49 protein-coding genes, 1 tRNA gene and 1 pseudogene (1 of these 51 running past the window's edge) are annotated in these 57,671 nt (G+C 39.1%); 36 read left to right on the top strand and 15 right to left on the bottom strand.

Annotation, left to right across the window (positions count from 1 at the left end; genetic code table 11):
• From B3E00_RS01320 to B3E00_RS01290, 7 genes are all read left to right on the top strand, one after another.
• Positions 1 to 139 carry the 3' end of an SCO family protein gene (locus tag B3E00_RS01320; RefSeq protein ID WP_293886449.1) on the top strand. The gene continues 509 nt to the left of window position 1, outside the view, so only the last 139 of its 648 coding nucleotides appear in the window; the start codon falls outside the window, past its left edge; its stop codon occupies positions 137 to 139.
• Position 140: 1 nt separating this feature from the next.
• A complete protein-coding gene (locus B3E00_RS01315; RefSeq protein ID WP_293884603.1) occupies positions 141 to 560 on the top strand; it encodes a c-type cytochrome in 420 nt (139 codons plus the stop codon).
• Between the two features lie 284 nt (positions 561 to 844).
• Positions 845 to 1,432 (top strand): TetR/AcrR family transcriptional regulator, encoded by a 588-nt coding sequence (locus B3E00_RS01310; protein WP_209579236.1) that lies wholly within the window; start codon positions 845 to 847, stop codon positions 1,430 to 1,432.
• 8 nt (positions 1,433 to 1,440) lie between these two features.
• Positions 1,441 to 2,766 (top strand): TolC family protein, encoded by a 1,326-nt coding sequence (locus tag B3E00_RS01305; protein WP_209579235.1) that lies wholly within the window; start codon positions 1,441 to 1,443, stop codon positions 2,764 to 2,766.
• 28 nt (positions 2,767 to 2,794) lie between these two features.
• Entirely contained in the window at positions 2,795 to 3,952 is a 1,158-nt protein-coding gene (locus B3E00_RS01300) for an efflux RND transporter periplasmic adaptor subunit (protein WP_293884602.1), read from the top strand.
• 37 nt (positions 3,953 to 3,989) lie between these two features.
• Positions 3,990 to 7,160: an efflux RND transporter permease subunit gene (locus tag B3E00_RS01295; RefSeq protein WP_209579233.1), complete on the top strand. Its 3,171-nt coding sequence runs from the start codon at positions 3,990 to 3,992 to the stop codon at positions 7,158 to 7,160.
• Between the two features lie 133 nt (positions 7,161 to 7,293).
• On the top strand, positions 7,294 to 7,905 hold the full coding sequence (locus B3E00_RS01290; RefSeq protein WP_293884601.1) for an HAD family hydrolase: 612 nt from the start codon (positions 7,294 to 7,296) through the stop codon (positions 7,903 to 7,905).
• A gap of 71 nt (positions 7,906 to 7,976) precedes the next feature.
• Here the strand turns inward: B3E00_RS01290 and B3E00_RS01285 are convergent, their stop codons facing one another.
• Together B3E00_RS01285 and B3E00_RS01280 are read right to left on the bottom strand one after the other, a co-directional pair.
• Complete coding sequence (locus tag B3E00_RS01285) at positions 7,977 to 9,299, bottom strand: hypothetical protein (protein WP_293936411.1); 1,323 nt, start codon at positions 9,297 to 9,299, stop codon at positions 7,977 to 7,979.
• A gap of 14 nt (positions 9,300 to 9,313) precedes the next feature.
• Positions 9,314 to 9,919, bottom strand: a complete 606-nt coding sequence (locus B3E00_RS01280) for an RNA polymerase sigma factor (protein WP_209579230.1) — start codon at positions 9,917 to 9,919, stop codon at positions 9,314 to 9,316.
• A gap of 321 nt (positions 9,920 to 10,240) precedes the next feature.
• On the opposite strand from B3E00_RS01280, the gene lysS reads away from it, so the two are divergent.
• The 6 genes from lysS to coaA all read left to right on the top strand — a co-directional run bounded on the left by lysS (position 10,241) and on the right by coaA (position 16,692).
• Positions 10,241 to 11,959: a lysine--tRNA ligase gene (gene lysS, locus B3E00_RS01275; protein WP_293936409.1), complete on the top strand. Its 1,719-nt coding sequence runs from the start codon at positions 10,241 to 10,243 to the stop codon at positions 11,957 to 11,959.
• A gap of 458 nt (positions 11,960 to 12,417) precedes the next feature.
• Positions 12,418 to 13,473 (top strand): patatin-like phospholipase family protein, encoded by a 1,056-nt coding sequence (locus B3E00_RS01270; RefSeq protein WP_293884598.1) that lies wholly within the window; start codon positions 12,418 to 12,420, stop codon positions 13,471 to 13,473.
• Positions 13,474 to 13,504: 31 nt separating this feature from the next.
• The gene (locus B3E00_RS01265) at positions 13,505 to 14,737 is read left to right on the top strand and encodes a nucleoside recognition domain-containing protein (protein WP_293936407.1); all 1,233 of its coding nucleotides are present in this window, start codon (positions 13,505 to 13,507) and stop codon (positions 14,735 to 14,737) included.
• A gap of 70 nt (positions 14,738 to 14,807) precedes the next feature.
• Positions 14,808 to 15,188, top strand: a complete 381-nt coding sequence (locus tag B3E00_RS01260) for a methylglyoxal synthase (protein ID WP_209579226.1) — start codon at positions 14,808 to 14,810, stop codon at positions 15,186 to 15,188.
• A gap of 11 nt (positions 15,189 to 15,199) precedes the next feature.
• Positions 15,200 to 15,601: an OsmC family protein gene (locus tag B3E00_RS01255; protein WP_293936404.1), complete on the top strand. Its 402-nt coding sequence runs from the start codon at positions 15,200 to 15,202 to the stop codon at positions 15,599 to 15,601.
• A gap of 131 nt (positions 15,602 to 15,732) precedes the next feature.
• The gene (gene coaA / locus B3E00_RS01250; RefSeq protein ID WP_209579224.1) at positions 15,733 to 16,692 is read left to right on the top strand and encodes a type I pantothenate kinase; all 960 of its coding nucleotides are present in this window, start codon (positions 15,733 to 15,735) and stop codon (positions 16,690 to 16,692) included.
• Here the strand turns inward: coaA and B3E00_RS01245 are convergent.
• Positions 16,689 to 17,537 carry a mechanosensitive ion channel family protein gene (locus tag B3E00_RS01245; protein ID WP_293936401.1) on the bottom strand — a complete coding sequence of 283 codons (849 nt, stop codon included), beginning with the start codon at positions 17,535 to 17,537 and terminating at the stop codon, positions 16,689 to 16,691. The genes coaA and B3E00_RS01245 overlap by 4 nt on opposite strands.
• Positions 17,538 to 17,718: 181 nt before the next feature.
• On the opposite strand from B3E00_RS01245, the gene B3E00_RS01240 reads away from it, so the two are divergent.
• The 4 genes from B3E00_RS01240 to B3E00_RS01225 all read left to right on the top strand — a co-directional run bounded on the left by B3E00_RS01240 (position 17,719) and on the right by B3E00_RS01225 (position 24,850).
• Positions 17,719 to 19,818 (top strand): heavy metal translocating P-type ATPase, encoded by a 2,100-nt coding sequence (locus tag B3E00_RS01240; protein ID WP_293884594.1) that lies wholly within the window; start codon positions 17,719 to 17,721, stop codon positions 19,816 to 19,818.
• 163 nt (positions 19,819 to 19,981) lie between these two features.
• Positions 19,982 to 22,567: a DNA gyrase subunit A gene (gyrA, locus tag B3E00_RS01235; protein ID WP_209579221.1), complete on the top strand. Its 2,586-nt coding sequence runs from the start codon at positions 19,982 to 19,984 to the stop codon at positions 22,565 to 22,567.
• A 7-nt stretch (positions 22,568 to 22,574) separates the two neighbouring features.
• Positions 22,575 to 23,675: a tetratricopeptide repeat protein gene (locus tag B3E00_RS01230; RefSeq protein WP_293886442.1), complete on the top strand. Its 1,101-nt coding sequence runs from the start codon at positions 22,575 to 22,577 to the stop codon at positions 23,673 to 23,675.
• Positions 23,676 to 23,677: 2 nt separating this feature from the next.
• Positions 23,678 to 24,850, top strand: coding sequence for a tetratricopeptide repeat protein (locus B3E00_RS01225; RefSeq protein WP_293936399.1), 1,173 nt, complete (start codon positions 23,678 to 23,680; stop codon positions 24,848 to 24,850).
• A gap of 47 nt (positions 24,851 to 24,897) precedes the next feature.
• Here B3E00_RS01225 and B3E00_RS01220 read toward each other — a convergent pair whose 3' ends face one another.
• Together B3E00_RS01220 and B3E00_RS01215 are read right to left on the bottom strand one after the other, a co-directional pair.
• On the bottom strand, positions 24,898 to 25,335 hold the full coding sequence (locus tag B3E00_RS01220) for an FKBP-type peptidyl-prolyl cis-trans isomerase (RefSeq protein ID WP_293936396.1): 438 nt from the start codon (positions 25,333 to 25,335) through the stop codon (positions 24,898 to 24,900).
• Positions 25,336 to 25,448: 113 nt separating this feature from the next.
• Positions 25,449 to 25,859 carry an OsmC family protein gene (locus B3E00_RS01215; protein WP_209579218.1) on the bottom strand — a complete coding sequence of 137 codons (411 nt, stop codon included), beginning with the start codon at positions 25,857 to 25,859 and terminating at the stop codon, positions 25,449 to 25,451.
• A 178-nt stretch (positions 25,860 to 26,037) separates the two neighbouring features.
• Between B3E00_RS01215 and B3E00_RS01210 the strand changes: the two genes are divergently transcribed.
• Complete coding sequence (locus tag B3E00_RS01210) at positions 26,038 to 27,522, top strand: MFS transporter (RefSeq protein WP_293936393.1); 1,485 nt, start codon at positions 26,038 to 26,040, stop codon at positions 27,520 to 27,522.
• A 105-nt stretch (positions 27,523 to 27,627) separates the two neighbouring features.
• Here B3E00_RS01210 and fabV read toward each other — a convergent pair whose 3' ends face one another.
• The gene (gene fabV, locus B3E00_RS01205) at positions 27,628 to 28,830 is read right to left on the bottom strand and encodes an enoyl-ACP reductase FabV (protein ID WP_293936390.1); all 1,203 of its coding nucleotides are present in this window, start codon (positions 28,828 to 28,830) and stop codon (positions 27,628 to 27,630) included.
• 161 nt (positions 28,831 to 28,991) lie between these two features.
• Here fabV and B3E00_RS01200 point away from each other — a divergent pair, with 161 nt between their 5' ends.
• Positions 28,992 to 29,930, top strand: a complete 939-nt coding sequence (locus B3E00_RS01200; protein WP_293886438.1) for a multidrug resistance efflux transporter family protein — start codon at positions 28,992 to 28,994, stop codon at positions 29,928 to 29,930.
• Between the two features lie 9 nt (positions 29,931 to 29,939).
• On the opposite strand, the gene B3E00_RS01195 is transcribed toward B3E00_RS01200, so the two are convergent.
• From B3E00_RS01195 to B3E00_RS01185, 3 genes are all read right to left on the bottom strand, one after another.
• Positions 29,940 to 31,730 carry an ABC transporter ATP-binding protein gene (locus B3E00_RS01195; RefSeq protein ID WP_293886437.1) on the bottom strand — a complete coding sequence of 597 codons (1,791 nt, stop codon included), beginning with the start codon at positions 31,728 to 31,730 and terminating at the stop codon, positions 29,940 to 29,942.
• A gap of 321 nt (positions 31,731 to 32,051) precedes the next feature.
• On the bottom strand, positions 32,052 to 32,846 hold the full coding sequence (locus B3E00_RS01190) for a S1/P1 nuclease (RefSeq protein WP_293884586.1): 795 nt from the start codon (positions 32,844 to 32,846) through the stop codon (positions 32,052 to 32,054).
• A 122-nt stretch (positions 32,847 to 32,968) separates the two neighbouring features.
• Positions 32,969 to 33,430 (bottom strand): DUF4268 domain-containing protein, encoded by a 462-nt coding sequence (locus B3E00_RS01185; RefSeq protein WP_293884585.1) that lies wholly within the window; start codon positions 33,428 to 33,430, stop codon positions 32,969 to 32,971.
• 108 nt (positions 33,431 to 33,538) lie between these two features.
• Here B3E00_RS01185 and B3E00_RS01180 point away from each other — a divergent pair, with 108 nt between their 5' ends.
• Positions 33,539 to 34,069, top strand: coding sequence for a lipocalin family protein (locus tag B3E00_RS01180; protein WP_209579210.1), 531 nt, complete (start codon positions 33,539 to 33,541; stop codon positions 34,067 to 34,069).
• Here the strand turns inward: B3E00_RS01180 and B3E00_RS01175 are convergent, their stop codons facing one another.
• Both B3E00_RS01175 and B3E00_RS01170 read right to left on the bottom strand, forming a co-directional pair.
• Complete coding sequence (locus B3E00_RS01175) at positions 34,070 to 34,372, bottom strand: hypothetical protein (RefSeq protein WP_293884583.1); 303 nt, start codon at positions 34,370 to 34,372, stop codon at positions 34,070 to 34,072.
• Positions 34,373 to 34,519: 147 nt separating this feature from the next.
• Entirely contained in the window at positions 34,520 to 35,824 is a 1,305-nt protein-coding gene (locus tag B3E00_RS01170) for an ammonium transporter (protein ID WP_293936387.1), read from the bottom strand.
• Positions 35,825 to 36,113: 289 nt separating this feature from the next.
• Here B3E00_RS01170 and B3E00_RS01165 point away from each other — a divergent pair, with 289 nt between their 5' ends.
• The gene (locus B3E00_RS01165) at positions 36,114 to 37,166 is read left to right on the top strand and encodes a porin (protein WP_209579207.1); all 1,053 of its coding nucleotides are present in this window, start codon (positions 36,114 to 36,116) and stop codon (positions 37,164 to 37,166) included.
• A gap of 117 nt (positions 37,167 to 37,283) precedes the next feature.
• Here B3E00_RS01165 and B3E00_RS01160 read toward each other — a convergent pair whose 3' ends face one another.
• Complete coding sequence (locus B3E00_RS01160) at positions 37,284 to 37,691, bottom strand: NUDIX hydrolase (protein WP_293884582.1); 408 nt, start codon at positions 37,689 to 37,691, stop codon at positions 37,284 to 37,286.
• A gap of 270 nt (positions 37,692 to 37,961) precedes the next feature.
• Between B3E00_RS01160 and B3E00_RS01155 the strand changes: the two genes are divergently transcribed.
• Together B3E00_RS01155 and B3E00_RS01150 are read left to right on the top strand one after the other, a co-directional pair.
• A complete protein-coding gene (locus B3E00_RS01155; RefSeq protein ID WP_293884581.1) occupies positions 37,962 to 38,981 on the top strand; it encodes a L,D-transpeptidase in 1,020 nt (339 codons plus the stop codon).
• Between the two features lie 81 nt (positions 38,982 to 39,062).
• Positions 39,063 to 39,821 (top strand): murein L,D-transpeptidase catalytic domain family protein, encoded by a 759-nt coding sequence (locus B3E00_RS01150; RefSeq protein WP_293884580.1) that lies wholly within the window; start codon positions 39,063 to 39,065, stop codon positions 39,819 to 39,821.
• A gap of 69 nt (positions 39,822 to 39,890) precedes the next feature.
• Here B3E00_RS01150 and B3E00_RS01145 read toward each other — a convergent pair whose 3' ends face one another.
• Positions 39,891 to 40,589: a prolyl oligopeptidase family serine peptidase gene (locus tag B3E00_RS01145; protein ID WP_293884579.1), complete on the bottom strand. Its 699-nt coding sequence runs from the start codon at positions 40,587 to 40,589 to the stop codon at positions 39,891 to 39,893.
• A gap of 242 nt (positions 40,590 to 40,831) precedes the next feature.
• On the opposite strand from B3E00_RS01145, the gene B3E00_RS01140 reads away from it, so the two are divergent.
• The 6 genes from B3E00_RS01140 (at position 40,832) to gap (ending at position 48,415) form a co-directional block, all read left to right on the top strand.
• On the top strand, positions 40,832 to 42,037 hold the full coding sequence (locus B3E00_RS01140; protein ID WP_293884578.1) for a metallophosphoesterase family protein: 1,206 nt from the start codon (positions 40,832 to 40,834) through the stop codon (positions 42,035 to 42,037).
• Between the two features lie 4 nt (positions 42,038 to 42,041).
• The gene (locus B3E00_RS01135; RefSeq protein WP_293884577.1) at positions 42,042 to 45,080 is read left to right on the top strand and encodes an AAA family ATPase; all 3,039 of its coding nucleotides are present in this window, start codon (positions 42,042 to 42,044) and stop codon (positions 45,078 to 45,080) included.
• A 79-nt stretch (positions 45,081 to 45,159) separates the two neighbouring features.
• Positions 45,160 to 45,357: a hypothetical protein gene (locus B3E00_RS01130; protein ID WP_293886435.1), complete on the top strand. Its 198-nt coding sequence runs from the start codon at positions 45,160 to 45,162 to the stop codon at positions 45,355 to 45,357.
• A gap of 99 nt (positions 45,358 to 45,456) precedes the next feature.
• Complete coding sequence (locus tag B3E00_RS01125) at positions 45,457 to 46,551, top strand: AI-2E family transporter (RefSeq protein WP_293884576.1); 1,095 nt, start codon at positions 45,457 to 45,459, stop codon at positions 46,549 to 46,551.
• A 229-nt stretch (positions 46,552 to 46,780) separates the two neighbouring features.
• Positions 46,781 to 47,386 carry a TlpA family protein disulfide reductase gene (locus tag B3E00_RS01120; protein WP_293936384.1) on the top strand — a complete coding sequence of 202 codons (606 nt, stop codon included), beginning with the start codon at positions 46,781 to 46,783 and terminating at the stop codon, positions 47,384 to 47,386.
• Positions 47,387 to 47,392: 6 nt separating this feature from the next.
• Entirely contained in the window at positions 47,393 to 48,415 is a 1,023-nt protein-coding gene (gene gap, locus B3E00_RS01115; protein ID WP_293884574.1) for a type I glyceraldehyde-3-phosphate dehydrogenase, read from the top strand.
• A gap of 102 nt (positions 48,416 to 48,517) precedes the next feature.
• Here the strand turns inward: gap and B3E00_RS01110 are convergent, their stop codons facing one another.
• Together B3E00_RS01110 and B3E00_RS01105 are read right to left on the bottom strand one after the other, a co-directional pair.
• On the bottom strand, positions 48,518 to 49,303 hold the full coding sequence (locus B3E00_RS01110) for a TIGR02757 family protein (protein ID WP_293884573.1): 786 nt from the start codon (positions 49,301 to 49,303) through the stop codon (positions 48,518 to 48,520).
• A gap of 2 nt (positions 49,304 to 49,305) precedes the next feature.
• On the bottom strand, positions 49,306 to 50,340 hold the full coding sequence (locus tag B3E00_RS01105; protein WP_293884572.1) for a quinone-dependent dihydroorotate dehydrogenase: 1,035 nt from the start codon (positions 50,338 to 50,340) through the stop codon (positions 49,306 to 49,308).
• Positions 50,341 to 50,400: 60 nt separating this feature from the next.
• On the opposite strand from B3E00_RS01105, the gene B3E00_RS01100 reads away from it, so the two are divergent.
• From B3E00_RS01100 to msrB, 7 genes and pseudogenes are all read left to right on the top strand, one after another.
• Positions 50,401 to 52,320, top strand: coding sequence for an ABC-F family ATP-binding cassette domain-containing protein (locus B3E00_RS01100; RefSeq protein WP_293884571.1), 1,920 nt, complete (start codon positions 50,401 to 50,403; stop codon positions 52,318 to 52,320).
• Positions 52,321 to 52,451: 131 nt separating this feature from the next.
• Positions 52,452 to 52,524, top strand: a tRNA-Lys gene (locus B3E00_RS01095).
• Positions 52,525 to 52,620: 96 nt separating this feature from the next.
• Positions 52,621 to 52,920 (top strand): hypothetical protein, encoded by a 300-nt coding sequence (locus tag B3E00_RS01090; protein ID WP_293886431.1) that lies wholly within the window; start codon positions 52,621 to 52,623, stop codon positions 52,918 to 52,920.
• 227 nt (positions 52,921 to 53,147) lie between these two features.
• Positions 53,148 to 54,728 carry a discoidin domain-containing protein gene (locus tag B3E00_RS01085; RefSeq protein WP_293884569.1) on the top strand — a complete coding sequence of 527 codons (1,581 nt, stop codon included), beginning with the start codon at positions 53,148 to 53,150 and terminating at the stop codon, positions 54,726 to 54,728.
• Between the two features lie 188 nt (positions 54,729 to 54,916).
• Positions 54,917 to 56,230 (top strand): sensor histidine kinase, encoded by a 1,314-nt coding sequence (locus B3E00_RS01080; protein ID WP_293884568.1) that lies wholly within the window; start codon positions 54,917 to 54,919, stop codon positions 56,228 to 56,230.
• 292 nt (positions 56,231 to 56,522) lie between these two features.
• A pseudogene (msrA, locus tag B3E00_RS22200) lies at positions 56,523 to 57,098 on the top strand (peptide-methionine (S)-S-oxide reductase MsrA); the annotation flags it as partial.
• Between the two features lie 63 nt (positions 57,099 to 57,161).
• On the top strand, positions 57,162 to 57,626 hold the full coding sequence (msrB, locus tag B3E00_RS22195) for a peptide-methionine (R)-S-oxide reductase MsrB (RefSeq protein ID WP_349676355.1): 465 nt from the start codon (positions 57,162 to 57,164) through the stop codon (positions 57,624 to 57,626).
• Positions 57,627 to 57,671 lie beyond the last annotated feature (45 nt).

Genomic DNA, 57,671 nt, shown 5'->3' with positions numbered 1-57,671 from the left:
AGGTTATGATCATCAGGGATATCTGGTTTTAATAGATAAAGACAAAAAAATTCGAGGAGCCTATGACGGCACCAACGACGAGCAAGTGAAAAAACTAATGAATGACTTACCGCTACTATTGAGCGAGGGTAAAAAGTGACATGCGTATCTTCTTAACAACCGTCGGAACAATTGGTGTTATCTTATCAATATTGATAGGCTGTCAGCATGAAGTTGATATCAAAACTGCACAATATGCGGTCAATGGTCAAAAAGTATATCGGACACATTGCCAAAATTGTCACGGGGATAAGGGTGAAGGATTGGGCAATCTCTATCCTCCATTAACTGACACTACATTTCTTCAAAAAAATAGCGATCAACTGGCCTGTATCATCAAGTACGGAATATCAGGGGAACTCGAAGTTGCAGGTAAGAAGTTTAACAATACGATGCCTGCCTCAAATCTTTCTTCAATAGATATTGCTTATGTGTTGACCTACATTAATACTAAAATCAACAAAGGGAAACAGATTTATTCCCTAGAAAAGGTCGAAAAGAACTTAAAAAAATGCAATTAGAAGAAGCGGCTGTTAGATGAAACACGCCGCTTCTTCTCTTTTCTACGGCATCCCCAATCCAGCTAGTGCCTATAACACTAGGCTTATATTAACCATTAATTTGCTGTTGTTGGACACAGCCCATCAAGCTACCCTAAAAAAATAAAAAACAATTTTATTTGTTTTCTCTTATTGTATTATTGATCCAATATTTCAAGATTTTTGATTTATTGATTTATAACAATATTCTGACATTTTGGAATCAAATTAATCGCTAATTTTGCAACCGAATGAACGTTCGATTGATGAATTATAATGAAAAAATTGCGGCTGTACTTGCGAGCACGCTAAAGCTGATACAGACCAACGGCTTCCATGGAACGCCGATGAGCAAAATCGCACAAGACTCTGATGTAGCTATAGGAACTATCTACCATTATTTCCCTTCAAAAGATGATCTGATTTTTGCGCTGTTCAAACACTGTAGAACATTATTAAATGATTATATTTTTGATGGTATAAAAGATGATTTCGAGTATAAAGATTCATTTTTTCATATTTGGCGCAACTTTGTCAAGTTCTATCTTGAAAATGGACATATCTTCAGTTTTTTTGAGCAATTTTTCTCGTCCCCTTACTACGAAAAAAATAAAGCGGAGATACAAGAGCCTTTGGGCGGGCAAAATAAAGTTGTCGATTTTCTGCAAGAGGGTATCGATCGGAAAATTTTAAAGCAAGTAGATGTCCATCTGTTAGTGGCCAGCTATATCGGAGTGGCATTATCGACAGTTCATAGTATCAAATTTAAAGATGTCAGTTTTTCCGAACAAAATGTAGAGGTACTCGTTGGGATTATTTGGGACGGAGCTATTAATAAAGAAAATAATAATTAATTACATATATGAAGTTTAATAAAATCGTTTATTCTTTAGCGACCCTTTCGCTTCTGAGTAATACAGGATTTGCACAACAGCAATCTGAAAGCTTGCCGCCAAATGCGACACTTCAGCAGCTGATAGATTATGCTTTACGGAATAAAATTTCGATTAAGCAAGCCGAGCTTGATGAATCCATCGGGGAAAGAGATATTGATATTTCACTTTCTGGCTGGTATCCACAGCTGGGTTTAACCGGCAATTTCAATCACAACGTCAAATTGCCAACGATGTTCTTCAATGGTGCTAATATCCCTATGGGAACTAAAAATAGTAGTGCATTAACGTTGCAGGCTGACCAACAAATTCTAAACCCGGCGTTAATGCAAGCCAAAAAAGGGGCTGACCTGCTTCGGTTAAGTAACAGACAAAATACCGAAAGTCAGAAAATCGACGCCGTTGTCGATGTCAGCAAAGCTTATTACGACATCTTGACTTCCGAGGAACAAATCAAAATTGTTCAGGAAAACATCGCCCGTCTTCAAAAGCAATACAATGATTCACATGTACGTTATGAAGTTGGTGTGGTGGATAAGACCGATTACAAGCGTGCACAGATCGCCTTGGCAAATGCCAGAGCTGACGAAAAGCGTACCGTAGAGATGCGCAAATATAAATATGACTATCTAAAACAGCTTTTGGCATTAGATAAAAGTCAAAACTTGACCTTATCTTTCAATAACGCTGATATGGAAAGTCAAATTTTATTGGATACAACCTCCGGATTGAATGTGACCAATCGCATTGAATTTCAACAATTACAGACTTCCAAAAAGATTCAAGAGTTAAACACGCAGTATTACAAGTGGACCTATCTGCCAAACATCAGTGCATTCTATAATTACGCATTTAACTACAGAAACAATAGTTTTGGAAAATTGTACAATGATAATATTCCAAGTTCAATCGCAGGTTTAAATCTATCACTCCCTATTTTTCAAGGGTTTAAGCGTAAAAATCAAATCAATAAATCCAGACTTCAGGAAGAGCGCATCGATTGGGATATTAAGAACTTAGAAACTTCGGTCAATACGCAATATTCCATGGCACGTGCCACTTATAATGCCAATCTAAGCGACTGGAAAACGGCCCAGGAAAACGTTACACTCTCCAAAGAAGTTTATGAGACAATCAAACTACAATATGACGAGGGGATCAAAACATATCTGGATTTGATGACTGCTGAGACAGATTTAAAAACAACACAACTGAATTATTTGAACGCGCTCTATGCCTTGTTGGCGAGTAAGCTTGATGTACAAAAAGCTATCGGATCAATTCAAACAAATTAATCAATTAAAAAGGAAACTAATACAAATCATGAATAAAAGACAATTATTATTCGCTTTCTTTCTAGGGACAGCTTTAGTATGGACCTCTTGTGGAAATAAAGATGCTAAAAAGCAAGGACCGCCACAGGCGCAAGCCGAGAAAGTCGTTCCAGTTACTTTCGGTGTAGCATCGCATGAGATTGTAACAGGTACAATAAGCTATCCTGCGACAGTTAAACCGCTGAATGAAGCAGATCTATTTGCAGAAGTAAGCGGTTATATCACCAAAATATATGTTTCAGACGGCGCAGCAGTCACTAAAGGACAGGCCCTTTATGAAATTGATGGCACACGCTATAATGCTGCGGTTCAGCAGGCCAAAGCTAGCCTCCAAGTAGCACAGACAGAGTTGGACCGCCAAAAAAGAGATCTAGGGAGATATCAAACATTGGCAGATAAGGATGCGATAGCAAAACAGACTTTTGATAATGCTCAATCAAGCGTTGCTGCTGCTCAAGCACAGGTGGAGTCTGCTCGCGCAGCTCTAGTAACAGCAAATACCAATTTATCGCGATCGACTATTCGGGCTCCCTTTAGTGGAACTGTAGGAATATCACAGGTACGGTTGGGGGCTTTAGTGAGTCCTGGTACTACCCTATTGAACACCTTATCTTCTACCAGCCCAATTGCTATAGAATTTCAGGTAAACGAAAAGGATATTAACAAATTTACCCAATTACAAAGTAGCCGTTCCTCTTCAGATCTTTCTCTTCTGCTACCAAATGGAAGCACTTATGAGGGCAAAGGAACGATCACAACAATTGACCGTGCAGTCGATCCTGCAACTGGAACAATCAAAGTACGTGCGACATTTCCGAACAATGCCAACGAACTGCGTGCAGGTATGAATATCACCATGAATGTATCAACAACCTCTTCCAAAGAAGAAATTGTTGTGCCCTACAAAGCTGTGTTTGAGCAGTTAGGTGTTTTCAATATATATACCGTCAACGACAGCAGTAAAGCGGAGATACATCAAGTAAAACTGGGTATCAAAGCTGGCGACAAAATCGTGATCAAAGAAGGTGTCAAAGACGGCGAGAAAATTATCGTCGATGGCACTATGAATGTCCAAAATGGAGTTAAAGTAGTGGATGCTGCCGTGGCAGCTCAACAGGCTGCGAAAGGAGCTCCTCAGGGAAAATAACACCACTAATTTTTAAAGAGAATCTAAAAAATATAGAATGATTTCAGAAGTATTTATTAAGAGGCCAGTTACCGCAATCGTTATTTCGATTTTGATTTCAATCATCGGGATTATTGCAGTATCTACGTTGCCAATTAGCCAGTATCCTTCTATTGCACCTCCAACTGTAACTGTTACAGCAAATTACACTGGAGCGGATGCACAGACGGTTGAACAAACCGTGACAACTCTTATTGAGAGTCAGATCAATGGTACACCTGGCATGATTTATATGTCGTCTAATAGCACATCCAATGGCCAAGCAACAATTACGGTGACATTTGAAGTAGGTACCGATATTGATATTGCTACCCTAGATGTACAAAACCGTGTGGGAATTGCTGAGCCAGCCCTTCCTGAAGCTGTTAGACGTCTCGGGATTACGACGCGTAAAGCCAATAACGATATCCTCATGTTGGTTGCGCTAACTTCTCCAAAAGGAACGAGAAGCGAAAATTTCTTAGCTAATTACAACAACTTATATGTAAAAGACGCACTCTTACGTGTAAAAGGTGTCGGTGACGTAACCGCCTTTGGCCAGCCATTCTCCATGCGGGTATGGCTCGATGCGAACAAATTAGCCAACTTGAGTATGACTCCTGCCGATATATCGACTGCAATTGCGGAACAAAATTCCCGTATACCTGGCGGTAGTGTTGGCGGACGTCCGCAAGAGTCCTCAACAGTATTTGAGTATCCGATTATTACCGATAGTGACCTTTCCAATCCAGAGGATTTTGAAAACATCATTGTGAAAACCAATAAGGATGGATCTATTGTACTTTTAAAAGATGTTGCGCGTGTAGAATTGGGTCAGTTCAATTATGGTACATCATCTACCGTAAACGGTATGACCTCCTCTGCCATGATGATCAACCAGACGCCTGGTGGTAATGCAGTAGAGTCGGCTGAAGGTATTGTTAATGCTTTGGAAAAATTGAAGAAATCTTTTCCAACCGATGTCGATTATACGATCAGTTATGAAACTGTATCTGTTGTAAATGCCTCAATTTCTTCAGTTATACACACGCTAGTTGAAGCGTTAATCCTAGTTACGGTTGTGGTGTTTTTCTTTCTTCAAAGTTGGAGGGCAACATTAATTCCTGTACTGGCGATTCCAGTGTCCATCATTGGTACCTTCATCTTCTTCCTCATGTTTGGTTTTTCAATCAACAACCTGACAATGCTTGCTTTTGTATTAGCCATCGGTATTGTGGTGGATGATGCCATTGTTGTTGTGGAAGCAGTACAGCATTACATCGACCACTATAAGCTGGATGCAAAAGAAGCGACACGGCGCGCTATGGGCGATATTACCGCTCCGGTTATTGCAATTGCATTGATTTTGGCAGCCGTATTTGTCCCAGTAGGTTTTATACCAGGCATGGTCGGTAAGTTGTACCAACAATTTGCCATCACGATTGCCGTATCCGTCATGTTATCTGCATTTATAGCGCTTTCTTTGACCCCAGCATTATGTTCAATTTTATTAAAGCCCACAGCAGTACATGAGGGCGCAAGAGGATTGAACAAATTTTTCTACAAATTTAATGTATGGTTTGAAAAAGTAACCATTAAATACTCAAATGGTGTAAAACAGGCAATCAAAAAAGCACCCCTGGTGTTAATTATTCTCTTGTGTATTTTTATTGGAACAGGCTGGATGTTTACAACCAAACCCACTGGATTTATTCCTTCTGAAGATGGTGGTGCATTTTTTGCAGGTATTACGTTGCCAGAAGGTTCGTCCTCTGCGCGTACAAATGAAGTGCTAAAAGAAATTGAAGCTGATCTGCATAAGACTTTCCCCGAAATCAAATATGTTACTGCAATCTCCGGTATCAATATCTTGAACCGTGCGTTTAAATCCAATGGAGCGACAGTATTCGTTTCGCTGAAACCTTGGGAAACGCGTACACGCACTGCAAACGATATTGCAGGCATGATTATGGGCAAGTATGCAGGCTATACGAAGGCCAGAGTATTGGCGGTAACGCCACCGGCAATTCCAGGTTTAGGTACATCTGGAGGTTTCTCTATGCAGGTACAGGATTTACAAACTGTCAACATCAAAGACTTTGAAGCAACAGTCGGTAAATTCTTAATGGCCGCCAACCAACGCCCGGAAATTGGAATGGCTTACACATTGTTTAACACCAATTCGCCAAACTACAAATTGGAGGTAAACCGTGAACAGGCAAAACGTATGGGTGTGCCGATCTCAAGTATCTATTCAACAATATCATCCTATTTAGGTAGTAGCTATGTCAATGACTTCACAAAGTATGGCCGTAGTTATCGCGTAGTTACCCAAGCCGATATACCATACCGCATGAATATTGAAGATATCAACAAGTTGTATGTCAACAATATCTCTGGAAACCCTGTACCTATGGGTACCCTGGTTACCTATGAATTGACGACAATGCCTTCAATCATCAATCACTACAATATCTTTAGAAGTATTGAGGTCAACGGTAGTTCCGCCCCGGGTTATTCGTCAGGGGATGCTCTGAAAGCTTTACAGGAAGTAGCTGCACAAACTTTGCCAGAAGGTTTTGACTATCAGTTCTCCGGTCTATCGCTACAAGAAATGCAATCGGGATCCAAGACCATTCAAATTTTTGCACTGTGTATTCTATTTGTGTTCCTACTTTTAGCGGCATTGTACGAAAGCTGGTCTGTACCATTCTCTATTTTATTATCTGTGCCTTTGGGAGTATTTGGAGCAATCCTAACATTGACGCTGATTCCAACCTTGGATAATAATATCTATGCACAAATCGGTTTGGTAACAATTATTGGTCTAGCAGCCAAAAATGCGATCCTGATTGTAGAGTTTGCCAAGGAAAGGGTGGATATTGGAATGAACCTATATGAGGCAACATTAGATGCAGTAAAATTGCGTTTGCGTCCAATTATCATGACATCTTTTGCATTTATTTTGGGGATTATACCCTTGATGCTATCGCATGGTGCTGGTGCTATATCTCGGCAAACAATTGGTTGGACCGTATTTGGCGGTATGACTGCCGCTACGCTCCTTGCGATATTTATCGTTCCGGTCCTGTTCGTTGTGATTACACGTATGGCCTATGGTAAGAAAAAACTAGCGGAATTGGAGGCTAATTTCGATGCGGAAAAAGCTAAAAATTTAAGTGCGCACTAGTTATATTTTGCCCCCGGCGTTAAAATCAATGCCGAGCTAAACGCAAAGAAGCCTTTCCTAAAATTCAGGAAAGGCTTCTTTTTTGCTTGTCCAATTATATTTCTTTATTTTTACCATTCACTATTAAAAATATATGTCACCTGAATCACAACGTAAATTTGAATTACTAAACCTTCTCGCCGAGTCCTACGATGCGCTATTGTTTGATGTCGATGGTACTTTGGCAGATAATATGCACGCGCATAAACAAGCATACAAAGCTGCGGCAGAACACTATGGAATTGAATTGGATGTTAATTTGATCGACGAAACTGCTGGATGGCCAACTGTGGCTGTTGCAGAAGAAATCAGCAAACGCTATGAAGTGGATTTCGATTATCAAGAATTTTCCACGCTTAAATCTACTATATTTCGCGATGAGTATGTATTTAAAACCCAACCAGTAGATTATGTTGTTGAACATCTAAAATATCAAAAAGGCAAAAAACATATTGCAGCTGTATCTGGAGGAACGAGATCGACTTTATCGATGACATTGAATACCATTGGTGTATGGGATGATTTGGAAACATTAGTGTGTGCTGGCGATACTCCCGAAGGGAAACCCTCTCCGCAGCCTTTTCTTTTGGCAGCCTCACAATTAAATATTGATCCAAAAAAATGCTTGGTCTACGAAGATGGTATTCCGGGTGTTGAGGGTGCTAAAGCCGCAGGAATGGGTTGGGTTCGCGTAGATGAAATTTAATACTATTGAATGCGATAAAAAAAGCCGCAATAAATTAAACACTTATTGCGGCTTTTGATTACCAAGTGGGGTTAAAAACTTGTAATTATTTTCACTCCCCCATTACTGTAGTTCAAATCGGAGGATTTTAGTCCTCCAATCGGGGCTTTATAATAAGGCTCTACAGAAATCGATAGTTTACCAATTTTCTGTTTCCTGCCAACTGAAAAATTAACAAAGCCATTTACACCTTTGTCATCCACATTTTTATCTGTAGATTTTTGTTTATATTCCGTATTATTAGTCTCATAAATCATTGCGCGTTCCTGATCCAATACACCTACATAAGACACGCCCACAGACGTGTAAAAGTTCTTCGTAATAGCATACCTCACATCCACAGGAATGTCCACTGTTAAGATTTTACCAGAAACTCGCTCATTGCTCTTCGCATCTTTTGCATCCGCGGTCCGCGTAATAAATGAATTACTGATAGTTGATTGTGAAATATAATTTGGAGCATCTAAACTAAATGAGTTTGAAGCCATAGCTGGAGTAATAGGTGTATTCCCAGAAACAGCACCATAATGTTGAATAGAGGCTCCGGATCGGAGACTTATTTTGCTCGAAATATTGTAAGCCAGTGCAACGCCACCGCCAAGTGTTATACTCTCCGAAGTTGAAGCTGGAGAAACAAAAGCCCCCATCTCCCACTTTTTCTCCCGACTGGTTTCATTCTGCATAATGCTGGTTCTCGTATTCCCTTGTTGCATAGCGTAGAGCTGTGAAAGCTTTGCCGCATCACGCTGTGTCAAATTACCAGAAGAAACTGCAACCGAATTAGATTGAGCTGCAGCACCTTCCACTTCATCTTCGCCCCAATGAATATTCGCTGAGAACTTATTATTCTTCAATGGGATCGATTGTAGGCTGGCAATCTCCTTCGAAAAAGTTAAATCAGTCGCTCGCATTACCCGTCCAGCATTTAATACCACACGGTTATTGTCGCTATGTTGAACTGAATGGTTTGTCACTCCTGAGTAGGTAAACAGTCTCGTTTGGAATGATTTCTCGCTAACTAAATCTTCATCATGGATAATATCCGATAGCGAGCGTTTAATGGACTCTTTCAAATCCTTATTATTTCCGATCACATCCTCACTTGTCTGCTTCTTGATTGTGACCACAGACGATACATCCTTAGGCGTATCGTTATTTAAGCCCCAGTAGCCAACACCAGCAAACACGAGTAAGGCAGCTGCTGCGCTCCAATACCTCCAATTCGAGGAACTACGTGGTACTGCGTCATACGTCGAGGCAAATTTTTCCCATGAACCTTCTTTATAAGGAAGTTCATGGTCTTTTAATTGTCCAATGATCTCTTCTATCAATTCCTTTTTCTTATTGTCTTTCATCGTAACAACAATATTTATCTTATTTCTTGAACTACGCCTGTATAATCCAAGTATAATTTCCTAAGTTTTTGCTTCGCTCGCGTCAAATAAGTACGTGACGTACTATCAGGTATATTGAGCATCTGGGCAATTTCATCGTGCGAATAACCCTCAATTTCATAGAGATTAAAAATAGTTTTTTGGATTTCAGGAAGCTGATCCAAAAGCCGCATAATCTCATTGACCTCCAAACGACTGTCCAGCTGAACCGATGGAGTGTGCATATCACCTTCTCCGAGATCTTCAACCGAATAAAGTTGCTTCTTACTCCGTAAAAAATCAATGGAAATATTCGCCGCTATTCGACCTATCCACGCTCGAAAAGATTTTTCCAGATTCTCATCGTCAATATTCCGATTAAAAGACGCTAATTTTCGAAACACCCTAACAAAACTTTCATTCACAAGCTCTTCAGCATCCACATCCTGTTTTACATAACGGATAATAATTGCCATGAGATATCCATAATATTTCTTATAAACGAAGGCCTTTCCGTCCTCACGATCTAGCAAGCAACGTGCTAAGGCATCATCTAAAGACGATAACTTCTTGTTATAAAAATATGATCGAATTATACCCACTTAAACTATTTAATTATCAAGTTTCAAACTTAGACAAATTGCCTTTGATATGCAATGAATTACATTATCTATGCAACAATTCATCAAATTTCCTCCGGTAACCAAAATCTTTTTTTGAGGAAATAACCGAATTAAAATCATAAAACTTAAAACTAAATAGCCAATTGTCCCCTTGTAATATCACTATTTAACTATTTTTTACTCTTTAACGATACGCTAAGCATTTTCGCTACAGCGATTTCATAAAAAAATCAATAAAAAGAATTGAAAAAAATGGCTATTTTTGCTTGATTTTCACATTTTAAATATTATTCATACCGAATGAGTACTGTATTATCCGAACAGGAACAACTTAGAAGACAAGCGATGCAATCGTTGTTGGATATGGGAATTGACCCATTTCCAGCGAATGAATTTGTCGTTAATGCACATGCTGCTGATATTTTAGAAAATTACGATAGAGATAAATTGAATTATAAGAGCATTACCCTAGCTGGCCGGATTATGAGCCGTCGTGTCATGGGAAGTGCTTCATTTTTTGAAATTCAAGATTCTACTGGCCGTATTCAAGCTTATATTAAGCGGGATGACATTTGCCCGGACGAGAATAAGGATCTATACAACGTAGTTTTTAAAAAACTGTTGGATATTGGTGATATCGTCGGAATCAAAGGCTATGTCTTCACAACGCAAACTGAAGCGATTGCAGTGCACGTAGAACAACTTACTGTTTTATCTAAATCGCTACGTCCGCTACCAGTTGTCAAATCTGCTGAAGGAAAGACTTTCGATGCCTTTACAGATCCTGAACAACGCTATAGAATGCGCTATGTTGATTTGATTGTCAATCCAGGTAATAAAGATATATTTATCAAACGTACCAAACTTTTCAATGCAATGCGTCAGTTCTTTAACGATGCAGGTTACATGGAAGTAGAAACACCAGTTTTACAGTCTATTCCTGGTGGAGCAGCAGCACGTCCATTTATTACCCATCACAATGCGTTGGACATTCCATTATATCTTCGCATTGCTAACGAGTTGTATCTAAAAAGATTGATCGTAGGAGGATTTGACGGCGTGTATGAATTTTCTAAAAACTTCCGCAACGAAGGAATGGACCGTACACATAATCCCGAATTCACAGCGATGGAGATTTATGTAGCGTATAAAGACTACAATTGGATGATGGATTTTACCGAACGTCTTTTGGAACACTGTGCGTCAGCCGTAAATGGAACAACTGAGGTTACGTTCGGCTCACATAAAATTGACTTTAAAGCCCCATATAAACGTATCTCGATGACAGATTCTATCAAAGAATTTACTGGATTCGATATCACTGGAAAATCTGAAGATGAAATTCGGATCGCTGCCAAAGGAATGGGTATTGATGTGAATGAAACAATGGGAAAAGGTAAATTAATAGACGAAATTTTTGGTGCGAAGTGTGAAGGCAACTACATCCAACCTACTTTCATCACGGATTATCCTAAAGAAATGTCTCCTTTAACCAAAAAACATCGAGATAATCCCGATTTAACAGAACGTTTTGAACTTATGGTATGCGGAAAAGAGATTGCCAATGCTTATTCGGAATTAAATGATCCGATTGATCAACGTGAACGTTTTGAAGATCAATTGCGGCTTTCCGAAAAGGGGGATGACGAGGCCATGTTTATTGACCAAGACTTCTTACGTTCACTCGAATATGGTATGCCGCCTACTTCTGGACTTGGTATTGGAATGGATCGTTTGATTATGTTCCTGACCGACAATGCCTCCATTCAAGAAGTTCTTTTCTTTCCGCAAATGCGGCCAGAAAAAGTTGCTCGAGTAGCAGAAACACAAGATTACGAGCAGCAAGGAATTCCTGCGGTATGGGTACCAGCACTGCAAAAAATGGGTTTTACAACGATTGAAGCTTTAAAAGAAGCAAATCCAAATAAGGTCTTTAATGACCTTGGTGGTATGCGTAAAAAGCTTAAACTAGATATCAATATGCCGACAAAAGACGAGGTATTTGCTTGGTTCAATTGAATTGATCCAATCTAAACAAAAAAGCTGTCTCAATGAATTTTGAGACAGCTTTTTTTATTTTGTAAAAACGGATAAAGAATTACCCCCTGTGATCGTGAACCGCAAAATCTTTAATTGATATAGCACCCGTTTTTATTAATGACACAATGCTACCAACACGCTACCAGCTCTGCCAATAGCAGGGTAATTACAGGGGGTTAACAGGGGTATAACAGAGGGTTAACAGGGGTAAATCTCTGTGATCCCCCTGCTATACCCCTACAAAAATAGTGTCGACTCCCTCTTAAAGTAAGAGTTGGTATTGAGACATCAATAAGATGAGTTGAGCGGATATGGCCAAAAACAGAGATAAAGCTTTTGAAAACAGTGGCTATGACCTGATTACTGCCAAGAAAATAGCTCGGCCAATTGTCTACATTTATTATATTTACATAGCATAAACTAAATCAGCTTTTAGTATGAAGAATATTCTCGCGCTTGACGGTGGTGGTATACGAGGCATCATTCCCGCAATGGTACTTGTAGCTCTAGAAGAGAAACTACAAAAGCAGACGATGGATACAAATGCACGTATCGCCTCGTATTTTGACTTCATAGCAGGTACAAGTAGCGGTGGAATTCTGACCAGTATTCTTCTCTATCCGGAAGAAGGAAATCCCGCCCAACCAAAATTCTCTGCGCGAGACGCGTTAAATTTATTTGTCAATCATGGTACCGAAATTTTCAATGCTTCCAAATGGCGGCATTTTTTAGGCGGTTTTGGATTGGTCAGTGAACTATATTCACCCATTCCTTTATCAAACGTACTGGAAAAATATTTTCAAAATGCGAGATTGAGCCATTTAATCAAGCCTTGTATTATCACAGCATATAATATCGAATTACGAAAAAATCATTTTTTCAGACAACAGAAAGCAATTACACATGGTGAAGCGAGAGATTTCTACCTCAAGGATGTCTGTAGAGCGACTTCTGCTGCACCCACATTTTTCCCTGTCGCTGAGATCTACTCCCTTTCAAAAACCAGATACCCCTTGATTGACGGTGGCGTCTTTGCCCAAAATCCTTCCATATGCGCTTTACTCGAAGTCCTAAAGGCATTTAATAGCACGCAGATAAATGATATGTTTATGGTATCTCTGGGAACAGGTGTCTCAAAAACCGCCTATAACTATGAGCATTTTAAGAAAAATCTTGCCATTCAAATCGGTCCAGCATTAGTGGATATTATGACAAGTGCGTCATCTGAAAGCACTGAATTTTTTATAAGGCAATTATTTCGAAGTAACGGCAAGCAGCAAAATTATCTTCGCATAGAACCTGCTAATCTTTCTAGCATCGATGCATCACTGGATGCGGCCTCGACTAATAATATACAGAAATTGATCTCCTTATCGGATAAAATAATTAGTGAAAATGAAGATACGCTAGATTATATTGTTGCTCATTTAATTAAAGAAAAGAATCAAAATGAGAAGAAAAATCCATGGAGCAGGTTGATGAATAAATTCTAAAAGATTACTTTTACGCATATTTTAAATCGATATGGCATTAAACTACGTTTGGGTTGCATTTTTTTTAATCACATTTGCCGTAGCCCTTGTAAAACTCATCTTTTTTGGGGATACTGAAATTTTCCAGCAAATTGTAAACTCAATCTTTGATAGTGCGAAAACAGGTGCCGAAATTTCCTTGGGACTGATCGGCATGATGAGTTTTGCCCTTGGCATCATGAAAATTGGTGAAAAAGGTGGAATGATTAATATCTTCGCGAAAATCGTAGGCCCTTTTTTTCATAAATTATTTCCTGAAATACCAAAAAATCACCCTGCGCTTGGTTCTATTCTTATGAATTTCTCGGCCAATGCGCTTGGTTTAGATAATGCTGCAACGCCTTTGGGACTTAAAGCGATGAAAGAACTACAGGAATTAAATCCAAACAAAGAAACTGCATCCAATGCCCAAATCATGTTTATTGTGCTCAATGCATCAAGTTTGACACTCTTGCCGATTTCTATCATGGCGTATCGAAAAGAAGCGGGAGCACCAGATCCTTCAGATGTATTCTTACCGATTTTAATAGCGACATTCTTCTCCACTCTGGTTGCATTGACACTTGTGGCTATTTATCAAAAAATCAATCTGTTGAATCGCGTAGTTTTGGGCTATTTGGGTGCGATGTGCCTGTTTATCGGAGGCCTGCTTTATTACTTTTCTGGACTACAACAATCGGAGATCGAAATATTCAGCAAAGTATTTGGAAATGTTATCTTATTTAGCTTATTTACTTCTTTTATAGGGTTAGCTCTTTTCCGTAAGGTAAATGTCTATGACTCTTTTATTGAAGGAGCCAAAGAAGGCTTTGAGGTTTCCGTGAAAATAATACCTTATTTGGTTGCCATGCTTGTTGGAATTGCCGTCTTTAGAGCGTCTGGGACGATGGATTATATGGTAGCGGGAATTGCTAAAGGCATTGCCTTATGCGGTTTGGATACGTCCTTTGTGGAAGCCTTACCTGTTGCTTTTATGAAACCTTTGAGTGGCTCTGGCGCACGTGGACTGATGGTTGATTTGATGAATGCAAAAGGTCCAATGGATTTCGCGGCTCGGGTTGCGTGTGTTATTCAAGGATCAACGGAGACTACTTTTTATGTCCTTGCAGTATATTTTGGAGCGGTAGGAATTAAACGCACTAGACATGCGCTTCCATGCGCTCTACTAGCTGAATTAGCCGGAGTGATCGCTGCAATCATTATATCCTATATATTTTTTAAATAGCTAGCAAAATAGGATCAGAACGGTTCTTTTCCATATATAAGCCAATCGCTCAACACATAATTACATACTGATGAAGAAAACAATTGCATTGATAGCCCATGACGGCAAGAAACCAGAAATGGTTGCATTTGTCAAAGATCACCAAGATTTATTAGAACGCGCCGATATCATCGCCACAGGAACTACGGGTTCATATGTCAGACAAACTGGCCTCCCTGTAGAATTGAAACTAAGTGGCCCAATGGGTGGCGATGCACAGATTGCGGCATTAGCGGCTGAAGGAAAAGTTGATGGAATCATTTTCTTTCGCGATCCACTAGGAAAACACGCACATGAGCCGGATATTCAGATGCTTATGCGTGTATGTGATCTTTATAATGTGCCATTGGCAACAAATCCGGCAACAGGAAGCCTGATTATTGAAGGCCTATTGGAAGATGTTGAAGCTTAATTTCAAATTGTATGGATAATGAAGTAATCGTTTCAATAGGGAAAATTCCCTATACAACTACAGTATACTATGGAAAGCATCAGCTAACAGTGGATGAACCAAAAGATTTAGGTGGTGAAGATGAGGGCATCAATCCCATTCCCTTACTACTATCCTCCTTAGGGAGCTGCAAGGCTATTACCGTAAAAATGTATGCTGACAGGAAGGACTGGCCGCTAGAAGAAGTATTGGTTCGTCTAACTCATGAAGTACAAATGAGTGAGCAACAACAAACGACCTATATTCAATGCTATATTAGTTTTAAAGGAGATTTAGACGAAGTCCAAAAGCAGCGGCTATTTAAAATTGCTGAGAAGTGCCCCGTCCATAAAATATTATCAAATCCTATTATAATAACGTCAAATCATTTATAGCGTTTCTTGGGATAACGAATAACAGTATTTATATTTGCCCGCGCAAAAACGACCTTTAAAATCGTTAAAATCGAATAGGAAAGGTTACTTATGCTGAAATAAAGATATTTGTATTAAAAATAAAGCAAACGATGCAATTGGATCCACAAATAGCAATAGACTCGCCTTTTCGATCGATCAAACGTGAAGACTGGAAAAATTTAAACGGGAAAGTCTTGCACAACTTCAGTGTCGAAGACTTGGAAACCCTCCATGCACTGAATGAACCCCTGACAAATCAGGAGATAGAAGAAGTCTATGTCCCTTTGAGTCATTTCCTTGAAATTCATATTGATCGTTTCCAAAGTCTTCATCAGCGAACAAATCGTTTCTTCGGCAAGGAAGAAAGCAAACTTCCGTACATCATTGGTATTGCCGGATCTGTTGCCGTGGGGAAAAGTACTACAGCAAGGGTTTTGCAGCGCGTACTCAGTCTGCTTCCTTCAAAGCCAAAGGTAGACCTGGTGACCACAGACGGCTTTCTTTATCCAAATAAGCAACTCATTGAACTCGGGATTCTAAACCGGAAAGGTTTTCCGGAAAGTTATGATGCCAAAAGATTGATCCATTTCCTTTCTGCCGTGAAGTCCGGTTCTCCAAGGATAGCAGTCCCTGTCTACAGTCACCTGATCTATGATGTGTTACCAGACGAAGAGCAACAAATCATCGAACAGCCCGATATCTTAATTGTAGAAGGGATTAATGTGTTACAAGTCAATTCGCAGCGGCCGAGAAAAGGCCATAGCGTCTTCGTTTCCGATTTCTTCGATTACTCGATTTACGTGCACGCCAGTGAAAAAAACTTGATAGAATGGTACACCAATCGATTTGAATCGCTTCGTGAAACTGCGTTCCAAAATCCAGCGTCATTTTTCCACAAGTATGCAAATATGACCACTGAAGAAAGCCAGTCTATGGCCGTAAGTATCTGGAATGAAATCAATAAGCCTAACTTAATTAAGAATATTCTGCCAACAAGATATCGCGCAGATCTGATTCTGGAAAAAGGGGGCCATCACTTCGTTAAAAATATCAAAGTCAGAAAAATTTAACCTTTGCCGCGCTGAAATTGCAAAATTTCATTCAAAATTCTGCTCTGCACCTGCTGATGTATCTTGTTGCTGGAAGAAATTGCACTAACTTCAACTTTGTACTTGATGTAATCTTTAGTGAGATCGGCAACCTTAATAATAAAACCTTGGGAGTGGTCCAAATTCGGATTCTGCTGAAATAATGGCGTTAAATAGCCTTCCAATTCTTCTACAGCAACAGCAATATCGATCGGTAATTCAAACTTAACAACAATTTTATTTGATTTTTGAGATGTTTTATTGACCAGCGTTGCAGTAAAAACTAAATTATTTGGAATCATTACTGCGTCGTCATCTTCATCTCGTACAACCAGATTGGCCAATGTGATATCGACAATCTTTCCTTGGTACTCACCAATTTTTATCCGGTCTCCCACCGAAAATTGATCGGAAAACATGATGATCAAACCAGAAATCATATTGGTGATATACTCTCTAAATATAACAGCGATCGCCATAGCAACGATTGTCATGCTGGTAATAAAATCTTTGGGATTTATACCAACGGCAATCATTAGGCTGACGATAATGAAAAACACATTACCAACAGTAGCGACGCGTGTAATTCCAAGTACAAAATTACCACGGACAATCTGTTGTTCATTTCTACTGTTGTATAATTTTACAAGTATAAAATGCCCAATTGAGATCAAAACACTTGCGGTTAAAAATGTATTTAATCCGTATGCGATATTTCGAATAATCTCCCGTTGCTTATAGAAGTTTTCAAATTGAACAAATGATGCCGTCAATGCAACTAGCAGTATCGTCCGTATAAAAAAAGAAATTGAAATTGACTTGCTCATTTTTACCCTAAATTTAAAACGGTTTTAATCTTTCAAAATTTGACGTTTGAACACCTTCCACACAAGATTATCTTTGTAAAAAGGGAATAAAACCGGCCTGCTAAGCTAAACAATTTTACTTTACGCAAAAAGCATTATCAGGAAATACCTATCTTTGCGTAAAGACATTACTTACGATTAAATGAAGGAATCCAACGTGCATACTGAACTACATGTAACCGGAATGCACTGCGCAAATTGTGCTATTTCAATTCACAAATACCTGGAAAAAAACGGAGCTAAAGACATCTATGTTGATTTTGCCGCTGATGAAGTCAAATTTTCCGATATCCCCCAGGAACAAATACCAATGCTGGTCGAAGGGATTGAGTCTTTAGGATACAAAGTAATCGATGATCAGGATGATAAGCCTAGCTTTTGGCACTCAATTGAATTTAAGTTCTTCTGCTGTTTGATCTTTACTGTACCACTATGGGGCCATATGTTTACGGCGTATCCTTTACTTCATGATCCATATATCCAGCTCTGCTTGTGTATACCTGTATATTTTATTGGCTTTTCCCATTTCGGGATCAGTGCGTTACGATCCATTTGGAATAAAATGCCGAATATGGATGTGCTTATATTAGTCGGATCTACCGCGGCATTTATCTATAGTCTGATTGGCACATGCTACAATCTTGGTCACGATTATCAATTTTACGAAACCTGCGCGACGATCATTACTTTGGTTTTTTTAGGAAACGTATTGGAAAAACGGGCTATAACGAAAACCACGTCCGCAATCAAAGATCTGATTAAATATCAGAACGTGGATGCAATTAAGATCGATGGGGATCAGGAAATAACCATATTGGCCAAAGAAATTAAATCTGGCGATATTCTAAAAGTGAACACAGGAAATCAGATCCCGGTCGACGGCGATATTTTGGAAGGACAAGGCTGGGTAGACGAGTCGATGTTAACAGGAGAAAGTATGCCCGTTGAAAAACTGAAGTATGATGCTGTGATTGGCGGTACATTGCTGACCGAGGGTAATATCAGAATTGTCGCAACCAAAGTGGGATCTAAAAGTGTGCTCTATCAAATCATCCAGTTGATCAAAGATGCTCAAAGTAAAAAACCTCCTATTCAAAAATTCGGCGATAAGGTAGCCGCCTATTTTGTACCGATCGTTGTCAGTATCTCATTCTTCACTTTTTTTATCACGTATTTTATCGCACAATTACCACTGCAACAATCTTTGATGAATGCAATAGCCACCCTGGTGGTATCGTGCCCCTGTGCAATGGGACTAGCAACTCCTACAGCTGTTATGGTCGGCTTGGGTAGAGCTGCAAAAAAAGGTATACTAATCAGAGGTGGAAGCACTATTGAGGAAATGTCCGAACTCAAACAAATGGTATTTGACAAAACTGGCACCCTAACAACTGGCGATTTTAATATCAAGGCAATTCAAACATTCGGAATTGAACAATCTCAGGTCGAATCGATCATAGCACAGTTGGAAAGTTATTCTAGCCATCCTATAGCGAAGTCGATCCGAAAACAGCTGAAGGAAATTAAATCCTTCCGTATTATCTTTAAGGAAGTCAATGAGATACGAGGAAAGGGAATATTTGCCACAGATACCAATGGGAATAGTTATTCCATTTGCAATGCCAAACTTGGATCAAAGGATTATTCAAACCGTTATGACCTTACATTAACCATTAACGAAGTGGTTATAGCGGGTATTGTACTTGAAGATCAACTAAAACCTTACGCAAAAGAACTGATCCAATATCTCAAAGATAAGGGTATACGCCCTATTCTGTTGAGCGGCGATCGTCAAAGTAAATGTGAGCGCACAGCGCAGAAGCTTGGTATTGCCGACGTATATTGGGATAAATCACCGGAGGATAAATTAGAGATCTTGTATAAGCTTAAAAAGAAAGGCCCAACGGCAATGGTTGGGGACGGTATCAATGATGCGCCCGCACTTACTGCGGCGGATGCGGGCATTTCGCTTGGGGATTCAACTCATGTTGCGATTCAGTCTGCCAAAGTTATCCTACTGAATAGTGATCTCCGGTCCATTGAAAAGCTACTCAAGATCGGTCATCACACCTTACTGGCAATCAAACAAAATCTTTTTTGGGCTTTTGCTTACAATATTGTCGCCATTCCCCTCGCTGCCCTTGGTTTTCTTGGTCCTATGGTGGCGGCCTTAAGCATGGCATTTTCGAACTTAATTGTGATCGGTAATTCAATCCGTCTCCGCTTTAAAAAATTGAAATAAAATTGATAGCGCATCAGTACCATGACAATCCATAGTTGATTGTCTTTTTTATATATATTAGCGCTTCAATCTTTCGCTTTTGAGGTTAAATTTTTGTAACTTCGCATGCGTAGCAAGCCAGTTTATTGGGCTTGCTTACTAGTTTTATTGAAACCAAATTCATATGGCTGAAGAAACAGAAAACGACAACAATCTTGTTCCGGCAAACGACCGGATTATCCCAATTAACATCGAGGATCAGATGAAGTCTGCTTACATTGACTATTCCATGTCTGTCATTGTATCAAGAGCGCTTCCTGATGCACGTGATGGCATGAAACCAGTACACAGACGTGTTCTTTATGGAATGCTGGACTTAGGGGTTACCAGTGGCAAGCCTTATAAAAAGTCTGCCCGTATCGTTGGTGACGTATTAGGTAAGTATCACCCGCATGGTGATTCATCCGTTTATGACACCATGGTTCGTATGGCTCAAGATTGGAGTTTACGCTATCCGTTGGTAGACGGCCAAGGTAACTACGGTTCTATTGACGGTGATCCTCCTGCGGCCATGCGTTATACCGAAGCAAGATTAAAGAAAATTGCTGAAGAAATGCTATCCGATATCAACAAAGATACTGTTGATTTTCAAAATAACTTTGATGACTCTTTACAAGAGCCGACCGTACTCCCTACTCGTATTCCCAATCTTCTTGTCAATGGGGCATCTGGTATTGCAGTCGGTATGGCTACGAATATGGCGCCGCATAACCTTACCGAGGTTATTGATGGTACGGTAGCGTTCATTGAGAACCGCGATATCGAGATAGCCGAACTGATGCAACATATCAAAGGCCCTGACTTCCCTACGGGTGCACTTATCTATGGTTATGCGGGTGTTCAAGATGCCTGTAATACAGGACGCGGCCGGATTGTCATGCGGGCGAAAGCAGAGATAGAAGCAACTAAATCTGGGCGGGAACAGATTATAGTAACCGAAATTCCCTATCAAGTGAACAAGGCCAACATGATCGAGCGTACGGCCGAATTAGTGAACGAAAAGAAATTAGAAGGTATATCAGCCATCCGGGATGAATCTGATCGGACAGGTATGCGCATTGTATACGATATCAAACGTGATGCAAACGCGAACGTTGTTTTAAACAACCTGTTTAAATACACTGCACTACAAACCTCTTTCTCAGTTAATAACATCGCTTTAGTTAAAGGAAGACCTGTCCTCATGAATCTGAAAGATATGATTCATGAATTTGTGGAACATAGGCATGATGTCATCGTCAGACGTACACGCTATGAATTGGCTGAAGCGGAAAAACGCGCGCATATCTTAGAGGGATATTTGATTGCGTTGGATCATTTAGACGAGGTAATCAAATTAATCCGTAACTCCGAAACACCTGAAGATGCTCGTGTTGGATTAATGGAGAAATTTGGCCTTTCTGATCTTCAGGCCCGTGCAATTCTTGATATGACTTTACGTCGTCTTACTGGACTGGAACGGGATAAGATCAAAGAAGAATATGCTGAATTGATGAAAACAATCGACTATTTAAAATCAATTTTAGAAGACGAAGATCTTCGGATGAAGATTATCAAAGATGAGTTGATTGAGATCAAAGAAAAATATGGAGACGAACGTAGATCACAGATTGTACACTCTGCTGAAGATATGCGTATGGAAGATTTTATCGATGATGAAGAAATCGTGATTACAATCTCCCACAATAGTTACGTCAAACGTACTCCACTATCCGAATACAAGCGTCAGGGCCGCGGCGGTCGTGGATCTATCGGTACGAATACACGTGAGGAAGATTTTACGGAGCACATCATTACAGCATCTGCACATAATTATATGCTCCTATTCACCGAAGCTGGGCGTTGTTTCTGGTTGAGAGCTTTTGAAATTCCGGAGGGAAGCCGCACCTCGAGAGGTCGTGCACTGCAAAATATTATCAACGTTCCAAAAGAGGAGAAAATAAAGGCGTTTATTTTAGTGAAGAATTTGAAAGACCAAGATTATCTGGAAAACAATTTCATCATTATGTGTACTAAGAAAGGTACCATCAAAAAGACATCGTTAGAAGCTTATTCCCGTCCAAGAGCGAATGGTATAAACGCAATTAACATCAATGAAGGAGACCAGTTGATTGAAGCTTGTTTAACTACTGGAAGTAGCGAAATCGTTATGGCGCTTCGTTCTGGTCGAGCCATTCGTTTTAACGAGTCTACCGTCCGACCAATGGGAAGAACTGCGACTGGAGTACGTGGTATCACATTATCAACTGAAAGTGATGAAGTGATTGGCATGATTAGTGTGAATGATTCTGAAACAACTGTATTAGTGGTTTCAGAAAAAGGATATGGAAAACGTACAGACATCGAAGATTATCGGGTGACCAATCGTGGTGGTAAAGGTGTAAAAACCATCAATGTCACTGATAAAACAGGCGAGCTCGTTGCCATAAAAGGCGTAACAGACGCTGAAGATTTGATGATTATCAATAAATCTGGCATCGTTATCCGTATCGCAGTTGAAGGATTAAGGGTGATGGGTCGAGCCACGCAGGGTGTAAGGCTCATTAATTTAAAAGATAACGATGAGATCGCCTCTATTACTAAAGTCGATCGTGAAGAAGAACTAGAAGAGTCTGGCTTGACTGAAGAGTTAACCGATAACGACGATTCTACTTCGGAAGAGAACAAGGAATCAAACTCCGAAGAAAGCACGGAATCAAACGAAGAATAATTGACTAATGAAAAACTTACTGATATCATTTTTAATATCTGCAAGTAGTTTAACTGTTGTTGCCCAATCCAATTTGAAAGAGGGCAGCAACAGTTTTGCTTTATATACCAAAACCGGCGAGTTCAAAAATCTTGAAAACGCACGGAAATTTGCAGACGCGGCTTTTCAGTCAAGGAAAGATTCTGCTTCTGTTAACAATAATCTCTTAAGAGCACTGGTGTATAGTTCCTTGGCTGTTGCAGACTCAACAAGGAAGCAGCAATATAAGATGGATCCTATTGATATATCCATCAAATCACTTAAGCTTCTGGATCAAAAAAAAGCACGCCGAAATTTTCCTGCTGAAATGGACTATATTCGTCAAAATCTCGCTGGGGCCATCTCCTATCAAGCGGGCATTGCTTTAAAGGATGGTAAATTTGATAAAGCTTATAAAGCATATCTTCGAATAGATTCTCTTGGATTCAAAAATAATGATCTTAAATATAATCTCGCCGTACTCTCGGGTAAGAATAAAGATTATATGAACTCGATCAAGTATTATAATGAACTTATTAAGAGTGAACAACCTAAGCCCAATTACTTTCTTGAATTGGCACATATTTATTCTCTTGGAGGTACTAAACAGGATGTTTTAAACGTTCTTGAAAAAGGACATGTTGCATTTCCTGAAAATAAACAGATACTTTTTAGGTTGATTGATGTCTACTCGGCTAATCATTCTTATGATGCAATACTCAATGTTATCGCTGACGCTATCCGTTTGGAGCCAGAAAATGTGGAATTGAACTATATCGCCGGCTATTCCTACGAAAATGCCAATGATATCAAAAAGGCGAAGGAATATTATAATAACGTATTGCGATTGGATCCGAATAATTACGAGTCTAATCTTGCCTTGGGGCTGATCAATCTTGAAACTTTATTAAAGGAACCTACGAATCAGGATATACAGGAATTAACTATTGAATACCTGTTGAAAGCAAATGAAATAAAACCTTATGATGTTAATGCGCTCAAAGCCTTGGCTAAATATTATACGCTCATTGACGATGCATCGCAATTAGACAGGGTGAATTTATTATTGAATCAATTAACAGTTAAATAGATATGAATTTAAAATCTCTATTATTATTAGCCGCAATGGGTACTGTATGTACCTCAGTTTCCTTTGCGCAAACCGGTAATATAAAAAAGGCGAAAACTGGCCTGGCAAAATTTCAGGAATTGAAAGATGCTGGCACGGTACAGTTGGGTTTGCCCAACCTGAAAACTGCAAAGGAAGCTATTGATGCTGCTGTAATCAACGAAAAAACTAAAGATAACGCCGAGGCATGGACAGTATATGCGTTAGTAAATGCTAATCTATCGACAATTGATAAATCTTCTGAATTGGCAAAATTGGCTGAAGATGGAATTGCTAAAGCAAAACAACTGGATACAGATGGTGCCAATAAAGCGAATATTTCGGTTGCAGAACAAATCTTAGGGCAATATAACTTCAATTTAGGTGCAGAAGAATATCAAGCTCAAAAATATGCTGATTCGTATAGCTCTTTTACAAAAGCATTGACCTATCTTCCTGGCGATACGTTAGTGACCTATTACAGTGGGGTTGCGGCATTATCTAACAAAGATTATAAAAATGCAATTGAACGCTACAAAGAATTGATTCCAAGAAAAGATTTCTCTTCGCATAAAACAATTATGGTAGACTTACCTAAGTTGTATCTATCGATGCAGGATACAACATCTGCACTGGAATATGCAAAAAAAGCAGCTGAAGCTTATCCTGACGACAACGCAGCAATGACGCAGAATATTGAGCTGAATTTAATTACAGGTCATGAAAAGGAAACAATTGATGCTATTACAGCGCAGTTAGCGAAAGATCCTAACAATAAAAGCTTAAATTATTACCTAGGTATCGCTCAATCTTCTGCAAAGAATGATGAGGCGGCAGTTGCAGCATATAAGAAAGCATTGGAAATCGATCCAAACTTTTTTGAGGCAAATACGAATTTGGCCATCACACTGATGAACAAAACGCGTGAAAAATTAAATGTTGTTAATAATAATAGAAAGTTAACACAGGCACAGTATGATGCTGAATTAAATAAGATTAAAGCCGAATTAAAGCCAGTGCTTCCTTATTTAGAAAAAGCAGTTTCTTTGCAGCCTAAAAATGTAGATGCATTAACCAATTTGAAGAACTATTATATTTTTATGCAGGATGAGGCTAAAACTGCCGAAATCAATGCTAAAATCAAAGAAGTAGAATAAAAATGAACTTCATAAAAAAAGNNCTTTTTTTATGAAGTTCATTTGCGCTAAGCTAAAATGGCAATTAACTCAATCTGAAATAATAAAGTACATTGCCCTCCTTTTCCAGGAACCAACTCCTCTTTTCCGTAAGCCAAATTTGGTGGAAGGCACACCTCCCAAATAGACCCGACAGGCATCTTTGAAATTGCTTCTTGCCATCCCACGATCAGTTCATTGATGTAGAACGTTTCTGGCCGCTTCCGCTTATAGGAACTATCGAATACGGTTCCGTCTAAGAGTTCACCCTTGTAATGACATATAACCTTTGCGGACTTTTTTGGTATCTGCCCGCCTCCTTTTGTCAATACCCTATAGTGCAAGCCCGAAGCGCATACAACGACACCATCTTGATGTGCATGCATTTCCAAAAATATCTTTCCCGCCTCACTATTTCTTTCTGCCAGTTCCGTGGAATTTACCTTGTTTTTCTTTTTCTGAACCAAAATTTGATTGATTAAAATTCAATATTATTACCTATTCTTTATCCGACCAAAATAACATCTTTTTGTTCTTTTTACGAAGAAAGAATACGTTTTTGTTCATTGTAGAAAATCGGTTACAACAACTCTGCATTTAACGTTTTTTCAAACGTAAATGCCCTACTTACGGGGCAGTTCTCTTTAGCCTTCTGCGCTATTGTCTGAAAATTAGATTCGTCTATTGAAGGAACTTTCGCTTTCAACTCCAGTTCAGACCGTACAATGGAGCCATTTTCCATCACAATTGTTGATACAGTTGTCAACTCATCAGGAACAAAACCTTCTTCAGAAAGATAGGCGCTCAATTGCATGGTAAAACATCCTGCATGCGCTGCAGCCAATAACTCTTCAGGATTTGTTCCAACACCATTTTCAAACCGCGTTGAATATGAATACTGGGTGTGATCTAATACTGTACTATCGGTAGTCAGGCTACCTTTTCCTTCTTTAAGATTGCCATTCCATTGGGCTGTTGCTTTTCTTTTCATGTTTTCTACGATAACTATTTAAACTAATTTTATAACATAAATTTCCCTGTCGGCTGTTCTAGCACTTCAGGTACTTTTATAGAACAAATGGCTGTTCAAAAAGTTGTATTCCATTTCACAAATTCGTGTCGCACTCCCAGCAATTGATACGTTAACTATCTTATTAAAAACTAAACTCATGAATAAACTATCCTTTCTTTTTATCGTTGTATCTATGCTCTTCTCATGCAGAACTCGTCAACTTGAGCAGCAGGTTTTAATACAAGACTGCCCCGAAGAAAAAATAGTAAACAAAATCCCTGGCCCCCCAGTAAAGGGCGAGGTCGAAAAAATTACATCTACCAGGGTAAAAGAGTTTCCCCAAAACAATTTGATCAACAATGGCTCGAAAAGAATTGTGATATTAAAGAGACAGTTGTTTATTGATTTAATTTCAAAAAATAAGCTTAAAGACGTATTTTTGCCTAAAATTTTTAAGATGACAGTTTCTCTTCGGGAGGTCAATCAAAAGATTTTAGGCTATGTTTCTTTAACCTTCCTCGGTTATTTCACTATCGGCCTATCACTTGCTACCCTACCCATTTTTATTCACCAGACTTTGGGATTTAATACAATTGTCGCCGGATTGGTCATTAGCATTCAATACATTGCTACTTTTTTACTTCGCGGTTATGCCGGAAAAATAGTTGACACAAAGGGCCCAAAAGTTTCTGTTTTGCGCAGTATGCTATTTTTTGCCATGTCTGGTGTCCTGCTTCTACTTGTTTTCCTATTTAAATCACAGCCCTTTATCAGTTTAGGACTTTTGGTAATCACCAGATTACTGACTGGAATTGCTGAGGGTATGGTCGGTGCCAGCCCCATAAATTGGGCTCTTATGGAACTTGGCGATGAGCATGCAGCTAAAGCGATCTCGTTCAACGGCATAGCGAGCTATGGCGCATTGGCTATTGGCGCTCCCTTAGGTGTCCTCATGGTAAATCATATCAGTTACGAAGCTTTAGGTGTGCTAACAATTGTTGTTGGTATACTAGGCTATGTATACTGCCGCTCAAAAACGCCTTACCGGGTTGTTCGAAAAAGGACTGAAAAGGTCAGCTTCAAACGGGTATTACTTTTAGTAGCTCCGTTTGGAATCTGTCTTGCTTTGGGTGGACTTGGCTTCGGAAGCATTTCGACTTTCATGACACTCTATTATGAGCATTTTGACTGGCAAAACGGAGCGTCCTGTTTAACGGTATTTGGAATTTTCTTCATCTTGACCAGACTTGTATTCAATAAGGTTATTGATCAATATGGTGGTTTAAAAGTTGCACTGCTGAGTCTTTTTGTTGAATCATTAGGATTATTACTGATTGCTACAGTTATTAACCCTATTTGGACCTTATTGGGGGCAGCATTGACCGGTCTTGGTTTTTCACTAGTCTTTCCTGCGCTTGGTGTTGAAGCGATTAAAAGAGTCGACCAAAGCCAACAGGGCTCGGCTTTAGCAGCCTATGGTCTATTTATTGATATTTCTTTGGGAATCACGGGGCCTCTGATCGGTTTTGTGGCAAACAATATGGGGATGGGCGCTATCTATCCCTTTAGTTCAATTATGGTTGCTATTGGTTTTGCGGTGGTTGGAAACCTTATTTATACGAAAAGAAAAGCACTTGCTTAGCGACAGCATGAGTTCATAAAAGCGATTTACAGAAGATATATTTCATAAAAGAGCGGCTGAATTTTCACCTATCAGCCGCTCTTTTTTTATGCTAATTCGTGTATTTTAGCTTTCAATGCTCGGCACTCCAACAACTTCATTTGTATCTGCGTTGTAATCGATACCGTCGAAATTGAATCCGAACAAATTGAAAAACTCATTGCGATAGCCTTCAATATCTGAAATTTCTGCTAAATTTTCAGTGGTTGCTTTTTCCCATAATGCTGCAACTTCTGCCTGAACATCCGGACGCATCTCCAAATCGTCAACACGGATACGGCCTTTTTCATCGAGGGAAACTTTTCCGTCAGCAGTATATAGTCGCTCAGCGAATAAACGTTGCATTTGCTCAATTGTGCCTTCGTGGATACCTTTTTCTTTCATCACTTTATACAAAAGAGAAATATACAAAGGAACAACGGGAATAGCCGAACTTGATTGCGTGACCAAGGCCTTGTTAACCGATACATAAGAAACACCATGAATATCGCTCAAAATAGCATTTATTGCAGGCACTGTTCCTTCTAAATCGTCTTTGGCACGACCAATAGTACCATTACGGTAAATTGGATAAGTAAGTTCAGGTCCTATATAAGAGTAGGCGACGGTTTTCGCGCCCTCAGCCAATACGCCAGCAGCTTTAAGATCTTCAATCCAGTATTTCCAGTCCTCTCCTCCCATTACTGCTACTGTATTAGCAATATCTTCTTGATTTTCGACAGGCTGAATGGTAATATCTGAAATTACACCTGTGTGAAAATCTACAGTCTTATTGGTAAAAGGCTCTTGTATTGGTTTCAAAACAGAAGCATGTGCGACACCAGTCTTGGGGTGAGTACGGCGTGGTGAAGCCAAACTGTAAACCACTAAATCAACCTGTCCTAAATCTTTTTTAATAAGTTCGATAGTTTGCTTTTTCACTTCATCAGAAAAAGCATCCCCATTAATGCTTTTGGCATATAATCCCGCATCATGCGCCTCTTTCTCAAAAGCTGCAGAATTGTACCATCCGGCAGTACCAGGTTTGCCTTCGGCTGCAGGTTTTTCGAAAAACACACCGATTGTAGCAGCTCCAGAACCAAATGCTGCCGAAATCCGAGATGCAATACCAAATCCAGTTGAAGCTCCGATTACCAACACTTTTTTTGGTCCATTCGCGATTTCACCTTTGGATTTTACGTATTCAATTTGATTTTTAATGTTTTGCGCAGCCCCTTGTGGATGCGAGGTTAAACAAATAAAACCTCTAGTTCTTGGTTGTATAATCATCTTGATTAATTTTCTTACTACTTGTTTTATTGATTAGGCAAAATAAGGAATTTTAAATGAGAAAATCGTGATAAAAATCAATTACTTTTTGTTTCATTTTCAATTAAAGAGGCATTTGCTTACTTTCACAAATTGAAGTATACATCCTATTCACTTTAATTATGCTTTTCCAATTTACACTAAAAAAGAATAAAAATAATGCTATCCTTCTAGGGACTTTAGCGGCGCTTTTCTTTGCCAGTACTTTTGTTCTCAATCGCATTATGGCCGTCTCCGGCGGAAGTTGGCAATGGACGGCCTCTTTACGTTTTATTTGGATGTTACCCATATTATTCGTTATCGTCGCTATCCGGGGAAATCTCCGTAGTTTATTGAAAGAAATAAAATCAAATGTAGTACAATGGCTGCTGTGGAGTACGATTGGTTTCGGTTTGTTCTATGCAACGCTAACCTTTGGTGCCAATTACGGCCCCTCTTGGCTCGTGGCGAGTACCTTCGAGTTTACCATCATTGCCGGTATGTTCATTGGTCCTTTAATCGAGAAGAGGGGGTATCGAAAAGGAATATCAAAAGCTTCCCTCCTGTTTTCTATTATTATTTTTATCGGCATCCTTCTCATGCAAATTGCGGAGGCTCAATCCACTTCGCTAAATACCATGCTGTTGGGGACAATTCCAGTATTGGTTGGTGCCATCGCCTACCCTTTAGGCAACCGTAAAATGATGAAAATATCAGGGAATAGACTAGATGCTTTTCAGCGCACGTTAGGCATGACAATCTGTAGTATGCCTTTTTGGATCGTGCTTAGTCTATTTGGCTATTCAGAAAATGGATTACCAACAGATAGTCAGCTTTTGCAAACCTTCCTAGTTGCGCTATGTTCGGGCGTGATAGCGACACTTTTATTTTTTACAGCGACCGATCTTGTGCATCACGACCATAAGGCACTTGCTGCCGTAGAAGCCACCCAGGCGATGGAAGTTATTTTTACTTTAATTGGTGAAATCCTTATTTTACATGCTGCACTTCCAAATGGCTATTCCTCCATTGGGATTGTCATGGTGGTGATGGGAATGATCTTACATAGCCGATCGGCCTGACCATAATCTTTATCTTCCGCCACCCTGCAATGTCTTACTTATTTTACTCAGATTCAAACTATTGGCCATGGCAGAAAAAATAGCGTGATATGTGCCTTTACGCGCATAAAGATCCTCGTGTTTGCCCTTTTCGGCGACGCGACCTTTTTCCATTACAACAATCGCGTTGGAATCAATGATCTGAGAGATACTATGAGAAACAATGATTACTGTACGATCCTTTTTTATGGCATCCAAACTATTCTTAATCTGCTCGGTAGCGATAGCATCTAAATTCGCCGTTGGCTCGTCCAAAAAGATAATCGGCGGATTTTTTAGGAACAGCCGTGCGATGGCTATCCGTTGCTGTTGACCACCGGATAAAGATTGCGCATCTGAATCATAACCTTTTGGAAGCTCCATGATCTGTTGATGAATATAGGCTTTCTTAGCGGCTTCCATAATCTCATCTTTTGAACTCCCAATTTTTCCATATTCAATATTCTCCAAAATCGTTCCCTTAAAAATGTGATTTTTTTGCAACACCATTCCAATTTGTTGACGAAGAAATGCGGTATCATATTTCGCCAAATCCACTCCATCCAAAAAAATTTGGCCTTCAGCAGGTTCGTAAAATTTATCCAATAAATTGATGATCGTACTCTTCCCGGCTCCACTTAGACCGACCAAAGCTGTAATTTCATTCGGTCTGATATCGAAACTTACATCTTTCAAAGCGACAGTACCGTTTGGGTACTCAAAAAACACATTCCTAAGTTCCAAATGCCCTCTGATCTGCTCAGGTTTATATTCACCTCTAGATTCGATCTGCTCATCGGACTCTAGGATTTCAAAAAAAGACTCCGAATAGATCAATGCATCATTGACCTCGTCATAAATGCGATGAAGCTGACGTATTGGCGCAGAAACGTTGTTAAACAACATAATATGAAACATGATTGCCCCAATAGTGATCTGCCCCGAAAGCACTAGATAGGATGTTAAAACAATAATAATAACAACGGCAATCTGTTCGACGAAATTCTTAATGCTATCATATAGAAAACTAGTTTTCCGAGTTGCCATTTGATTTTCAGTCATCACGTATTGGATCGTCTCATGCCGCTTGGCCTCTTCCGGTTCCCGAACGAATGATTTGATCACTAATATGGAATCGATCAAACTAATAATTCGATTATTTTTGGATTCACGATATTTCCGCATTTGCCTTCTAAATCCGGTCAGTTTTGATGCTTGGGTTTGCCCAATGTACAGGTATAAGGGAATGACAGCAACCCCAACCAAACCTACATATACGTTCGCGTAAAACATACAGATAAGTGCAATAATCGCATTTGCAAATAACGGTAAAATATCAATAAAAAAATTCTGTACTAACCGCGTTAATGAACTGATCCCAGCGTCTATGCGAGTGGCCAATTTGCCGCTTTCGTTGTCTGAGGACGTGTAAAAGGCTAATTTATACGTCAAGATACGATTGACAATAGATTGAGAAAAATCCCTTGCGATATAGATACGAAGTTTCTCACCATAAAATTTCTGGCCAAACTGAACGATCGCGTAGATGATCTCTTTAACCAGCAAAATGATACTGATTATTCCAACGATATACATACCCTTAGACAAAGGCTCTTTGGCGACCATCAAATCGTTAATTCGATCGACTGTATAGCGCAAGATAAAAGCATTGATCTGTGCGGCAAAAGATCCCACGACAGTCAAAAGTAAGGTGTAAAAGATCAATCGCCTGTAAGGTTTGGCAAATGGAACAATTTTTTTAAGCAATTGGGAAATAGTCATCGAACTTTGATTTATTACGAAGAAAACAAATGATCTTTGGGCATTGTTTAAACCTAAACATAAAAACCTTTTTAGGGCTTCAAAAGATAGTATATACCAAGAAAAAAGAAGCTGTATTAAAAGTCTGTCTCATCAACTTGACAACAAATAATTTTTGAAGTTTTATGCAGCTTACATAAAAAAAGACCAAATTCTAACTGATTTTGGTCTCCTTTTTTTGGAATTAATACGTTAAAGCTGTCGCCCGAATCCAATTCTGATTTCTACTGGTAATTTTCGTTTATTCTACAGCCTTTCTCTATAAAACTTATAAGCGATATCTTAACCAAAGATCCGATTTAAAACTTTAGCCAGGCGTAAGCCACCTTTCAACATACATTGTTCCATCACATCTTTATTTTGATAAACATACGAATAGGATAAATTGGCATTATTTGCTACATCAGCATATATTTTTTCCGCTAATTGATTGGATTCATAGAGCCAATTTGAAAGTTCTCCAGCCGCCAATTGTAGGTTTCGCTCTTTACTATTCACATCGAGCACTGTTGCGTACTCCGTATAGCTATATTTTTCGTTATCCACTAAATCACTGTCCCATACACGGTGGATATTTGATTTTTTTCCGAACCAGCTTACTTCAATCTTATTTCCCCCTTGGTCTTCAGCACGGCTTACATGCATGGGTTGATGCGCATCCCCTAAGATATGGATCAAAAAATAAAGATTTTGCTTCTGCTGTTCCATAGCGATAGTCTTATCAGCGAAAGACTGTTCGATGCGGATAGCGGTCTTATACAAATTTTCATCGGCAGAATTTTCAAGCCCCAACTGGAACTCTGCCCAAGGTAAATTGGAATTTAAATTGATAAAATGTGAATTGCCTAATTTTTTAAATTCGGGATTAGGATCCGACTTAATGAAGTCACCCCAATTTGCCCAATAAGCAAGCTTTTGCTTACCAATAATTTTTCCGATATTCTTTTTCGCTTTTTTAGTCAAATGACGTTCTGCAATTTCAGCGACCACACGATGTCCGATCGTTCCCCATGCAAATACCGATGAAAGCTGAAAGCACAAAGTCAACACGAGCAAACCCTTAATTATTTTTCTCATTGAATAGTTGTTTTAAATGATGCTGTTTTTCCCCTCAAATCAACTTCCAGCGCAATTTAGCCGGTTTTTAAACTGTTGATTTGAATGGGTATCAACCCCATCTTTGTATAGTTAAATTAAATTTATTTAAATAAGTCGAACGCATATTTTGCGGACGACCAAAATTCATCCAGCGCAATCATTCGGGGCTTAAAAAACGAAATAAGTTCGGCCCAATCCGCTTCTCTAAAAACACTATGCCCTTGCATAGTGGTATAAATCTGACAAATTGGCTTTCCATATTCATCTCTTCCATCCATCTCCCAAATCCACTCTTCTCCGAGCAGATCATGCAGTAAAGCTCTAAACTGAAGAAACTGCTCAGCCATCAATGCCCTGATACCAGCATCCGGCTGCGACCACTGTATCGCGATTTTCGCTTCATTTTTATCTGCATCCATTTTAAAATACAAATGCTTAACACCTGTTTTGTAGTTAATCCAATTTGCTTTTTCTCCATCCGCAGATAAATGTAATGCCATAAATTGACCAAACTTCGTCCAGAACGAATGTTTTAATTGTTTTATCTCTTCCCTTGAATACACCAATACAATTTTTAAGTCAACAAAATTAATAAAATAGCCCGGCTTCTCTAAACCTTATTGGTATTAAAATTGTTGTTTTACTAACAAATAATTTCGAAAAAAATGAATATGGATAAGAAAAAATCACTCTTGCTTTTGGCCACGGTAGCACTAGGAACAGTCGCATACAATGCCCTTAAACCGGTCATTTCGCGGCCCGATGTTGTCGATCCATTCGATTTGGATAAATATCTTGGAAAGTGGTATGAAATAGCCCGGCTCGACTTTCGTTGGGAAACTGGCTTAAGTCAGGTTTCCGCCGAATATAGTAAGAATAAAAATGGTACGATCCGCGTAAATAACCAGGGATATTCCGAAGAGAAAGAACGATGGAAACAATCTATTGGAAAAGCCAAATTTGTCAACAGCCCGAATGAAGGAGCACTTAAGGTATCGTTCTTTGGCCCATTTTACAGTGGCTATAACATTGTCAAAATAACACCGGATTACAAGTATGCCCTGATCTTCGGCGATAATCTCGATTATATGTGGATTTTAGGCAGAGATACCGATATTCCAGATAAAATTAGAAATGAGTTTCTAACCTATGCTCTTCAATGTGGCTATAAGACAGGTGATCTTGTATGGACAAAACATTAATTAAAAAATCGGAGCGAGCAACTGGTAATTTAACGTTGCGTCCTGTGCAATCACGTCTGCAATTTCTTCAAGGTCTTTGTGACTTATTACATTTCTGATTCCTGCATTGTAAAGGTTAGCCAAAAACAACGCTGCTTCATGCTTTTCACTTATTGTCAGAATAGAACTCCCAACGTAGAAATTTAACGCTGATACCGCATAGTCACCAAAAAGATTGAATCCGAAATCTCCGTTTGTCTGTATGCAATAACGCATCATTTTTTCAAAATCAGAACGCAATGTTGCTTTGGTCTCCGTGTTCATACATTCACTTTTAGAAAATTTTTGCTTGATATACTTAATCTGAGCCGCTATGTAACCTTGGCAAAGGTGCAAAAAATATCCCAAACAATACAGCTGCTAAGTAGAAGATTGTTTGGGATAACATATAAACAGTTTACTTTATCTAAATTACAAAGCTTCGGCGTGCTGCGTCACATCCAAACCAAGCTCTTCGTCCGTTTCTTCGACACGAAGTGGGGCAATAAGGTCAGTAATTTTTAATAAAACCAATGAGCCGACGAAAGCAAAAAAGGACACGGCAAATAATGCGATCATATGGACAAAGAATAATTTGGTTTCACCAAAAAACAGCCCGTTGTCTACCACCACAGGGTTGATGTTATGATGTGCAAATACACCTGTAAGCACCATACCCACCATACCACCTACTCCGTGACAAGGGAATACATCCAATGTATCATCAATACTTGTTTTACTTCTTAGATAAACGACAAGGTTGCTGACCAACGCGCCAACCAGGCCAATTATCATTGCGTGTGGGATACTGACAAAGCCGGCTGCAGGAGTGATCGCTACCAGTCCAACCACAGCACCGATACATGCACCCATTGCTGAAGGTTTCTTTCCGCGGATAATATCAACAAATATCCACGCCATAGCTGCCATAGCCGAGGCTGTAGTTGTTGTCGCAAAAGCATAAGCTGCTAAGGAATTTGCGCCTCCGGCAGAACCCGCATTAAATCCAAACCAGCCGAACCACAATAAAGCAGTACCCAATATCACATAGCTGATACGTGCAGGATTATGAACTTGTATTTTGCGCCCTTTTAAGTAGATCGCGGCCGCTAATGCCGCCCAGCCTGCCGACATATGCACAACAGTACCGCCAGCGAAATCAAGAACGCCAAATTTGGCTAAAATTCCTTCAGGGTGCCAAGTTGCGTGTGCCAATGGCATATAGATAAAAATGCTAAATAGAATAATAAATAGCATAAATGAATTGAAGCGAATACGTTCTGCAAAAGCACCAGTGATTAGCGCTGGCGTGATAATCGCAAATTTCAGCTGGAACATAGCGAATAAAACCAAAGGTATGGTTGGTAGCGCTCCCCATGCAACATTTCCCAATGTACCTCTCATCATAAAAAATGTACGTGGATCGCCCACAATGCCACCGATATCGTCACCGAAAGCTAAGCTAAAACCAACGATGACCCAAAGAATTGTCATCAGGCACATGCAGATAAAACTTTGCATCATGGTTGATATCACATTCTTTTTGCTAACCATACCACCATAAAAAAATGCAAGTCCTGGTGTCATAATCAACACCAATGCAGAAGAAGTTAACAACCAGGCTGTATCCCCTGTATCAAATTCTGCCTTATTTAAATCAGACAAGTCAATTGAAGGAAATACAAGTCCTAATACTCCTAAAAGAACTAGAACAATAAGTGGAATAATTTTTTTCATGTGTTTAAACTGATTAGTGTTTATTAATACTTTAATAAAATTGTTGAAAAAATACAAAAACAAAACAAAAACCTATAATCATTTAGATTTTTATCAAATATAAAGTCTTTTTATTAAAAAAATACCATGATAATTTATTTTTTGTGATTTTTTTTACATAATTTCACAATAACAAACACAAAAACCATTATTAATCTATAAAAATCAATTTATAACCATAAAAAAAAGAGAAATTATAAAAACAACTCGGCAAAAACACCAAACAAATCAAACTTAAACCTCCAAAAACATGAAAAAACTTCTTACAACAGCAATTTTATCTGTATTTCTTATAAATACAGCGATATCACAAGAAGAAAACAAAGAAAAGGGAATCGAAATATCCGGATCCGTTGACACCTATTGGAAATATGACTTCCAAAACAAACCAAATATTAATACCTATTTTACAGAAGACAACAATTCCGTTTCGATCGGAATGGTGGATTTAGCTGTTAAAAAGAAGTTTAAAAAAGCTTCATTTGTAGGCGAGTTATCTTTTGGACCTCGCGGTCAATATCGCTCTATCATGAATGGGGACGGTCAAGCTGGCGATGATAAAAATAGCTTTCACATACAAAATCTCTATGTAGGCTACGACCTCACTGATAAACTTAATCTCACTGCAGGTTTTATGGGAACATTTGTAGGCTTTGAAGTGATATCTCCCACATACAATTTTCATTATTCGACATCTTATCTCTTTGGTGCAGGACCTTTTCAAGATGCGGGACTGAAAGCAACGTATAGTTTCTCCGACAAGGTGGCGCTAATGGTCGGAATATTTAACGACTGGAACGTCTACCAAGATATGAACGGTGTGTCGCACGTAGGCTCCCAGCTAGCTTATACACCCAATGATAAAAGTAGCTTTTATCTTAACTTTCTCACCGGATCCTCAGCAGGTGGAAAAGCAAATTATAGTTCAGGAACATTGGTTGACCTGGTTGCTAACTATGATTTCACACCCAAATTTTTCCTTGGTTTAAATGCAACCAATTATAAAAAGAGAGATGGTGGCGGATATTCGGGCGTTGCTCTCTATCCAAGAGTTCACTTTTCGGAAAATTTTGGATTAGGATTACGTGAAGAATTTTTCCAAACACATAAGGAAGAGGAAAATGGTATCCCAAGTGCTAATATTCTAGCGACAACATTAACAGCAGAATATAGTTATCACGGCTTCAAATTTATCCCGGAGATTAGAATTGACAAAGGAAGTACAGAGAGATTCATCAAAAATGATTTAAGTCCAACGAAATCTGCAGGACAATTTCTATTAGCCTGCGTCTATAGTTTCTAGAAGGAATATTCATCAACAAATAAAAGAGCGGAATTCAGCTGGAACTCCGCTCTTTTATTTTAGCCAGACTGCTATCCCAAAATATGGATATTTAAAGATTACATCATTCTTTTAAATCTACAGCTTTCCAGACAGCCAACGGGGAACAACAAACTCTGCTGCCAGGTGCGCTAGCTTAAAACTGCGCCAATTGTCCTGTTTGATCCAAACCACCTCTACCAGCTCTTCATAAGCTTCAAAAGACTGAGTCGCCTTCAATTTAATCACGTAAATATTACCTTCTACCAATGTATTTACCTCATTTACGGCATGTGCAGTATGGCTACCTAAAAATTCTAAATCGTTTTCACGTACATCGAACCGTAGCTCTTCGCGAAGCTCACGAATCAATGTTTCCTCTTGATTCTCTTCAGGCGCTGCCTTACCTCCGGGTAACTGGAAATAAGCGGAACCCTTTTTCCGAACCATCAACAAATCACCATTGGGATGGAGGATCGCCGCAGAACAAATAACAATTTTATCCATATCGTGTATTTCAACTTACAAAACTAGCGTTTTTATTGCTCATGAAAAACATGTATCTCTTCAACCTGACTTTCATTAAGTCAGCATTTGAACAGATTCAGGTCGATTATCACCCAAAAACGACAATGTCATTCGTTCACATTACGTTCTTAAAACACCTATGGTTGACATTCTTCCCATAAAGTGTTCTTATTCACCCACAATAAAATTGCAAATCATCAACAATTTATCTAAGTTTAAACCATAAAGCAATAGTTTATAAATCTATATATGAGTCCAAGATTAACATGTCTAGTACTAAGTCTAATTTTCCTTTTGGCTGGATGCCAACAGGATAAAAAGGATATAGCAAAGACGCAGCCGCCCAACAGGCAACAAAAAAAAGTGGCGCCTGAAAAGTTGAATAAAAAACCAGAGCTAATCACAGACGAAGATATAATTATCAAAAAAGAGCTACAGTATAAAAAATATACCCTGGAAGATACCTACCCTTACAAAGATACTACACGAACTTTCCAATGGAGCAAAATTAAAGAGCGCTTAGCATTTGTTACGAATTTTCAACAAACTCCTTCGCTATACGCTGTACTTCAAAACTATCAAAATGAGAAAGGTGAAGCACCAACAATTGCGGGTTACAAGCGGGATACTTATAAAAGGGTGTCCGACAGCTTCAATGTGGAGCGTTATCAGGCCGCACCGCTCTGTGATCTTAACACCAATCAAGCGGTGCGTTACGGGCGCGATGGGTGGCTCGTCCGTGTTCAGGGCTCCGACAGCCTAGACAGGATTCCGGTCGAAGGTATTTCATTTGAAGGGAAATACAGTGTACCAAAGCGCTATCTTAAAATCATTCGCGATTCGATAGAATTTAAATTCGTTACAGTCGTAGACATTAAAAACCAAAATATCTGTACATTGGAAAAAGCTGGAAATGAATGGCTCGTCAGAAGCATGAATCCAGCAACCAGTGGACGACATAAACCTCCCCATGCCCAAGAAACGCCTACTGGTCTCTTTGTTGTCCAAGAACATAAATCAAAGATGTTTTATTACGAGGATGGAACCAAAATTTATGGTGGATTTGCGCCTTATGCCACGCGGTTTACTGCTGGGGCATATATACACGGTATTCCAGTCAATAACCCAAATGGCAATATCATCGAATATAGCGAAAGTCTTGGAACTATTCCAAAATCACATATGTGCGTCAGAAATGCGTCATCTCATGCTCAATTTGTCTATAAACGGTCAAAAGACTTTTCGTCGCTCGTCATAGTTATCGATTAACAATATTTAACATTCTGTAAATCAAATATGTATTAATTTTAATTATTACTTTTGTAAACATCTATACAGAAAAGGAGTAGAATGGGAAATACGTTTATGTTTCTTTTGATGGCATTGAATACAGCACTTTCATCACAAGAAGAATTAAAAACAACACAGCAAGAAACCAGCGAGCATCGTATAAATGTGGAGCGTCAACGCACAGAAGTTGATTCCTTATACGATGAAATGAACCTAGCGCAAGTGTTACAATACGAAGCGTTTCGTCAAGCAATGGAAGGCAGGAAAGCTCTTCCTATCCACAACAAAGATATTATGACGGTCATCGATTTCTCGCTGGCATCCACTGAAAAGAGGCTAGTAGTATTAGACCTTGCGCAGAAAAAGGTACTGTTTAATACGTTAGTTTCGCATGGCAAAAATAGCGGCGAGAATTACGCGGTAAATTTTTCGAATCAACAGGAATCACTCAAAAGTTCCTTAGGTTTCTTTACGACTGAAAATACTTACAATGGTGAGAATGGTTATTCATTGGTGCTAAATGGTCTTGAGAAAGGCATAAATGATAATGCCAAAGCAAGATATGTCGTAATGCATGGTGCAGATTATTGTAGCAATGGAACAATAGCGAGTTTAGGTAGACTTGGAAAAAGTTATGGCTGCCCTGCCGTACCGAGAGAATTTGCAGCCCCTATCATTAATACCATCAAAGATGGCACATTATTGTTTATCTACGCAGATAACGCTGAATATTTAAGCAAAACCCACTTGATCCATCAACCGAATATTCTGATGGCCCAGTTTCATAAAAGACAGTCTATGTTTAACAGTGAAGGCTAATAAAAAAACCTGATGAATCATCATCAGGTTTTTTTTATTCAAAGCCGTTATGCCGGTTGACAAAATCTTTTAAGACTTATGCCTTTTCCTAAATTTCAACATCCAATTGTAAATTGCATCGTCGTGAAATAATCGCTCTACACTCCCATGCGTACCTCCTTTTATTACATTCAAACTCACATTAGCATCTGGATCCTCTTTTTTTATAGCCCGCATAATCTTTTTAGATTCCGAAATTGGCACTGCCCGATCGGCTGTACCATGGTGCAACCAAATAGGGACCTGAGTCAAATTGGACGCATACTGACTGGATCCACCACCACATATGGCCACCGCTGCCGCTACCCTTTCCGGATATTTTCCAGCCACATCCATTGTACCGTAGGCGCCCATACTCATGCCACACACATAAATACGGTCCGGGTCAGCATTATAATGTCCGATGACATAATCCACAATTTCCATTACTTTATCTGCATCCCAGCCGCCCTTTGACTGTGGCGCAACAATAATCCCTGGAACTTCCTGGCCTTTATTGATAGCATACAGTACACCATAGCGCTTTACACGATCCAAATTTGTCCCGGAAAGACTCCTCCCATGCAAAAATACAAAAACAGGTTGCTTCTCAGTGGTGGAAGAATCTAGCCCGGAATTTTTCAATAAAAAGGGATACGCCGTTTCTCCTCTAATCGCCTGTACTTCCTGCGCATTTACACGCATCAGTAGCATAAAGAAAACACATAGGTATAAATAAACTTTTCGCATACGTTATGTATATAAATTTTAGCTTAATCTGGAACATTAAAAATACAATTAAATGATTTTTGACAGCCGTATTTAACAAGTTTTAACATTTTAAGAAGGCTGTATTTTACCAAGCTACCACTACGAAGCTAAATCTATAGTAAGGAATGAGCAGTAATTTATACGATTCCATCCAATTATAATTGCATTTCAGATCAAATTTATCTTAGTTTGTAACTGTTGACGCAAATCGAAGCTCTCACATGAAAATATTACATACCGCCGATTGGCACCTTGGAAAAAGACTGGAAAGTTTCTCTCGAATAGACGAACAGACCCTGGTAATGGATGAGATCGTTCAGATTGCCGATCAGGAAAATGTCGACCTAGTTGTGATCGCCGGAGATCTATTCGATGCTTTTAACCCGGGAGTCGAAGCAATTGAGCTGTTCTATAGAACAATCAAACGTCTTAGCAAGGATGGTATGCGTCCTGTAATTGCTATTGCTGGCAATCACGATTCACCACATTTGGTTGATGCACCCGATCCGTTGGCAAGAGCATCCGGTATCATCTTAATCGGCCATCCGCGCGCCGTCGTCTCTCCTTTTGCTACGGAAGGCTTCGCTGTCGTACATGCAGACAAAGGCATTATCGTCTTAAAATTACCTCACTATGAGCATCCGATTCGAATCCTTCATACCGCTTACGCGAATGAGATCCGCTTAAAACAATACTTAGGTGAAGATAAAGAAAGTAAGCTGAATGAGGTTTTGTCTTCCGAATGGAAAAAAATTGCCGATACCTATTGCGATGAAAAAGGCATTAACATCCTCATTGCCCATCTTTATATGAATAAGTTAGGTCGTCCACTTTTGGAAGAGCCGGATGGTGAAAAGCCGGTCAAAATAGGAAATGCAGACTTGATCTATTCACAAGCTATTCCGGAACAAGTCCAATATACCGCATTAGGACATCTACACGGTTATCAAAATATAGGTTCTCTAGAGAAACCAGTCATCTACGCATCATCTCCCCTATGCTATAGCTTTTCAGAAGCTGGACAAACCAAATTTGTAGCACTAGTCGATGTATCGCCCGATACACAGGCCGCCGTAACCCCAATCCCACTCACACAAGGTAAGCCATTATTTAGAAAAACATTTGAGGATATTGAAAGTTGCATTTCCTGGCTAGAAGAAAATCCAGACGCCTTGGTAGAATTGACATTTAAATCCGACACCTTTTTGAAAGCGGAAGATCGCAAGCGTATCTATCAGGCACATTCAGGAATAATCTATTTGATCCCAGTGGTTAAAGAACGGGATAGCGAATTTATAGACACCAAAGAAATCAATCTTAAGCAAGACATATCTGTATTGTTTCAAGAATATTTCAAATCCAAAAATGCCAACCAGGCGCCCAACGACGATCTCATTGATCTATTTCGCGAAATTTTAAATTCTTAATTGCATGATTCCATTAAAGCTAACACTAGAGGGCATCTATTCCTATCAGGATCGCCAGACGATCGATTTTACCGCACTTTCCGAAGCTGGACTTTTTGGTATTTTCGGCGCAGTGGGCTCTGGTAAATCGTCTATATTAGAAGCTATTACTTATGCGTTATATGGGGAAACAGAACGTTTGAATGCACGCGACAAACGTGGATATAACATGATGAATCTCAAGTCAAATAAGTCATATATTGAACTTGATTTTGTCAATTTTGAAGAACGCACATTTAAAGTTACTCGCGAATTTAAACGCAACTCCAAAAACTTCGATGACGTAAAATCGCCAACTGTCGTGCTCTATGAGAAATTAAATGAAACATGGGTTCCATTAGAAAGCAGTAATACACAACAAATAATAGGACTACGCTATGAGAACTTCAAAAGAACAATCATCATTCCACAAGGACAATTCAAGGAATTTATAGAACTTGGCGCCAGGGAACGCACAGATATGATGAAAGAGATTTTTCAATTGCATCGGTTTGACCTACAGGATAAAGTTTCTACGTTATATAAGAAAAATCAATCCGAATTAGATCACTTGAACGGTCAATTATCGGGATTTGAGGAGATCACTTCAGATCTTGTAACAGCCACCAGCGAAAAGTTACAGGCTGAACTTCAATCTTTCGCATCCATAGAATCTTCGCATAAATTACAGCATGAAAAATTCATGCAGCTCCAAAAACTTAAAGCGGATTTCATTGAATTGAACCGGACGAAATTACGTTACGAAGAATTACTTGAACAGAAAGGACAAAAAGAGAATTTAAGGCTACAATTAAATCAGTTTGAGGAGGCCCAAACCAAATTTTTACACAGTCTCAAGTCCAAAGAAAAATTAGATCTTGAAAAGGGATCAACGCAAAGAAAATTGGCGAACGAAGAAGTAAAAAAAACAGAAATACAACAGCTTCTACAGGAGCATCAATCTCGTTTAAATATATTAAAACCAAGGTATGAACTACTACCGCAACGTCGTATTCAGGAATTAGATCTTGAATTGATACAGCAATTGATTACCTTTTCCAATGAAATTAAAGGCTTGCAAGATCGCGCAGAGAAAGGGCGTCATTTTGTCGAAGAAGCGAAAAAACAACAAGTACATTATAAAGCAAAAATCCTGGGAACTGAAAGTGAAATTTCGAATTTAAAGCGTGCTAAACCTTCGCCGCATGAATTGATGGAATTAGGCCAATGGTATACTAGACAACAGGGGATAAAACAACAAGAAAACGATCTTAATAAGCAATTGGTCGATTTAGAAAACAATGCCAGCGAAATTAGACGAGAATTACAAAATTTCAGCGGCAACCTAGAAGAATTTCAATCAACCCATGCCCATGTTGTTCAGGAATTGGAACAAAAGCTCAATAAACTACAGGATGAAAGGGCGCATCTGCTTTTACAGCAGCGGCTAACACAATATGCTAAAAATTTGAAAGAAGGGTCGCCTTGCCCCCTATGTGGTGCAATTGAACATCCCATGGTCAACCATGGGCAGGATATTTCGCTTGAAATCCTTGCTCATGAAAAATTAATGACCGACACGAATGAACTCCTAAAACTAAAACAGGATCAAAAATTCCAAGTGGACAAACTTCTTCTTCGTTTGCAATCCTTGACAGATCAAAAACACGAACTGAATACGAAAATTCAATTGCATAAGTCCATAAAAATGGCGCATTTCAATGAATTTGTATGGACAGGCTACAGCAGCACAGATGAATCTATCTATGCTTCCAAAAAACAGGAGCTTTCCAAAATTGAAACCCTAATCCAGGCCCTCGAAAATAAGCTTGCAGATGATCAGACTGCTTTAGCTTCTGTAGAGGATAATCTGGAGAAATACAACAAGGCCCTGGGGCAATTTGAACGCGACGAAGTAAGCAAGCAAGCACAGATCAATCAAAATATTGGAAATTTAAAACTGCTCAGCTGGTTCGATTACCAATCGAAAGACGCCCAAACTGTCGAAGAAGAATACAACACGATCAAAAACTCAAATATTACGGTAGAAAAAGAGTTTGTTGCGATAAACGATAAGTTAAGCGAGTTAAACAGTCAATTCGCAGGGCAAAATAGCGTGGTGAATGCCATCTCGGAACGACTTCAAACAATTAAAAGTGAAATTCTGGAAGTTGACGGCACGTTGCAGCAGCATCTTTTAGCCTCGCCGTTTAACGCTATCGAGGAGGTTAAGCAGATACTTGCCCAAAATTTACCCGTACAGCAGATCCGACTTGAGCTGGAGCAGTTTCAAATTGATTTTGAAACTGTAAAGGCGCAGATTGCTCAACTGGAACACAAGCTTGCTGGTCAAGTGTATGAAGAAACAATCTTTATTGAACAAGAAAAGGCGCTGGAGGAAAGCGCTCGACAATTGAAAGAAAGTACTGAAAATGTGGCCAAGCTGAGACAGGAACTCAACCAATTGATGATTTCTTACGCTAAAAAAGAGACGCTTCTGCAGCAACAAATGAAGCTAAACGTCCGTAATGAAAATTTGAAACAGCTTTTCAATCTATTTAAAGGTGCCGGTTTTGTACAGTATGTTTCTTCAATTTATCTACGTCAATTGTGCGACCACGCCAATATTCGTTTTCACCGTATGACACGAAATCAACTTAGTCTACAGATCAACGAAAACAATGAGTTTGAGATTATAGATTATTTGAATGAAGGGAAGAGCCGTAGTGTAAAAACCTTATCCGGCGGCCAGGCTTTTCAAGTATCGCTAAGCTTGGCGCTCGCGCTCGCGGAAAGCGTACAGTCGAGTACGAGAGCGAGCAAAAACTTTTTCTTTATTGATGAAGGTTTTGGGACACAAGACACCGCTTCAGTCAATATTGTTTTTGAAACCCTGTTAGAGCTACGCCGCGAAAATCGTATTGTAGGGATCATTTCCCATGTTGAGGAGCTTAAAGAACGAATTCCGATATCCCTTTCCATAGAAAAAGATGAAGAGCGCGGTAGTCAAATTTTTATTAATTAAGATCAAAAGTTATTTTGTATATTAGTTATTGCGGTCATATCCGTTACAGAAAGGCCGCAATAACTAATATACAAAGATTATGGGCTTATTTTCAAACAGCAAAAAAGGAAAAGGGTCTCATCCTTTTTTTCATAAGGGAAGCAAGACGAACAGCAATAATTTCCAATCTGGAAGCGGTTCCGATTCCCCGCACATTCCGCAGTCCATGCTATTTATCAAGCACTATGATATCCTGACTATCTTAAGAGAGATTCTTATGCCGCACAACCAAAACTAAGATTTGAAAAAAAGAAGTTTAATTTAACATTGTAAAACTTTTCTAAAGAAATATTGTCATACGATAAAATAGGTCAAAGACAGTATATTTGTCAACTATATGAAATATAAACAAATCAACAATAACTCCATTAATCAAATTATGCTTATCCTTATCATCCTAGCGATATGCATATTAATCTTTACGAGCTTATTTTATTATTTACCCGGTTTTTTAGGAGCGATAACGCTGTACATTCTATTTAGAAAAATCAACTATAAGCTTACCGAAGAAAAAAGATGGAATAAGTCGGCGGCAAGTATTCTCTTAATCTTACTGACAATTGTTTTTTTGGTTGGCCCGCTTTATCTGCTAATCAACTACATGGTACCCCAGGTTACAGAAGTCATTAGCAACAAAGACGAACTGATGCAGAAATTCGATTCTGTAAAGAGCTATTTAAAATCCAGTCCCTACTTCAGTAATATTGACCTTTCAGATTCTGCATTAATGCAAACACTCCAGCGAGCAGCTAAATTTATCCCCAACATCCTTAATTCCGTCGCAGAGGTTGGAGTCAACTTACTGGTCGCATTATTTGTACTTTATTTTATGCTTGTAAGCAGCAAGAAGCTGGAAGAAACTATTTATCACGCCATTCCGTTTACCAAAGCTAGTAAGGCTGAGTTATGGAAAGAATTCGATATGATGGTCAAATCCAACGCTATTGGTATTCCAATTTTAGCCATGTGTCAAGGTATTGTTGCCGGGCTTGGCTATTGGTTTTTTGGGTTGGAAAGCCCTATTTTCTTAGGAATATTAACGGCTGTCTCCACGATAATACCGATTTTGGGAACAATGGTGGTCTATTTACCAGCTGCACTATTTCTACTCGCCAATGGGCAATCCGGAAGTGCTATAGGTCTTGCTTTGTATGGAATCATTATTATAGGAAGTATAGATAATGTTCTCCGCTTTACCATTTTAAAAAAGCTGGGTGATGTACACCCCCTAATTACGGTATTTGGTGTCTTACTTGGGTTAAATCTGTTCGGTATGCTGGGATTAATATTTGGTCCTTTAATTCTATCCTGTGTTGGCGTACTTCTCAAAGTTTACAGTATCGAATTCGGAAAAAGCGCACCAGAAATTATTCAGTCAACGTCCTTAATAGAACCTAAGTCCATAGGTGACAAACCAGATATCATCGAATAAGCAAGGCTAGGCGGATCGCAGTGTATCTATCGAAGTGTATCTAACGATCAAACTCGATATCCAGTAAACTGTCATAAATGAAATTGTAAAGTATAAAATCCGCTTTTTTTCATAGTTTTGGTTCGTTAATGTATTCGAGTATCGCTGATTTTATTTAAAAATCTGATATTGGATGCAAACGAAAGAAAAGATCAAATCATTGATACTGATTTAAAAGCAAATGTAATCTATGAACAAAAAAATAGTTTTAGGAGTAACAGCGGTATTCATGGCTGGAATCCTTTACTCATGTGGCGATAACAACAAAACAAAAACTGACGGTACAACAATGCCTACACAAGAGGCTGCTGCAGAAAATCATGACCATGCGGGACATGATCACGGGCAGACGGCCCCTACCCAATCTTCCGAACCAGCTGCAATTCTCCCTGATTTTACTTTTTATCAACTTCGCTCCGGGATAAGAGTTACGAACGAGAATGTCGCCAAAGACAAGAATACCGTATTTATTCTTTTTGATCCGGGCTGTAGCCACTGTCAGCATGAGGCTATCGAGTTAGAAAAAAACATGGATCGTTTAAAAGATGTAAATATCTATTATATCTCAATGAATGACCCGGCGTTAGTATTGGGCTTTTTTGACAGTTTTGCTCCAAAATTATCCAAAGCATCGAATGTTGAAGTATTGATCGATAAAGACCAGACGTTTATTCAAAAAATCCATGTGCCGACACAATTCCCAGCGAATTATGTTTATGGAGCGGATGGAAAGCTGAAAGCACATTGGGAGGGCGAAAAAAATATCAATGAAGCAATAAGCCAATTTCATAAATAATCTAAAATGCTCAACATAGCAATCAACGGATTCGGTCGTATCGGCAGAAATACATTGCGTAATATTTTTCTTCGCGGAGCTTGTGATGAGCTAAAAATCATTGCAATAAATGATTTGACAGATACAAAGACGCTTGCCCATTTATTTAAATATGATTCGGTGCACGGCCCTTTTTACGGCACTGTGTCCCACGATGAAAATCACATCATTATCAATGGCAAAGCTATCCTTGTTACCAATCAAAAAGATCCTTCGACGCTACCGTGGAGAGAATTAGGTATCGATGTTGTGATAGAATCAACAGGGCATTTTACGACACGTGCCAAGTCAGCTTTACATTTAGAAGCAGGTGCAAAAAAAGTAATTATCTCAGCACCGGCACAAGACAAGGATATTCCGACAGTGGTACTCGGCATCAATGATCGGACTATCGATCTTTCGGCATCCATTTTATCCAATGCCTCTTGCACGACCAATAATGTTGCTCCCTTAGTAAAAATTTTAGATGACCATTGGGGCATAAAAGATGGCTATATTACCACGGTGCACTCCATGACGGGCGATCAAAATCTTCATGATGCACCACATAAAGATTTACGGAGAGCGCGAGCAGCGTCATCTGCAATCATTCCAACAACAACAGGTGCGGCCAAAGCAATCACCAACGTTTTTCCCCATTTACAGAATAAGCTCGGCGGCGCTGGAATACGTGTACCCGTACTAAATGGATCATTAACGGACTTTACTTGCACCCTTGAAAAACACACCACAGTTGAAGAAATTAATAAGGCCTTTCGATGGGCAGCCGAAAATGAATTGAAGGAAGTGCTGTATTACACAGAGGATCCAATCGTTTCAGTTGATATTATCAATAACCCATATTCCTGTGTTTTTGATGCTCAACTTACTTCTATTGTTGGGGGCTTGGTCAAAGTGGTGGGTTGGTACGATAATGAATTTGGTTATTCCAATCGATTGGTTGATTTACTGATTAAGATCGATCATTTAAATGAAAAGTCTTTTGCCTAAATGAACTGCTGTCCGCTATACTGATGAAAGACAGCGATTCTGATTTATTTGATGAGAAGTGGCATATAATAAGAAAGCCTGTATTAAATACAGGCTTTCTTATTATAGCTCCCTTTCTACTCCCAGACCAAATAAGGCAAAATCATATTTGACGGGATCCAAAGGATCAAGTAAACGTAGGTTTGTTGTTAACTCCTGCGCTGTATTCCAATTGACTTTATCAAGTGTAATCAAACCAAATTTTCGCGCTACACGCTCCACATGAACATCACAAGGGCAGATCAGATCTTTTGGTGAAAGGCGCTTCCAGATACCAAAATCAACGCCTTTGTCATCCTGCCTAACCATCCAACGTAAAAACATATTAATCCTTTTAACGGTAGATTTCTGTGCTGGACTACTTATATGCTTACGTGTGCGATAGGGATAGTCCGGCAGTGAAAAAAAATACATTTTAAATGCATTAAGCGCCAGTTCCACATCAATACGCTTATTGTGCTCCTGTCCTACCAGAAAAGCATCTTCCAAAGATTCAAAATGACCATAATGATATTTGAAAAATTCAATGAAGTAAAGAATATCCGTGTCATTAAATGTACGGTGTTTAAACCCCAGCAAACTTTTTAGATCTTGCTCTTGATGATTCATAATATAGTCGTACGGTGAACCATCCATTCGATCAATAAGCTCCTTGCATTTATTGATGATCGTCTTCCTTTGGCCCCAAGCCATAATTGAAGCCAGGAAACCCATGATCTCAATATCCTGCTTGGCAGAAAATTGATGTGGAATAACTATCGGGTCATTGGGTATAAAATTAGGTTGGTTATATTCCTCAACTTTCTTATCCAAAAAATCTTTCAGATCAAAATCAGCTGCCATCGTCATTATTACCTTCCTGTCTGCAGTATACCCTTACAAATATTGGCGATCAAACCAGGTCCTTCATAAATAAAGCCCGTGTAAACCTGAACAAGGCTAGCACCTGCATCTAATTTTTCAATTGCATCTTTAGCCGAATGAATCCCACCAACACCAATAATTGGAAAAGCCTTATTCGATTTTTGACTTAGGTACCGAATAACTTCCGTAGATCTTTTGGTCAAAGGACGGCCGCTCACTCCACCCGCTTCCTGTCTTAATGCCGTTGCACTCTTTAATCCATCTCTTGAGACGGTGGTATTGGTTGCAATAACGCCAGCAATCTGCGTTTCCATAACAATCTCCACGATATCATCCAATTGACTATTTGTTAAATCGGGAGCGATTTTAAGTAGAATAGGCTTCGGAGTTAATTTGTTGTTATTCAATTCCTGCAAGGTGTTTAGGATGTGTTTTAGCGGATCCTTTTCCTGTAAATCGCGTAGACCAGGCGTGTTGGGAGAACTGACGTTTACGACAAAATAATCCACATGCTCAAATAGTGCATTGAAACAATAGATATAATCATTGACTGCGTCTTCATTAGGCGTAAGTTTATTCTTCCCGATATTCCCTCCAATCAATAACCCCTGACGATCTGTCAAGTTTTTTAATCTATTCGCAGCGACATCAGCCCCCTGATTGTTGAATCCCATCCTATTGATCAGGGCCTCATCCGGTACCAGACGAAACATTCTAGGTTTATCATTACCGGGTTGCGGTTTAGGAGTTACTGTTCCAATTTCAATAAAACCAAATCCCAAATTAGCCATATCAGCGATATACTCCGCATTTTTATCAAATCCTGCTGCAAGACCTACGGGGTTTTTAAACTTCAACCCAAAAACTTCGCGCTCCAAACGTGGATCTTCGACTTTAAAAAAAGCATTCAATAGTTGTTTTGCACCCCAAATTTTTGAGAAAACATTTAATCCTCCGGTCACTTTGTGGTGAGCCGTCTCGGGATTCATCGTAAAGAATATAGGCTTGACTAATTTATACATAATCGCAAAGTTACTCAAACAAGAAGAAATATTCATTACTTTTGTACTTTTGCAGTTGAAATGATATCAATAAATAATTTAACATTTGAAATAGGATCTCGCGCCCTATATGATGAAGCAAACTGGCATATCAAACCAGGAGATAAAGTTGGCCTGATCGGCGCTAATGGTACAGGTAAATCTACTTTGCTTCGGCTTATTGTAGGTCAATACACACCGACATCAGGATCGATTTCTATGGCGAAAGATCTGAAGATTGGCTATTTAAACCAGGATTTATTATCTTACCATTCTGAAAAAAGCATTTTGCATGTTGCAATGGAAGCTTTCGAACGCCAAAATCAATTACATACCGAAATCGAAGAGTTACTTAGTAAATTAGAAACAGACTACTCCGATGATATTCTGAATAAATTGAGTGATAAACAGGTAGAATTCGAAGCCCTAGATGGGTATAATATTGAATTTAAAGCTCATGAAATTCTAGCGGGTCTTGGCTTTTCTGAAGCAGAGCAAAAAAGACCGCTAGCTACGTTCTCCGGGGGTTGGCGAATGCGGGTCATGCTAGCCCGTATCCTTTTACAGACTCCGGATATTTTATTGCTCGATGAGCCTACCAACCACATGGACTTACCGTCGATTAAATGGCTTGAAAACTATCTTCAGGCGTTCGATGGTGCCATTGTGATTGTTTCCCATGATAGATATTTTCTAGACCGTATCATCAAGAAAACGGTCGAATCGCGTAAAGGGAAATTAACACTTTACGCAGGTAACTACAGTTTTTACCTTGAAGAAAAAGAACTACGAAATGAACTTCAGGCTAATCAATTCAAAAACCAACAGGCAAAAATAAAACAGGAAGAACGCTTAATTGAGCGCTTTCGAGCCAAGGCATCGAAAGCAAAAATGGCTCAGTCACGCATCAAGGCTTTGGATCGCATGGAAAGAATTGACGACGTGGATGATGATAACCCAACTGTAAACTTTAGTTTTAAATTTTCAAAACCTTCTGGTCGCCATGTCGTTACTTTGGAAAATATCTCCAAGTCCTACCCTAACCTAGAGATATTAAAAAACACCTCAGCAATTATTGAAAAGGGTGATAAAATCGCTTTAATCGGTGCCAATGGTAAAGGTAAATCGACACTATTACGCATTGTGGCTGACGCGGATCACGAGTTTGAAGGAAAGGCAGAGCAAGGCCATAATGTGTCGCAAACATTTTTTGCGCAGCACCAGCTTGAGGCCTTACACCTGGAGAATTCCATCCTTGCAGAATTACAAGCCTTTGCACCAAAACATACAGAGACTGAATTACGTTCTATCCTAGGCTGTTTTCTTTTTACAGGTGATGATGCCTTCAAGAAAATTAAAGTCCTTTCTGGAGGCGAGAAATCACGTGTGGCACTTGCTAAAGCTTTAACGGCAGATGCCAACTTCTTGGCACTCGATGAGCCTACCAACCATTTGGATATGCAGTCGGTCAACATTCTGATCCAGGCTTTACAACAATACGAAGGCACATTTATTGTCGTATCCCACGACCGTTATTTCTTGGATAATGTCGCGAATAAAATCTGGTACATAGAAGATAAACAAATCAAAGAATACCCCGGTACGTACCAGGAATATGAAGAATGGGCGGCAAAACGGATCGTCAAACCTGAAGGTAAGACGGAGAAGAAAGCCAAGGAAGAACCGAAAGCAAAGAAAGAAAAGCAACCGCTTACGGAAGATAAAACGCGTTTATTGAGCAAAAAGAATAAAGAACTCACATCATTTGAACAAAAAATAGAAGAACAGGAAATTTTGGTCAAAACATTAGAGTCAAAGCTTGCCGATGAAGCGGTTTATTCGGATGCCGCTAAATTACAGGACACTACGCGCTCATATAACTCGGCGAAAGCAGTATTGATACAATTTCAGGAAAGCTGGGAACAGTTGGCAGAAGAAATCATGGATTTAGAAAACGATTAATTTTTTCGACTTAAAATCAGGTTATTATCTGTTTAAACGTGATTTTAATCCAAAAACATTTGCAGGAATAGGATTAAAGCCCTACTTTTGCATCACTTCAAACAACGAACAATAGTTCTAAAACGAAGTACGATTCCGTAGCTCAGCTGGTAGAGCAATACACTTTTAATGTATGGGTCCTGGGTTCGAATCCCAGCGGGATCACAAACAAAAGCTAATCGAAAGATTAGCTTTTGTTGTTTTAATACTTTAACGCTCGAAATATAAGTCGGTCGGGTTGGAATAATAAAAAATACTGATATGTTAGACTTTTACACAATAGCGGATTATCAGATGAAACCAGATTTCCCCGAAAAAATAGGGCTAGAATTTGCTGGACAACTCGACTTCAAAACTTTCAACAGACTTCAGCAAAAAGGAATAATTGCTCAGCAGTTTGACTATCATACGGACTTCAGGCTCGATACCGTTATGACCAAACAGATTCTTCAACTTATTTCCGATAAGAGATTAGAAATGGATGCTGACGTTAAGCGATTAACCCCGATTCTCGACCTCGCAAATAGCAAGCAAAGTGGCCTGGTTGCCTATAGTGATTAAAATCTATCCTGAAAACTTACTACCAAGTAAATAGCTCAATTTCTGTCCCATTTTTTTTAAATCCCTGGTTAAGTCAATTCATTGAGAGAAATTTAAAATGTTACAAAACAATTCTCAAACTTGACTAATCAATCGATTGACTAAACTGATTGTACCAAAACTTCAATTTCTTACACCGAAATAAAAGACCTTTCATTTATATTTATTGATACACAATATAAACCATTATGAGAAAATTTTTAAATCTAATAGTAGCTTCCCTCGCTCTGCTTACTGCGTCTTGTAGCAAAACTTTGATAAACACAACAGAGAGCGTCGGCACTCTAAAAGCAAAAAACTCAACAGCAACCGTGATCAACGAGTGGAATAGCAACCCTTACAAACTGAACGTGATCTATTTCGTTCCCAATGATGTGGATTCTATTCCCAATTTCCGAAAACGTTTAAGCAGAATTCTATTGAATGCGCAAAATATGTTTGCCAATAATATGGACCGTGAGGGATTTAGCCGAAAATCTTTTGGTTTAGATCTAGTCAATGACACGCTAATTAATATTCATTACATTACTGGGCAATTTGGAAAAGCAACTTACCCTTATTCTGGGGGCAACGGAGCAGTAAAAACTGAGGTAGATGCCTATTTTGGTCAAAATCCATTAGCAAAGAAGAGCGAACATAACCTGATTATTATTCCGACTTACAACACCGATCCTGCAAATCCAGGCGGCCCTCCATTCTATGGTACGGGTACTAGTTGTTACGCATTGGACTATGTAAATCTTGACGCTAAAAATTTGGGAATTGGCGGCGATATTGGGTGGAAGGCAACGGTATGGATTGGTGGTATGATTCACGAATTGGGTCATGGCTTGAATGCCAGCCACAACAGAATGAATAAGACATTGGCACCAACTTTAGGCACAGCCTTAATGGGCTCAGGAAATTCCACGTATGGAATCTCAACAACCTCCCTGACAAGTAGCACTGCCGCGACATTTAATAATAGTCAAGTATTCAGTTCTGTGACTAGAAGTGATTGGTATGCATCTGCATCAGCAGAAATTATATCTTTGTCTTCGAGCTTTACAAACAATACAATTATCATATCCGGAAAATTTACAGCGAACAAGCCTGTCAATGATATTGTTGTTTGGCATGATAGAGAACCCTTCGGTGGGAACAACGATTATGATGCCGTACAGTGGGCGACAAAAATCATCGGTCAGGATAGCTTTAGATTCGAATGTCCACTCGCTGATTTTTATGACCTCACAGGCAATTATGAAATGAGAATTGGCTTTATGCACATCAATGGTGTTCGTACAACCATACGTTACGCCTATAACTTTACCAACAATATCCCCGATCTATCCAAAGTTGTTACTTATAAACTATTGCCTACGACAGGTTGGTCCATCGTCGGAAGCGACAGCAATGAGCCTGGATCAACAGCGAGTAATGTCCTGGATATGAACCGAAGCACTGTTTGGCATACCCCATGGTCATCAACCCAAACACCCCAACCACATTTCTTCTCCGTGAATATGGGAGATCTACGCACTATTAAGGGGCTTGCATTTCGTAATCGCGATAATTTAAATGGAGCAATGAAAGATGTCAATATCTATTCAAGTGTAAACGGTACGACCTGGACCCTAATCAAAACAGCACAATTGACAAAAGTTTCAGGTTCTTGGATTAATGTCGATCTCAACGAATCAATTAGCACGCGTTATCTTAAAATAGAATCTACCAGCTCTTGGGGCGATTTCTTCTATTCGCATCTTGCTGATTTTGGGGCGTATTAAGAATGGCTGAAAAATTACCATCACAAGATTAATTATTAACAGCGGCTAGATTAAGGATTATCTGCAATCAATATGGGAGACAAATAGCGTAGTATAGAAACAATGAAATATTGAAAAATCATTGTTGAACTCCTGATTTATGTTAATTTTGAATATTAAGACATTATAAGTTAATCCGACGCGTCTTTATGAATAAATTTCGTAAATATTGGAAGCTATTTTCCCATATTGGTGCACATCCGGGCATGTCATACATCGATTTCAAACGCGTGTACATGATCAATCTGATTGCATTGTTATGTTTATTTCCAACAATTTTCTTTGCAATCCTTAATCTTATCGATCAACGCTATATTTTATCTGCGATTAATTTTTCCAATTCAACATGTGCCTTTGCTGTGCTTGTCCTCCAATATTACGGTAAATACAACATCGCTAAGGCCACATTGTTAACAACTAATTCTGTATTTTACTTCGCAGGAGCTTTGCTCTATAGAAATGGCGGAGAATATTTTCTATTGTGCACATTGATCGTCGCGATGTTGATGTATGAAAACCGAAAGATTCATATAGTCCATTGTATTACGATAGCTTTTCTAATTTCACTTTTATATCTGCTACCCGATATACTTCCACTAAGCCAGCAAGTTCCGCGATCAAGATCTGTGTTCAATATTATCAATGCGCTTGCTTTTATCGTCGTTGCGGTCAACTTTTTTCTTGATATCATCTATAAGAATATGAAAAAGATCGAGCAGCAGCGCCTTAATTTAGAATCTATGAATCGCGACAAGGAAAAAATATTTTCGATTATTGCTCACGACATCAAAAGCCCTTTTGCCAACCTTGAAGCACTGGTATTTATGTTCCGTAACCAAATGCTAGACAGTACCACGTCACAGGAATATATTCAGCAAATCTATCAACAGATCGCGCAACAGAATCAGACGTTAGATGAACTACTGCAATGGGGCAGCAGCAATATGCAAGGCATGAATTGTAGCACATCAAAACTATTGATTAAACCCATTATCCAACACATTATTAAAAGCTTCAATGATAATGCGCAAGCTAAACATCTCAAAATCAACTTGGATATACCTCCAGATACACAAATAATTGCCAATAGAGATCATACGACAATCATTTTGCGCAACTTGATCAGTAATGCGATAAAATTTAGTTATGTTAATGGGAATATCAACATTTACATTAGTGTGGACGATCTCTATACACATATCCATATTCAGGATGAAGGTATAGGTATAAATCCGTTGAAATCTGCCGCGCTATTTAATGAGATTCAGCAAAAGTCCTTTGGAACAGAACATGAACCTGGATCGGGTGTTGGACTTGTATTGTGCAAAGATCTGATTGAGAGAAATAAGGGCATTGTAAACATTCAAAGCACACCTAATGAAGGATCCATTTTTAGCGTAGGACTACCCTCCTCTCCAGTTCATATTACCCAAACTAAGGTAGAATTACCCTCATGCTGTTAGTAGAAAAACTAACTGCTTAGAAGGGAATACGGCATACACTTCGAACGTCGATAAGAACCAACATCGACGATGTAATTGAAATGACCTGCCAACTATGCTGCGAGTAAATCTATTCTTTACTATCATTTTGTCAGATTTTAGCGTGAATTGATATGCTTAGTCTTACAATTGTAAAAAGAGCACATAGAATCTATACAAATGAAAATCCAATAATATACTACTACATACAGGTACGGTCTTTGTTCACTATAAGTAACAGACAATTTTGTTTCACAGCTTACGACTCATATTCATGAAACACTTCATAACCCTCCTTACGATAGCCTTTGGTGTATTTCTAATTGTTAAGGTGTGTTATTCGCAAAAGGGGAATGATTTAAAATTGACAAAACAGATAACTATGAATACTATAAATCAAACAGATCACGTAATTTATTTCGCAGGCGGTTGTTTTTGGGGAACCGAACATTTTTTTAAACAAGTCCGTGGCGTTACCGAAACCGAGGTTGGCTATGCCAATGGAAACCTTCAAAATCCTTCTTATACACAAGTTTCCACTGGAACAACTGGCTTTACTGAAACCGTTAAGGTGAACTACGATCCTCAAATTGTAGATCTCAACCTACTAATCGACCTTTTCTTCAAAACGATCGATCCCACTTCACTGAACAAACAGGGTAATGATATTGGCACACAATATCGCACGGGTATATATTATACCAATACAAGTGACGCCCCTATTATCAAAGAACGCGTAGCCGCACTTGCAAGTCAATATCCAAAAGAAATAGTCGTAGAAGTAGAGCCTTTACAGAATTTTTATGATGCTGAAGCCTACCATCAAAAATATCTGGACAAAAACCCTGGCGGTTACTGCCACATAAGCCCTGATTTATTTGAGCTGGCTCGCAAAGCAAATCCGCAAAAAGTGATACAGGACAACGAAAAACCCTACAAAAAAGCTGATAAAGAGACGCTAAAAAAAGTACTTACACCATTGCAATATGATGTGACACAAAATGCCGCGACTGAACGTGCATTCGATAATGAATATAATGACGAATTTAGAGAAGGTATCTATGTAGATATTACCACTGGCGAACCACTATTTGTTTCTACTGATAAATTTGAATCTGGATGCGGATGGCCGAGCTTTTCCAAGCCAATCAGTGATAGTATTATTGACGAGCTATCTGACAATTCTTACGGAATGCGCAGAACTGAGGTCCGTAGCAAAACGGGAGATGCACATCTTGGACACGTTTTCAATGATGGTCCGGCTGATAAAGGAGGATTAAGATATTGTATAAACAGTGCTTCACTCCGATTTATTCCAAAGGATAAAATGAAAGAAGAAGGCTATGAGAAATATCTGCCACTGCTGGTAAAAAAATGAGACTGTCTCAAAATGACAGTCTCTTTTTTTTTGCATTATCTAAGG

The organism is Sphingobacterium sp. UBA5996, assembly GCF_002429765.1.
Lineage (GTDB): Bacteria > Bacteroidota > Bacteroidia > Sphingobacteriales > Sphingobacteriaceae > Sphingobacterium.
The sequence above is the reverse complement of the archived record's forward strand: the minus strand, read 5'-3'. Positions and strand labels throughout refer to the sequence as shown.

Coding starts and splice junctions, on each gene's coding strand:
- B3E00_RS01315 (WP_293884603.1), top strand. CDS start 141: ATGCGTATCTTCTTAACAACCGTCGGAACAATTGGTGTTATCTTATCA.
- B3E00_RS01310 (WP_209579236.1), top strand. CDS start 845: ATGAATTATAATGAAAAAATTGCGGCTGTACTTGCGAGCACGCTAAAG.
- B3E00_RS01305 (WP_209579235.1), top strand. CDS start 1,441: ATGAAGTTTAATAAAATCGTTTATTCTTTAGCGACCCTTTCGCTTCTG.
- B3E00_RS01300 (WP_293884602.1), top strand. CDS start 2,795: ATGAATAAAAGACAATTATTATTCGCTTTCTTTCTAGGGACAGCTTTA.
- B3E00_RS01295 (WP_209579233.1), top strand. CDS start 3,990: ATGATTTCAGAAGTATTTATTAAGAGGCCAGTTACCGCAATCGTTATT.
- B3E00_RS01290 (WP_293884601.1), top strand. CDS start 7,294: ATGTCACCTGAATCACAACGTAAATTTGAATTACTAAACCTTCTCGCC.
- B3E00_RS01285 (WP_293936411.1), bottom strand. CDS start 9,299: ATGAAAGACAATAAGAAAAAGGAATTGATAGAAGAGATCATTGGACAA.
- lysS (WP_293936409.1), top strand. CDS start 10,241: ATGAGTACTGTATTATCCGAACAGGAACAACTTAGAAGACAAGCGATG.
- B3E00_RS01270 (WP_293884598.1), top strand. CDS start 12,418: ATGAAGAATATTCTCGCGCTTGACGGTGGTGGTATACGAGGCATCATT.
- B3E00_RS01265 (WP_293936407.1), top strand. CDS start 13,505: ATGGCATTAAACTACGTTTGGGTTGCATTTTTTTTAATCACATTTGCC.
- B3E00_RS01260 (WP_209579226.1), top strand. CDS start 14,808: ATGAAGAAAACAATTGCATTGATAGCCCATGACGGCAAGAAACCAGAA.
- B3E00_RS01255 (WP_293936404.1), top strand. CDS start 15,200: ATGGATAATGAAGTAATCGTTTCAATAGGGAAAATTCCCTATACAACT.
- coaA (WP_209579224.1), top strand. CDS start 15,733: ATGCAATTGGATCCACAAATAGCAATAGACTCGCCTTTTCGATCGATC.
- B3E00_RS01245 (WP_293936401.1), bottom strand. CDS start 17,537: ATGAGCAAGTCAATTTCAATTTCTTTTTTTATACGGACGATACTGCTA.
- B3E00_RS01240 (WP_293884594.1), top strand. CDS start 17,719: ATGAAGGAATCCAACGTGCATACTGAACTACATGTAACCGGAATGCAC.
- gyrA (WP_209579221.1), top strand. CDS start 19,982: ATGGCTGAAGAAACAGAAAACGACAACAATCTTGTTCCGGCAAACGAC.
- B3E00_RS01230 (WP_293886442.1), top strand. CDS start 22,575: ATGAAAAACTTACTGATATCATTTTTAATATCTGCAAGTAGTTTAACT.
- B3E00_RS01225 (WP_293936399.1), top strand. CDS start 23,678: ATGAATTTAAAATCTCTATTATTATTAGCCGCAATGGGTACTGTATGT.
- B3E00_RS01215 (WP_209579218.1), bottom strand. CDS start 25,859: ATGAAAAGAAAAGCAACAGCCCAATGGAATGGCAATCTTAAAGAAGGA.
- B3E00_RS01210 (WP_293936393.1), top strand. CDS start 26,038: ATGAATAAACTATCCTTTCTTTTTATCGTTGTATCTATGCTCTTCTCA.
- fabV (WP_293936390.1), bottom strand. CDS start 28,830: ATGATTATACAACCAAGAACTAGAGGTTTTATTTGTTTAACCTCGCAT.
- B3E00_RS01200 (WP_293886438.1), top strand. CDS start 28,992: ATGCTTTTCCAATTTACACTAAAAAAGAATAAAAATAATGCTATCCTT.
- B3E00_RS01195 (WP_293886437.1), bottom strand. CDS start 31,730: ATGACTATTTCCCAATTGCTTAAAAAAATTGTTCCATTTGCCAAACCT.
- B3E00_RS01190 (WP_293884586.1), bottom strand. CDS start 32,846: ATGAGAAAAATAATTAAGGGTTTGCTCGTGTTGACTTTGTGCTTTCAG.
- B3E00_RS01180 (WP_209579210.1), top strand. CDS start 33,539: ATGGATAAGAAAAAATCACTCTTGCTTTTGGCCACGGTAGCACTAGGA.
- B3E00_RS01175 (WP_293884583.1), bottom strand. CDS start 34,372: ATGAACACGGAGACCAAAGCAACATTGCGTTCTGATTTTGAAAAAATG.
- B3E00_RS01170 (WP_293936387.1), bottom strand. CDS start 35,824: ATGAAAAAAATTATTCCACTTATTGTTCTAGTTCTTTTAGGAGTATTA.
- B3E00_RS01165 (WP_209579207.1), top strand. CDS start 36,114: ATGAAAAAACTTCTTACAACAGCAATTTTATCTGTATTTCTTATAAAT.
- B3E00_RS01160 (WP_293884582.1), bottom strand. CDS start 37,691: ATGGATAAAATTGTTATTTGTTCTGCGGCGATCCTCCATCCCAATGGT.
- B3E00_RS01155 (WP_293884581.1), top strand. CDS start 37,962: ATGAGTCCAAGATTAACATGTCTAGTACTAAGTCTAATTTTCCTTTTG.
- B3E00_RS01150 (WP_293884580.1), top strand. CDS start 39,063: ATGGGAAATACGTTTATGTTTCTTTTGATGGCATTGAATACAGCACTT.
- B3E00_RS01145 (WP_293884579.1), bottom strand. CDS start 40,589: ATGCGAAAAGTTTATTTATACCTATGTGTTTTCTTTATGCTACTGATG.
- B3E00_RS01140 (WP_293884578.1), top strand. CDS start 40,832: ATGAAAATATTACATACCGCCGATTGGCACCTTGGAAAAAGACTGGAA.
- B3E00_RS01135 (WP_293884577.1), top strand. CDS start 42,042: ATGATTCCATTAAAGCTAACACTAGAGGGCATCTATTCCTATCAGGAT.
- B3E00_RS01130 (WP_293886435.1), top strand. CDS start 45,160: ATGGGCTTATTTTCAAACAGCAAAAAAGGAAAAGGGTCTCATCCTTTT.
- B3E00_RS01125 (WP_293884576.1), top strand. CDS start 45,457: ATGAAATATAAACAAATCAACAATAACTCCATTAATCAAATTATGCTT.
- B3E00_RS01120 (WP_293936384.1), top strand. CDS start 46,781: ATGAACAAAAAAATAGTTTTAGGAGTAACAGCGGTATTCATGGCTGGA.
- gap (WP_293884574.1), top strand. CDS start 47,393: ATGCTCAACATAGCAATCAACGGATTCGGTCGTATCGGCAGAAATACA.
- B3E00_RS01110 (WP_293884573.1), bottom strand. CDS start 49,303: ATGACGATGGCAGCTGATTTTGATCTGAAAGATTTTTTGGATAAGAAA.
- B3E00_RS01105 (WP_293884572.1), bottom strand. CDS start 50,340: ATGTATAAATTAGTCAAGCCTATATTCTTTACGATGAATCCCGAGACG.
- B3E00_RS01100 (WP_293884571.1), top strand. CDS start 50,401: ATGATATCAATAAATAATTTAACATTTGAAATAGGATCTCGCGCCCTA.
- B3E00_RS01090 (WP_293886431.1), top strand. CDS start 52,621: ATGTTAGACTTTTACACAATAGCGGATTATCAGATGAAACCAGATTTC.
- B3E00_RS01085 (WP_293884569.1), top strand. CDS start 53,148: ATGAGAAAATTTTTAAATCTAATAGTAGCTTCCCTCGCTCTGCTTACT.
- B3E00_RS01080 (WP_293884568.1), top strand. CDS start 54,917: ATGAATAAATTTCGTAAATATTGGAAGCTATTTTCCCATATTGGTGCA.